Origin of the sequence: Ktedonobacter racemifer DSM 44963 (assembly GCF_000178855.1) — a bacterium.
Lineage (GTDB): Bacteria > Chloroflexota > Ktedonobacteria > Ktedonobacterales > Ktedonobacteraceae > Ktedonobacter > Ktedonobacter racemifer.
This window is the reverse complement of the sequence record NZ_ADVG01000004.1, coordinates 1,153,248-1,210,918: the sequence shown is the minus strand read 5'-3', so window position 1 is coordinate 1,210,918 and position 57,671 is coordinate 1,153,248. Positions and strand designations below refer to the sequence as shown.

Sequence of the window (57,671 nt, the reverse complement as noted above, 5' to 3'; positions counted from 1 at the left end):
GGGCGAGGGTTGCCACGGTATGCCGGGCGTTCAGGTTTTTACTGATGATGTCCAGGACCTGCTGTACACGTGGATCAAGGAGGTGCTGTCTCTCCTGTTCTGTCTCTAGCGTAGTGAGCAGGAGTAGCTCTTCCAGCCGATTGAGGGCTAATTCGCGCCGTAGGAGGGCGTGGGCGCTGGCTGTCTGATGAGCTTGCTCCAGGAGTGAGGCGTTACTATCAGTATGTAATTGGAGAAAGGCCTGGTAGGCTCTCTCCTGACTGTGTGATGTGCGGAGGGCTGCTTTGAAGAGGCCGGGTTGCAGCTCGGGTAGATTCCACCAGCTAAACCAGTCGATGCGCGGTTGGAAGTGTGCCCAGAAGAAGTCCCACAGGCCGTCCAGTGGCACGGAGTAGTCATGAGGCGTGCCAGGTTTGAGCAGAATAATATCACCTGGCCTGGCCGAGATCGTTTCGCCGTATAGACGGTAGCGTCCCTCTCCCTCCAGCGTATAGGTTATCAGCCAGTTGCCCGAGCCGTGGGAGCGTTGTACCGCGTACCCATACTGTTCCCTAAAATGTCCACTGACAAAAATGTCTGAGGGTGGGGAGGGTGTCTCATAATATGGCATAGCAGTATTGTACATATTTTTGACTGTCGCGTCTATTCTTCTTCTGCGCTTTATTGGGTAGTATTCTTCTTAGGACTCATGCCTATGTGCGAGTGATTCGCTTGACCTCTCGCGCCTGCGGCGCTCGCTATGTTCATGTGTGGTGTGGATTGGCAGCCTGCGGCTGCCAATCCACACCACACATGAACATAGAATTAGAAGGAAGGATGACTAGATTATGGCAACAGCGGCTACGCATTTGACACCCGACCAGCTTGCAAGCTTTCATGAGCAGGGCTACCTGGTCTTACCTGGAGTCTTTAACCAGGACGAGGTGCAGGCATTGATTGACAATTTTATGGACATTCACGCACAGGGTCCCGTACCCGGCTTTTTTGAGCCAGTGGCGCCTGAGCAGAGTGGTGGCGACATTCTCAAGCAGTATCCGCGTATCATGCATCCTCATCGCTTTAACGAAGTGGCGCGACGCTACCTGCTGGATCAACGCCTGGCTGTTATCTTACAGGACCTCTTTGACGAGGAGCCATTGGCGGCACAGAGTATGCTCTACTTCAAGCCAGCAGGCGGGCGTGGACAGGCTCTACACCAGGATAATTTCTACCTGCGCGTCGAGCCTGGGACCTGTATCGCGGCATGGGTCGCGCTTGATCCTGCGGATCGTGCCAATGGCGGCCTGGAAGTGGTACCCGGGACACATAAGATGGATATCTTCTGCCCGGAGGAGGCGGATGCCAGCGTCTCCTTTACACGCGATTTTGTGCCGATCCCCGAGGGGCTAGAGGCGGTTCCGGTCAATCTAGCTTCTGGCGATGTCCTCTTCTTCAATGGCAGCTTAGTGCATGGATCGCAGCCGAACTCGACTCGCGACCACTTCCGGCGTTCCTTCATCTGTCACTACATTGGCCGCTCATCCGAGCGCATGTCGCGCTGGTATCGCCCCATCCTGACCATGCAGGGCGCAGAGGTCACAATCGATGAGAACACTGGCGGCGGCCCATGTGGAGTTGAGATCGGCGGCCCGCATTAGAGAGAGGACACGACGCTACTAAAGTACGCGTCTACATATCATGGTACGACCTGCTCCATATCATGATATGTAGACGCGTACTTTAGTAGCGTCGTCCCGCGTTACTGTGTAAAGCGTTCGACACCGAAGGGTTGGAGGAGGGAGGGCATTTGACCTGTCAGGATCAGCTCGGAAATTAGCTTGCCCGTTATTGCGCTCAATTCGAAGCCCACGCCATTATGGCCGGTTGCCAGGGTGACATTGTGCCAGCCGGGGGCGGGTCCCAGGATAGGACGGTTATCGGGTGTGCCTGGGCGCAGGCCCGCCCACATTCTGGCAATGAAGGCCTGCTCTAGCGAAGGTGCGACGCGAATGGCGCTATTGAGTAGCGACGCGATGGCGCCAGCGGTCAGGCGCTTGTCGAATCCTGCCTTTTCGACTGTTGCGCCTACAAATATGGTATTGTCAGGCTTGGGAATCAGGTAGATGCCCTCGCCAGAGAGGATATGGGTCAGGGGAGGCTCGGGCTGATGCAGGGCCAGGATCTGCCCCCGTGTCGGCGTGACGGGGAGATCAAAGCCTAGCCAATCGCCACAGCGTCCCGACCAGGCTCCGGCTGCGACAACCAGGTGCTGGCAGGGCAGGATATCTCCGGTTGAGGTGCGGACAGCAGTAACCATATAGTCCTCGCGTTCGATGCCGATTACCTCGCAGCGTTCAATGAAGCGCACTCCTATGGCACGTGCTGCGCCTGCGTACGCCCGGGTAACGCCCGCGGGTTTCATCGAGCCCTCGTGGGGCGCGTAGACGGCTGCACATGTCTCCGCTCCGAGTAAGGGCTCAATTCCTCGCGCTTCGTCTCCATTGAGCCAGCGCACCTCCTGTTGCAGATTTTGCCAGTCGTTAAAGCGCTCGCGTAAGCGCTGTGCCTCCTCCTCGCTATTGGCGATGCGCAGTGAGCCCGGGCGATGATATTCCGTCTGAACGCCGCTGGTTGCCTGGATTTGTGGTAGCAGCTCAAGGTTGAGTTTGCGCCCGGCGATGAGCAGGTCGGTAAAGGCATCTCCCTGGCGCATCCCTCCAATGGGCGCTAGCATACCAGCGGCGGCACTTGAAGACTCGGAAGCGATCTCTTCGCGCTCTATGACTGTCACTCTGGCCCCCGCTTGTTGCAAATGATAAGCAATAGAGCAGCCTGTAACTCCCCCTCCCATAATGATGGTGTCTGCGTTGCTTGTAATGGTCATTTACAGAATCCTCCTTTGTATGTCATGACCTTCACCCAGTATTGTCGCAAGCCGATATTCCTGGCTTGCGCGAATCCCCATATTCTTTACTTCTGTTCTTTAAAGCATACATACAAGCATAACGCTTATACAAGCTCAAGTATTCTGGTTAATGGTATAAAGTAGTCGTGATCGAGAAGGCTGTAGGTATTTTTTTACTATGCCACTCCATCCGAATATAGTGCGTATACTTTTCCCTGGCGGGGTTGTTGCTCTTTTAATCAGGGGCGAGGTGTGTTATCATTCCTCCTTAAGGTGTGTGCTAATACATCGATTTTTGTAAATTTGTGTCTTGTTAACGTCTTCCTATAGTACATCAGGTTGTCTTATTTGAGAGAGCTATTTGTTCCTGAATCGGGTGGGCAGAAGAGTGCTGCGTGGAAACGTAACTGTTGACGCAAAGCACAAGAGAAAGGTGCATGTACATCATGAACTCGCAGAAGAACGCTTCTCTTCGGCGCCTTCGCCCCAAAAAGTTTATAATCGTGCTTATGTGTATGTTGCTGCTCACCCTCATTATCTCTGCCTGCGGTGGCAACAGTAGCACAACCTCAAATGAACAGCTGGCCAAGGTGACACCCAATGTACCCGCGCCCAAGGATCTCCAGACCGCAGGTACGCTCACTATTGGCACTGATCCAACCTATTTCCCTATGGAGTATGTCGATCAAACGAGCAATCAATATACTGGCTTCGATATCGACCTCTCCCAGGCCCTGGCCGCGCATATGGGGGTGAAGGTAAACGTTGTTAAGACGAGCTTCGATACCATCTTTGACGATCTGAATAATAAGCGCTTCGATATTATCGTGTCGAGCGTCTACATGAGCCCTAAACGTTTGCCTAAATTTGATTTCGTCGAGTATATGCAGGCTGGTTCGGCGCTTCTCGTCCAGAACGGCAATCCCAAGAATGTTAAAGGTGTTGATGACCTATGTGGCCTGAATGTCAGTGTACAGAACGGTACCAGCCAGCAGGAGAAGTTAACCACGACCTCAAAGGCCTGCGAGGCCAAAGGGAAGTCTGCGATTAAGGTAATGGTACTGGGTACGGAGACCGATGTTATTCAGGCGCTGGTTGACCGCCGTGTGGATGCGACCTTCCAGGGATCGCTCTCCGCTGGTTACTATAACAGGCTCCATCCTGAGCAGTTCGCGTACGGTGGTCCCGTGATCGAGGCCGCTCCCAGTGGGATAGTCATCCGCAAGGGAGACGCGGAGATGCAGAATGCGGTGCAGAAGGCGTTTCAGGCGCTGAAAGCTGATGGCACTTACGATAAGCTCTTTACAAAGTGGGGCTTTACCAATGATGAGAAAATATAATTGATGTGTTTTGTCTGGCACTCCTGGCGTACGCCAGGAGTGCCAGACAAAACACATCAGCCTACGTTATCAGGAGGGCGTTCATGTTTAACTGGGATCTTGTCTGGTTCTACCTTTTCCAGGACCCCAACCTCTATTTCCTAAAGGCGGCCTGGCTCGTGCTATGGGTCTCCGTCGTGGCTCAGACCCTGGGTGTCATCCTGGGCTTATTCCTGGCCCTGATGCAGATGTCGAAGTGGCCGGCGCTGCAATGGATCGCACGAGCATACCTCTGGTTCTTCCGTGGCAGCCCGCTGCTGGTGCAGGTGCTGCTCCTGTGGACCGGTCTACCGAAGATCGTTCCTGGCCTCTTGCTCCCCGATTTTGCCTGTATACTGGTGGCCTTCTCGCTGAATGAAGGCGCATATATGTCCGAAATTATTCGCGCGGCTATTGGCGCGGTTGATCCCGGCCAGATGGAGGCCTCTAAGGCGCTGGGTATGCGCTACTGGGTAGCGATGCGGCGTATTATTCTTCCTCAGGCCGCGCGCGTGGTTATTCCTCCCCTGGGCAACGAATTCAACAACATGCTCAAGACGACCTCTATCGCGACCGTTATCGGTATGCTTGAGCTGACTGGCACCGCGCGTACCTTTGGCGCGCCAACCTTCAATATCTTCGAGCTCCTCATCGTAGCGACCGTCTACTACCTGATCCTGACCACCATCTGGGATGTGATCCAGCGCTGGATTGAGCGCCGCCTGGATCCTGATCGCAAGCCAGCAATCAGTGTCAACAAGAGCTTCGGCCAGCGCCTCCTTGGTTTTGGTAGTGGCCGTGATCGTGAATTTGCTAGATAAGGAGGGATGCATTAATGGAAGATGTACAGCAGACAGCAGCCTCAGAGGCGCAGACAGCAACGCACATGGTGCGTACCGAACAACTGGTGAAGTGCTTTGGTAGCAACGTTGTGCTTGACGGCGTCGATTTTACCGTTGATCGCGGACAGGTGGTTGTCGTCATCGGCCCCAGCGGCTCAGGTAAGACGACCTTGCTGCGTTGTTTGAACCATCTTGAGAAGATTGATGGTGGGCGTATCTATATCGATGGGCAGCTTGTTGGCTATCGCGAGAAGAATGGGAAGCTGATTGAGGATAGTGAGGCCAATATCGCGCTTATGCGCTCGCAGGTTGGCTTTGTCTTTCAGCGTTTTAATCTCTTTGCGCATAAGACCGCCCTACAAAACATTATCGAGGCGCCTATCCAGGTTCAGCACCGCCCGAAGGACGAAGTAATCGAGCAGGCCCATGAACTATTGCGCAAAGTTGGTTTGTCAGAGAAGGCTGATGCCTATCCACACCGGCTCTCTGGTGGTCAGCAGCAACGCGTGGCGATCGCGCGTGCGCTGGCGATGAACCCTAAATTGATGCTCTTTGACGAAGCGACCTCGGCCCTGGATCCCGAGCTAGTGGGCGAGGTACTGGCCGTTATGCGCCAACTGGCCGAAGAGGGCATGACCATGGTCGTCGTGACTCACGAGATGGGCTTTGCCCGCGATGTCGCGGATCACGTGGTCTTTATGGACAAGGCCCAGATTGTGGAGCAAGGTCCCCCTCAACAAATCTTCAACGATACACAGAACGAGCGTACGCGCAAATTCCTCGGACGTGTGCTTGGTTAAATAAAGAGCAAGAAAAAAAGCGGCTCACACGAGCCGCTTTTTTTCTTGCTCTTTATCGGGTATGCTGAAGAAAGGTATAGTGACAACAGGGAGGAGAAGGCTAGGTATGACCATTAAGTTATATGGCACCAACTGGTGCAGTGATTGTAAGCGGAGCAAGAAGTTCCTGGGCGAACAGCGTGTGCGCTATGACTACATCGACATTGAAGAGGATGAGCAGGCGCAGGCGTATGTGCGTGAGCTGCAAAAGGGCGGGATGTCGATCCCAACCATCGTGTTTGATGACCAGGGTGTGCTCATAGAGCCATCAAACGCGGAGCTTGCCGAGAAGTTGGGCCTGGATATCAAGGCACAGTGTACCTTCTATGATCTCATCGTCGTCGGTGGTGGCCCCACGGCTCTTACCGCTGCGATTTATATTGCTCGTGATGGCTATGATGTGCTGGTGATTGAGCGTTCGAGCCTGGGTGGGCAGGCGGGCATTACTGAGCGCCTGGACAACTATCCCGGCTTTCCCCACGGTGTAACGGGTGGCGAGTTCGCCGAGCGCGTGATCGAGCAGGCAAAGCGCTTCGACGTCGAGATGATCTCGGCTCAGAACGTGGTGCGTGTGGGCAACGATCTCGACGCGCACTTCGTTGAGAGCGAGGATGGGACCCGCTATCGCTGTAATGCCATCTTGCTTGCTACAGGTTCAAGCTATAAGCGCCTGGATGTGCCCGGCGAAAGTGAGTATATTGGCGCGGGCATCCATTTCTGTGCCACCTGCGATGGGCCCTTCTATAAGGGGCAGGATGTTGTGGTGGTGGGCAGTGGCAATAGTGCCGTAGAGGAGGCCGTCTTCTTGACGCGCTTTAGCCCCCAGGTGACCATCCTCGCACGAGGAGAGCGCCTCTCTGCCAGCAAGCTCGCGATTGATAAAGCGCTCTCGACCCCCGAGATTAAGGTACGCTATAACACCGAGATTGTGGAGTTTAAGGGGGAGAATAATCGCATCACGACGCTTGTAGTCAAAGACACGCAGAGTGGGAAGCAAGAGGAATTGCATCCCGCCGCGGCCTTTATCTTTATTGGCCTCCAGCCCAATAGCGAGCCATTTCGCGCCACCGTCGCCTCCAATGCCCAGGGCTTTATACGGACAGGCGCGGATTTCCAGACGAACATCGAGGGCATTTTCGCCGCGGGCGACGTACGCGCCGGAAGCACCAAGCAACTGGTCAGCGCGGCCGGTGAGGGGGCCGCCGCCGCCATCGCGATCCGCGAGCACCTCAGCACACACCACGCCGGTGCCTGACCCTGTATTGGCGCATCTTATGTAGGGTCCATGCTTGCATGGACTAAAAACGCACGCAGGGCAGAGCTTGCTCGGTTGTGAAAGAAGGCCGAGCAAGCTCTGCCCCTACGAATCGGAGAGACACAGGTATGAGTGGTATCGATGCGTATAAATGCATTTTACCAGGTGGGCGAGAGGTGCTTATACGCTCAGGCATATGTGCGGATGCCGACCGGGTCTTCGCGCTTGTCAGGGCCTCGGTCCTTGAGGAGCAGGTGCACGACTTGAACACGCTGGAGGATCTGCCCACCAGGGAGCATGAGCGCAAGTGGGTGGAGATGCTGGAGCAGGCGCCAGAGAAGGTTTTGTTGCTGGCGGAGAGCCAGGGGGAGGTGGTCGGCTTTGTCAGTTTCAACAACGGGCATCTCAAGCGCCTGTCTCACCAGGGCGAGATAAGTATCTCGGTCAAGCAGGAGTGGCGCGACCAGGGCCTGGGGCGCCAGCTTTTTCTGGCGCTCTTCGCCTGGGCCGAGAAACACCCACGTATCGAGAAGCTGTCTTTGCAGGTCGTGGCCACTAATATGCGTGCTATCCACCTCTATCAGGCTCTGGGCTTTGTCGAGGAGGGGCGCCTGCGACGGCAGGTAAAGATCGCTGAAGGTCAGTATATCGATCTTGTATTTATGGGTAAGTGGTTGAACAGGGATGTGAACTACCACTGAGCTGAAGACGCAGTGGCTTCTTCGGAAGTCACTGAAGACGCAGACCAGGAGCTTCTTCGGAAGCTTGAGTTCACCAGACTCGTTTCCAGAAATGGGAACAGCGTTCGATTGGTCATGACACCTGCGGTTGACGCATCAGACCGCTGCTCTGTCGCTGAGGGTTAAGTAGGCTTGAGGAAAGGGCCGGTGCTCTCAGCGCAAAAAGCCTTTTGAACACTGTCGAGATGAAGCCGGATTCCCTTCGTGGTCACAGCGAAGGGATACGCACCACCCGGCGCTTGCCGGAGCATTTTCCGAAAGGAGTTTTCTATGAACGTCGTCTACGTCCTCTCGTCGGAGAGAACACCATTAATGCCCTGTCAACCTGCCATTGCGAGGTTGTTGCTGAAACAAGGAAAAGCAAAGGTGAGGCATCGAACGCCCTTTACGATTCAGCTTCTCGCACAGCCAGAGCACGTGTACACACAACTGCTGACCCATGGCGTTGATACGGGAAGTTCCATAATCGGATCAGCCGTGGCTAATGAGCATGGACACGTCGTGTATCTTTCGGAAGTCGAGATACGCAATGATATTGCAAACACTATGAAGGAACGAGCGAGAGCACGCCGCAATCGTCGTCAACGCAAGACACGCTATCGCCCTGCTCGCTGGCTCAATCGCAAGAAATCGATCAAAACTGGACGCTTCTCGCCCACCATGAGAAGCAAGATTGATACTCATCTGCGAGAAATTCGCTTTATACGGTCATTGCTGCCCATCACGTCTACGATACTAGAAACAGGCTCATTTGATCCTCATGCACTCAGAAATCCTGAAGTCCTGCAAAAGAAGTGGCTCTACCAGAGGGGCATCAACTACGGTTTTGCCAATACCAAAGCCTATGTGCTCACACGAGACGGCTACCTCTGTCAGCAGTGCAAAGGGAAGTCAAAGGACCGACGGCTTGAAGTTCACCACATCATCTTCAGAAGTCGAAATGGAAGCGATGAGGAAGCGAATTTACTCACTCTCTGCAAAACTTGTCATGATGGACTCCATGCAGGCACCATCACCCTGAAACTCACAGGCAAGAAAAAGGGAACCTTGCAACATGCGACCCAGATGAATAGCATCCGCACTCAGTTACTCAAGCGTGTTGAGGCAGAGGAAACCTGGGGCTTTGTCACCAAAGAGCATCGTCTTCTGGTAGGACTCCCCAAAGAGCATATCTTTGATGCAGCCGTGATTGCAACACGAGGAGTGAAGCCAACCTTCTATACCACGAGCGTGCTCTCAAAACGCTGTGTGTCAGATGGAGATTACAAACAAACGAAAGGAAAACACGGTCAACAACGAGTGAACACAGGCAAGATCATGGGATTTCGCAAGTTTGATAAGGTGTACTATTTGGGGAAGGAGTACTTTATCAAGGGGAGAATGTCTACCGGCTACGCGATCCTCATGGACATTGACGGCAACAAAATTGAGTTCAAACCACTTCCCAAGTTTGACAAAATGAAGAGAGTAAGTGCACGTTCATCATGGATGATGAAACAAAGAACCACGCCAAATTCCTCATTCTCTATCACCTCATCTTTGTCTGCAAGTGCAGGAAAAAACGTTTGATGCGCTCTGGAGATGAGACAAAAAGGATATTCGAGGTCATTGCAACACAATCAGACGTTTCCTTTGAGACGATGGAGGTGGACAAGGATCATATTCACTGCCTAGTAAAAAGCGAACCGAGGATAGCACCACTCGCGATAGTACGAAGGTTAAAGCAAGAATCGACTCTTCAGCTTTGGCAGATGTACGAAGATGAATTGAGAAGACACTTTTGGAAGGAAAGGACATTCTGGAGCGATGGATACTTCTGCCGTACCGTTGGCGATGCAAGTCAGGGAACAAGACGCCAGTACATTGAGGATCAAGGGTGAGGTGCGGCAATTCATCCACGAAGCTGAAGACTTCGCGGTTTTCTTGCCGCCTTTCCTATAAAATAGAAATAAAGCAGCAGGCGAGGGGGAGGGAGGGCAACATTGGCTTATGGTCTGAATACAGAAATCACATCCTGGTTCTCGGCATTGCGGGCTTCTGGGCGCACAGTCTTGCGCATTGATCGCTCACAGATAATGGCGATTCAGGCCTTGTATAGTACGCTGGGTTTCGTTATTCCACTGGCGCTGGGTGTGGCGACTGGACATGTCATAGAGGGCGTCTCTATTGCGGGCGGCGCGGCTAGCCTTGGCTCCGTAGCGCTGGATGCCTCTTCGTCGGCGCGCACGCGCACCATGTTTCTGGCATGTGTGGGGATCGCGGTCTCTGCCTTTGTGGGCAGCGTCACGAGCCAGATTGACTGGCTGGCGATCCTGGTGATTGGTATCTGGGGCTTTGGCGCAGGTATGCTTGTGGCGCTCAATCGCTTCGCCATGATTATTGGCCTGCAATCCACGGTGGCCTTGATCATTCTTGCCCATTTTAAACTTGATCCGCTTCAGGCTGCGCTCCAGGCTTTATTGATGTTTATCGGGGCTTTATTTCAAGCTGGTTTAGGCCTGTTAGCGGCTCGCTGGCAGCGTACTAAATTTGAGCGCCTTGCGCTGGCTGCGGCATACCGGCGGCTTGCTGCTTATGCGAGTGATCCCGGTGGCACATTTCCCCAGACCCGAGATGCCCTATCAAATGCTCAGACAATCCTGGCGGAGAGCAATATACCAGAGAGAGAAGGCAACGTTCTCTATGGGCTGCTGGAAGCGGCGGAGCGTATCCGCTTATATTGTTTTGCCTTGCAGCAGTTACGGAAGAGCATAGGCGAAGATGATGAGAGGCGCGCCCACTGTTTATCATACCTGGACCAGGTGCTGGAAGCAACAGCAGAAGAACTGGATAATATCGCCGATGAGCTCGATCCGCGAAAGGGCTTTGTACGTTTTCGCAAGCCACAGCAACAGTTGAAGGAGGCTCTGACGGCCTTACGGCAGGAACCAGGAGCCTTCCGCGACGAGGCAAGCATGCAACAGATACTTGAGTACAGTGGTGCTTTGCGTGATCAGTTGCATGCCACGAAGAAGCTGGCGAAGTCTTTGCGATATAAGCAACTTCATCCGCCCAAGGGATTACTGGGAAGCTTCCGCAATCGACGCTCTAACCGCCTCCAATGGCGTAATGCCCTGGTAATGCTGCGAGCTAATCTCTCCCTGGAGTCTGCAATCTTTCGGCATGCTATCCGCCTGGGCGTTACTCTGGCCCTGGCGACCGCGCTCTACCGTATTGGTCCCTGGCCCATTGAGCGTGGTTACTGGATACCATTGACGGCTCTCCTTGTGCTCAAGCCCGATTTTAGCACGACCTTTACGCGGGGACTGGCTCGTACCCTGGGGACTATGCTGGGGGCTGCGTTGACATCATTACTGATAGCATTGATGGCGCCAGCCAATGAAATTTTGGTGCTTGTCGATGCAGTAGTAGCCTACCTGGCCTTTACCTTTCTCTATGCCAATTATGCCATCTTCTCAGCCTTTGTCACCATGGAGATCGTCTTCCTCTTGTCCTTTGTGATTCCCCAGCCATTGATAACCGCTCTAGATCGCGCCATCGATACGCTTATGGGAGGGATACTGGCGTTAATTGCCTACGCTGTCTGGCCTACCTGGCAACTCAAACAGGTTCCACTGGATCTCGCGGCCCACCTGGATTCACTTTGTTCTTATGGCTCTGCTGTGCTTACGGCGTATGTAAACACAAGTACCTATGATCCAGCACAGTTCCATGAGTTGTTGCAGCAGGCTCGCCTGGCGCGTTCCAATGCTGACGCATCCATCAGACGCTCTCTCGAAGAGCCAGTCTCCCATCATTTTGATCCCGATCTGGCCCAAAGCTTGCTTGAAGCGGAGGACACAATAGTTCAAAGCCTGCTTGCCCTGGAGGCGCATCTCTTAGCGCATCCGGTGAATCACAAATTGCGAGAGATGGTCTCGTTCAAGCAGGAGTATGAGGAGGCGCTCCATCTGCTTGCGGAAGCGATACGAGAGCAGAGGCCAGTAAAGCAATTGCCGCCAATCAAGGAGACTCTGCATGATCTGGATGACGCAGTAAAGGCGCGTGCTTATGCGGAGTGCCCGGATATACGGGCTATTATTGCCGAACTCAGGCGTATTGTGGATACTATAACGCTTATGGCGCAACTTCTCGCGGAGAGAGAGAAGTTGCGCCATAAGCGTTATAGTGAGTGATGCTACTGGTTTGCGGCCTTGAGAGGCTCGACTACCTCGGAGACGAGGCGGCGAACGATGCCCTCGGGGAAGGGAGGACGCAAGTTCAGGATAAAGTGGTTCGCGCCTGCGTCGATGAACTGCTGCGTCAGCTCACGCGTCTGGGCCAGGTCGTTGGGCGTAATGGGAATCTGGATCGAGCGCGAGATCGTATTGGGATCGCGACCGATGGCGGCGCAGTGCTCATCCAGGACCGCGCTCTTATGCTTAAAGTCGTCGATAGAGCCACCCGCCATATTCCAGATGTCGGCGTACTGGGCCACGATGCGTAGCGTGAGCTTTTCGCCACTCCCGCCGATAACGAAGGGAGGATAGGGCTTCTGCACTGGCTTGGGTTCGCAGTAGGCCTCTTTGATCTGGTAATAGCGTCCCTCAAAGGTGGGAGCCTCCTCGGTCCACATCTGACGAATGACCTCGCAGGCCTCGCCAAAGCGGCGAATGCGCTCACCCGTCGTATAGAGAGGAATACCATAGGAGCTATGCTCGCGCTCATTCCAGCCCGCACCAATGCCAAAGTCCAGGCGGCCATTGGAGATCACATCCACGGTCGCTCCAATGTTGGCGAGCACGGCGGGATGGCGATAGGTATTGCCGGTGACCATCAGACCGATACGAATACGTTTGGTCAGCGCAGCAAAGGCGGAGAGGAGCGACCAGCCCTCCAGGCAGGGACCTTTATAGTCGCCCACGATAGGCATAAAGTGATCGAAGAGCCAGGCATGTTCGAGGGCTGGCTCGGCATCCGCCGCCAACCATATGGCCAGCATATCCTCATAGGTCGTGTGCTGCGGGGCAGTCTTGATGCCAAAGCTTAAGGGCTTTTTTGCTGTCATGTTGTTCCCTTTCACCAGTCAAATAGTTTGCACGTAACTCTTTAGTATATCTCAGGGGAGCTGTTTATGACTTCTCCCCACCTGTGGTGGCTCGTTGGTGGTAATGGGATGTATGCGACCGTTGCGAACGCAACGGTCGCATACATCCCATTACCCAGAGAAGGTTGTAAGCATGCACAAAAGTTTTATGTCAAGGAAACTTATTGTTGTCTACCTTGGTTGATGGCGTCAAACTCTTCCTGGGTGAGCTTGATGGTTGCGCCCAGGACGTTCTCCTCAAGGTGCTTGATGGAGGAGGTACCTGGGATGGGCAGCAGCGTGGGTGAACGATGTAGGAGCCAGGCCAGCGCGATCTGGCTGGGCTGCGCGTTATGCTTTTTGGCTACCTGCTCAAGCGTGCTTCCGGGACGCGCCAGCGCTCCTGTGGAGAGCGGATTCCAGGGGATGAAGCCAATACCCTGGCGCGCGCAGATATCAATCATCTCCTCGGATTGCTGAGCAGTCATGCGTTCAGACTCACGTTTGGAGAGGTTATAGTGGTTCTGAACTGTGACGATGGGGACAATCTTCTGCGCCCGTGCCAGCTCATCAATCGTCACATTGGAGAGGCCGACGTGGCGAATCTTGCCCTCTTTTTGCAGCTTCGCGATCTCGCCCACGGAGTCCTCGAAGGGTACCTTGGGGTCTGGGCGATGGAACTGATAGATATCGATGTGGTCTACACGCAGGCGACGCAGGCTTCCCTCAAGGGCCTCGCGCAGGTGTTCTGGTCGCCCATCCAGGGGCCACTGGCCCGGGCCAGTGCGCAGCAAGCCGCCTTTGGTGGCGATGACAAGCCCCTCGGGATAGGGATGGAGGGCCTCAGCGATCAGCTCTTCGCTCACATTGGGTCCATAAGAGTCGGCGGTATCGATCAGGTTGATACCAAGCTCCAGCGTGCGCCGCAGCAGCGCGATAGCCTCCTGCTTGTTTGCGGGCGGGCCCCAGATGCCCTCGCCGGTAATGCGCATCGCGCCAAAACCGAGACGATAGACCTTAAGGTCGCCACCCAGCGTTAGAGTCCCACTGGCCTGGGCTGGTTTCTGCTGAATATTCTGCATAATGATTTTCTCCTTCTCTTTTGGCTTTACACTGGTTATTAAACACCTCGAAGAGGAGAGATATTCCAAAACCTCAAGCTTTAATGCCTTTTCATAGTTGAGTTGCATCCGCTTGCAGCGCGGCATTACATAAGATTATTGATAGTGGCAAAAAAGGGTGTTCTTCGTCTTGCCTGTATGCTGGTACGGATCTCCTTTAGTCGTGAATTCTCCGTAATTTATCCCCGCCTAAAGTCCCGCTCACAACACGCCTACAGACGCATGGAAAATCGCGGTTTTCAATTTATGCTTAGAGCACGATAACTGTTCAAGCACTTCTAGCTGTTGATACAAACATTTCGAAAGGATCTCGCACATGACAACCAGCACGAATCTTACAGGTGACCAGGCGCAGAAGCCAGAATCCCGCGCAGTAATAGACGTTCAGGAGATAAGGAAGAGCCTCCCCCTTGGTCGCGAGCGAATTGAAATTTTAAAGGGGATTAGTTTCCAGGTGATGAGCGGCGAGTTTGTCTCGATTGTCGGTCCCTCAGGCTCGGGGAAGAGCACACTGCTGGGCATTATTGCCGGGCTGGATAATCCAAGTTCAGGCAAGGTCTTGATCGATGGCGTAGATATCACGCGTATGACGGAGGGTAAACTGGCGGTCGTACGTAATGGCAAAATTGGCATGGTCTTCCAGGCCTTTAACCTGATTCCAACGCTGACGGCGCAGGAGAACGTCGAAGTACCCCTCTACGTGGGCAAGCACAAAGGCTCTCCCTCCGTGCGCGCGAAAGAATTGTTGGACCTGGTTGGCCTCTCGCATCGCCTCGACCATCGTCCAAGCCAGCTCTCGGGTGGTGAGCAGCAGCGTGTGGCGATCGCGCGTGCCCTATCGACCGATCCCGCCTTTGTGATCGCGGATGAGCCGACAGGCAATCTGGATGCGCGTAATGGTGAAAACGTGCTTAAGTTGATTTCTGACCTGCGCGCTCAGACAGGGAAGACCTTTATCATCGCCACACATGATCCCGTGGTGGCATCGCGCGCCGACCGGGCCATTCGTATCGTAGACGGCAACACGGCTGAAATCGATCGCACTAACGATAAGATTACGCAATAACTACCTTTCGGAAACCTGAGCGCGAAGCGCTAGCCGCGAGAGCGGCGTTGGTTTCCGCATAAGATCTAAATATCACTTCCAGGGAAGGGAGATCTCTATCATGAAAGCCTCACTCTACCTTAACTATACAACCCGTTCGCTGGTCCGTGGAGGCCAGCGAACACTGCTGGCAGTGTTCTGCGTGGCGGTTGGTGTAATGTCGATTGTCGCGCTGCAACTCGTTGGCTTTATGCTTCAGGACTCGGTGATCTCTAATGTACGCGATATTAATGGAGGTGATGTCTCGGTATCCGCGCTGGGTGCGCCTCTCCACACCAGTGACCTTACTTTTTTTGACCAGCTCAAGAGTAACGGTACTATCACTGAATATACCCCTATAAGCGTGACTAATGGCGGCCTGAAGGCGGTAACACCCTCCTATGAGTACTTCCAGGTTGAGGCGGTTGATCCATCACACTATCCCCTGGTCACTCCTCCGACCTTTATGACGCCAGCCAATGGCACGATTGAGAATCTGTTGACTAATAACCAGGTCGTGGTCACGCAAAGTTTCCTGGATCGTTATGGCAAGAAGGTTGGCGATAGCTTTACGGTCTACACTAAGACGAGTAGCGGCACGGGGCGTACGCTTGCTGTTACCCTGGTAGGTGTGATCGCCAATTCTGGTAGCTTTGCCCAGGCCGGCAATCTTCTGCTCATCTCCTCGCAGGACTATGAGGCCGCGGCTTCAGGCAGCGAGATGACGTATAGTGTGATCGATATGACAACTGCGAGCACGGCTCAGGCGAAAACCGCAGCCAAGTCCATCAGTAAACAGTTTCCTCTCGCTGCGACGCAGACGGTTGTCGATGTCCTCAAAACGCAGCAGGCTAATGTCGATAACATTAGTAATTTTCTGGAGATCGCAGGCCTGTTGGCACTGCTCGTAGGCGGTGTCGGCATCGTCAACACCATGCAGGTTCTGCTCTCGCGCCGTAAGACAGAGATCGCCATGCTGAAAACGGCGGGCTATCATCGCAAGGATCTCTATATGCTCTTCGGTCTGGAGGCGGGTCTGCTTGGTCTGCTCGGCGGTATCGTTGGCGCCCTGGCGGCTATAGGTGTGAGTTATATCGTGCGCCTGTTCATGATCAATCTGGGAACTACCATGCTCTTTGAGCTGAACCCCTGGATTATCGCGGGCGGCATCCTTGTCGGCTTCTGTAGCGCCTTGATCTTTGGTCTCTTGCCTATCGTCCAGGCAGCGAATGTACGCCCGCTCAGTGTGATTCGTGAGATGCCCGAGCACCGGAGCGTAAGTAGCACCAGCCTGACCATCGTGCTTATGGCCTTGTTCTCGTTCCTGTTCTGTGCCATGGCTGTGGTGCTCCTCAAGAATAATATTCTCCTGGGAGTTGGCGTGGTCTACGGCACCTTTGCCTTCCTGCTTGTGTTGAGCGCACTCTTCAGCCTGGTTATGTTTGTCGTAAGCAAGCTACCGGTGCCTGAGCGCTTTAGTCTGAGTTATGCCACGCTGGTCCTGGCGGGACTGGTCGTCTCTGTTCTGCTCTACCTGTGGATCCCGGTGTTTGGTCTGCTACTCCTGCTCCTGGTCCTGATCGGAGTTGCTTTCTCCATCGCGCCGCGCTCGTGGAAGGTCAGCCTGAAGATGGCCTTGCGCAACATTGGGCGTAGGATCTCGCGTACCACCATGACGGCGATTGCGCTCTTTGTGGGCATCTTCTCCATCGGCTTAGTGTTGGCTTTGGGTCAGGATCTCCAGGCGCGTATCGGCCAGGCCTTCTCGCAGCAAGAGTTTAATATTATCGCCGTTACCTCGGGTGACGATTCGACCGCCTTGAGAAGCCAGATCACGACCATCCCAGGTCTTAAGCATTCTAGCCAGGACATCTTTACATCAACGATCCCGGTAGCTATCAATGACACGCCCCTGCAACAGGTGCTGGCTGGCAATTCTCATAGCCAGGAGGCGCTCAGTTTTATGGGCTCGCTTGAAGGGTATAACCTTATAGCTACTACGCCCTCGCTTACTATCACCCAGGGGCGTAATTTAAATGCCAGTGATATAGGTACAAATAACATCGTAGTGATTGACCAGCTCAGCAGCACTGGTTCGGATGGCACGAACCTGAAGCCTGGCGATACTGTGACCTTTATGAGCGTGGATGGAAAGACCTCTCAAAAGGCTACGGTTGTCGGCATCTATACGGGTGCGGTGAGTGTGAGCCATGTGGGGATGGTGATTGCGCCAGAGGGTTTTGTTAATACGCTGAGTCCCGCGAAAGTGGGGGCGGCAAGTGTGACCTATATGAAGATCGATCCCGCCCAGGTGAATCACGCGCTCGATGCCATTGGTAATATTGCTCCCAATGCGACGGTCCAGAACGTGGCTGATGTTATCACAGGCTTTACCCAGCAGCTAGCCAGTTTCCTGGATGTCCTGGTCGCTATCGCCTCGCTCTCCATGCTGGCGGGTGTGATTATCATCGCGAACTCTGTCACGCTGGCGATGCTTGAGCGCAGACGCGAGCTGGGCATCCTGAAATCGGTCGGCTATACCAGCGGTATCGTGATGCGCGAAGTTTTGATCGAGAATGGTATCGTCGCGGCGATAGGCGCGATCGTGGCCATGATTCTGGCGGCTGTGGGTGTCGCCTTGCTGGGTAGCTTGCTCTTCAACCTTACGTTGAGCATCACGCCCTGGGTAGTGGGGAGTCTGGTGGGTGGTACAGTCCTGCTGGCGATGCTGGTCGCGGCCCTGGTCGCCTGGGGCGCGGTACGAGTTCGACCCCTGGCAGTCTTGCGTTACGAGTAATGTTAAGAGCACTCCTGCCTATGGCACACATAAGTATTAGGAGTGGTACATGCATGGTTGGCAATTGCCAACCATGCATGTACCACTCCTAATGCCTTTTTAAGCGAGCTTGCGAGCCAAGACGAACACGCTCTTTATCCATAATTGTGCATTTTATCCATTAAAATATGGTATACTAATGATATATTGGGCCTCTGCATGGGAGAAAAGCCGTGAGAATGCCAAAACTAGTATCACCTTTTAAGCGTTTGCAGGGTAAAATGACCATCTTCTATATGATAAACGCGGTTCTAGCTTTTTTGGTGGTTGAGATCATCCTTGTTGGGGGCGCGCTCCTTATCTCCGTACCCAACCTTCCCCTCTTTGCTAGCGGTGTGCTCACACAAGAGGTGCCGCAGGCTACGACCTATTTTGTACATGGCAGCCCCGACGGGGAGGCATTGGCGCGCTGGCTAACTATTCTTGACAAGGAATTTCCAAGCAAACAGGGACCATTTAGCTTTGCCCGTCCTCTCTTACTTGCTGTGGTTGATATCCAGGGACACGTGCTGGCCTCATCTGGCCGATATCCTCTTGTCGTAGGAACACAATTTCCGGATCAGCTCTCCTCTCGGGATCGCGCCAACTGGCGTATCGCCCGGGCAGATGTGCGAGGGGCTGAGAACAAGTTTACTCCTGAGGGTGATGGGTCCTTGTTGGGAATGGCGGCTATTACTGATCAGCATCATGTTGATGGCGTGCTTGTTGTGAAGGTTGTCGCGCCAGATAATTGGCAGTTGGCGCTCAATTTTCTCCAGTTTCTTGCCCTTAGTGTGGTTATCATTACCCTCTATGCGGCTGTGGCTGGAGGTATTTCCGGGTATGTGACTGCGCGTGGTTTGACGCGGAGGCTGCAAGGTCTGGTGCGTGCGGCGGAGCGCTGGAGCCGGGGCGATTTTTCATCCTATGTTCATGATTCTTCGGAAGATGAATTGGGGCAGGCCACCCAGCAGTTCAACCACATGGCGGGCCAGCTCAGGCAATTGCTACAAGTTCGTCAGAAGGTCGCGACGCTGGAGGAGCGTAATCGCCTGGCCCGAGACTTACATGATAGCGTCAAGCAACAGGTCTTTGCGGCAGCTATGCAAATAGGTGCCGTCCGTTTTCTCCTCAGGCAGGATATAGATGCTGCCGAAAAGCGCTTGCTCGAAGCGGAGAAGCTTGTGCGCCAGGCTCAGCAGGAGTTAACGTCGTTGATTCGTGAGCTGCGCCCGGCCGCGCTAGAGGGGAAGGGCCTGGTTGCAGCCATACGTGAACTCACAACGCAATGGACGCAGCAGACCGGCATCGTGGCTAATGTACGCATTGGAGAGATGCAGATCCTCGCGCTTACTGTGGAAGAGGCGCTCTTCCGCGTCACACAGGAGGCTCTGGCGAATGTAGCGCGCCATAGTCATGCCACACTCGTTCAGGTCTCCCTGGAGGTCGAGGATGACCTGGTAACGCTTACCGTGAGAGATAACGGTCAGGGGTTTGCTGTTGGTGAGGAGCATCATCCGGGTATAGGTTTGTCTTCCATGCAAGAGCGCATGCGGCACCTGGGTGGCGATGTCCAGGTTGAGAGTGTTGCCGCGAAAGGAGTGTGCATTGTCGCGCGTTGTAAACGCTTACTACAAGATGCTCACATAGAGCCAGCTGAAGATTCTGCAGAACATGCCAGCGGCGGGATTGCAAAGGGCGGCTAGCCCTGAGCAGAGGACAGGGGTCTCCGAAGCGGGATTGCAAAGGGCGGCCAGTAAACCTTACAAGCGAGGTGCATACATGCCAAATGAGATCACGCTGATCATCGCCGATGATCATGCGCTAGTCCGCCAGGGAATACGTGTATTTTTAGAGTTGCAGCCTGATCTGGTGGTGCTCGAGGAGGCCTCCTCGGGCGAAGAAGCCGTACGCCTGGCGGGAGAGCTTGCCCCCGATGTTGTACTGATGGATCTGATCATGCCTGGGATAGGAGGCGTCGAAGCGACCAGGCAGGTCAAGCAGGTCAGTCCTCGCTCACAGGTTATCGTTCTGACCTCCTATCACGAGGACGAATATATTTTTCCCGCTCTGCGTGCCGGGGCGCTCTCTTACGTGCTAAAAGATGTTGGTCCAGAGGAACTGGCCGACACGGTGCGCAAGGCGGCGCGTGGAGAATCGGTCTTGCACCCGCGCGTGGCCGCGCGTGTCGTCGAGGAGCTACGTGGCAACCGACGCGATGCGCCCAACCCCTTTACACAGTTGAGTGATCGTGAGCTAGATGTCCTACGCCTCATCGCGGATGGATGCTCGAACAGCGAGATTGCGCAGAAGCTCATTATCAGCGAGAAGACGGTCAAGGGGCATGTCAGCAATATTCTTGGCAAGCTGCACATGGTAGACCGTACTCAGGCGGCAGTCTTTGCCTGGCAACAGGGGCTGGCCATGCGGCATGATCCATAAAGACAAACAATCATTCATGCATATTAAACGCTTATAGATATATAAAAGAATATGATTTATATGAGTAAGTATAATTAGATTTAGAGCAAGTAATGCTCGAGAGGTGCTGCAAGCACATACAAAATACAGCTTTTTATCCGGGCTACATTCAAAAATCCTGGATATGATAGGAAAGGAACACACACATGGAGTGGGTAAAAAATCTTTTCTCTCGTAACTATGCCAGCGAGGAGACCTTTACGCAGGATCCTCAGATGAGAGAACTAGATGAGGTGGAGTTGGAAGGTGTGGAAGGCGGCCTTGGAGGCGACCTGTTTGGATCACTCCCCATTTTTTCTCTCTTAGGATCTCTTCTCAGTGGCACCTTGGGCGGTGGTCAGCAGCAGTAAATGCCATTACAGTAGTAAGCACCAAAAAAACAAGTGGCCAACGAACGCATTGTTCGGAAGGCCACTTGTTTTTTGTCTACTTTATGCTTCCCAAAAGAGGCCATAGGCTGTTTAGTTAGGATTGGGCTTCTATGACCAGCGCTCCCAATGGACCACTTCATCAAAGGGCTTGCGACCGTTCTTTTTGGTAGCCTGGGGATGCTCCTGCGGCGCTGGATAGCCGATTGGTAGCCTGGGGATGCTCCTGCGGCGCTGGATAGCCGAAGGAGAGAACTATGTGAAATTCCAGGTCAGTGGGAACATGTAGCGCTTCTTTAGCTTTCTCTGGGTAATGCATCCAGGTAATGCATGAACCAATGCCGAGATCCCACGCGGCCAGTTGCAAATAGGCAGCGGCCTGTCCGAGATCAAAGTCGGCAGAGCCAGTCTTCGACGAGGCGACGAGTGCGATAGCAAAGGCGGCATGAGGCACATGTGCTGTATACTTGCCACCTTCGGCCAGTTGTTTGAGTATCTCGCGATCCCGAACCACGATAAACTGCCATGGTTGAGTGTTATTTGAGCTTTGCGCTCGCCGACCCGCGTTCAATATCGTCCGGATATCCTCTTCTGATACCGCTTGCTGGCTGTACTGACGTGTTGCGCGCTGTGTACGAATAAGTTCTGCTACCTGTGCTTTGCCTTTTATTTCTTGCATAATACCTTTTCCTTTTATCATTAATGAAAAACTGAGTGGTTACAATAGAATTATATTGATTGTAAAGGGAAAGGGCGCGCGTTTTATTGCGCTTCTACCACGGAAATTTGCTCTTTGGCGTCGTTAGTGATGTGAAGCTCTTGTGACTCTCTTAAGGGATGGGTGTTCTCTGGAGAGGGCAAAACATACATTGAAGGAGATGAATTGCTGGAAAGAAAGAAGAAACCACGCTCTTTACGCAATGTTGATGGGGATTGCCCGAAGGCGGCTTTACACGCTTCAGTCAACTGGCGAGCTGAACCAAAGCCACTCAGATAAGAGACTTCTTCCATGCTTAGTGTTGTGCTAAAGAGAAGCTGCAATGCATGATTCAAACGCTGCTGGCGCAAATAGTGACCGGGCGTTATGCCCACCTCCTGTTTAAAGCGACGTGAGAAGTGAAACAGGCTTAGACCAACATGTTGCGCCGTACATTCTAGTGAGAGCGAAGAACAGGTATGCGACTCCTTCAAAAGTTGGGTAGCATGGAGCATCTCACTACTTATACGTTCTTGAGGTAATGGCTGCGTAGCAATTGAAGGAACGGGCGGCGTTGGTTGAACCGCGAGGCGCAGAAATTCGGCTAATGCAAGATGGAGAAGCAGGGAGATGATATAGTCGGGGGTCTGATTGCAGCTACGAACCTCTTGTAGAAGATGATGGAGCGCATTCTGTAGTTGAGGGGGAGAAGGGAGAATGGCGGCATGTGGAATCTGCAATGGGCAGCCTCCATAGAGTTCTTCCCATACACGTTCGACCATAGACGATGGAAAGAGCGCGAAAATAGTTTCCAGCTCGCCTGAGGTGCGATGCGCATGCATAATTCTGGGGCTCGTCCAGACAACATGTAGAGGAGGCACAGGACGCCAGCTCCCATCAAGATAGATCTCCTGCATACCCTGGCAGACTATCTCCAGGGTATACATATCATCGAGGTGCATCCCCGTGAGTTTCTCTCTTGCAGTTAAAGGTTCATAGCCGATCAGACTCTGTGAATTGCGCCAGAGTATATCAGAACATGTACTAAGAGAATAAATCGGGATATTGATTGAGTCCAGCAGCATAATAGAGATCTTTCTATGCAAGAATCGCTGTGGTAAAGATGCGCTTATTTTATCACGAAATCCTGCCTGCGGCGCTCTGGAGTAAGGGTATGTGTGCGGAAAATTAGGTAAAGCCTAATTTTCCGCACACATACCCTTACTCAATGGCTCGCGTAGCGAGCCGAGGCCGGTTACAGAAAACCGAGCGAGAAAGCCCCGGTCATTGATGCCGGGGATGAATAGCTCTTCCTTTTTGGGGAGGCTGGGATGGGAGGTAGCCGCGTGTGATGTTTGTTCCTCCTTCTTTTTTCCTCCCCTCTTGACATACCGCTTTTTCGAAGTAGAATACCCTCATAGCACCCCAAGAAAGGTCAACCAGCCTAGATGAAGCGAGCCAAAACGTCGACATTTCTCCTCGAATTGCCCCTCCAGGTCGACTGGAGCAGTGAACGACAGCTGCGTGCACATCTGGAAGCCGCACGCTGTCTGTATAATGCGCTGCTCTCTGAAGGCAACACACGGCTCCAGCAGATGAGGAATGACCCCGCCTGGACCAGTGCACGCGCCATCCCTCGCTCCAGACGAGAGGAACGAGCACGGGCCTTTTCTCACCTGCGCAAAAAACATCACTTTTCCGAATACGAACTGCATGCCTATGCCAAGACGGCCCGCGTCTGCTGGCTTGCTGACCACATTGATGCTACGATGGCGCAAACCCTGGCCACACGCGCCTATCAAGCCGTCAACCGTGTCTGTCTCGGCAAAGCCAAACGCGTGCGCTTCCGCAGCAAAGGGCGTGGCATCGATAGCGTGGAGGGCAAGCGCAACGACGTGGGGTTGCGCTTTGTGCTTGACCCCAACGCAGGCGATGGTGGCTTTCTCATCTGGAACCAGCAGGTCATTCCTGCCATCATCGACTGGTGTGACCCGGTGGTGCAACATGGGTTGCGCCACACGATCAAGTATGTGCGCCTGCTCCGTCGCAAAGTGTCCTCGCCGCAGGCTCAGGGAGCAGACGTGTCAGGCAACCGATATTACGTGCAACTCATCTTGGAGGGGCATGCCTTCGTCAAAAAAAAGCATGAGCAGATGGAAACCCAGACTATTGGCCTTGATATCGGCCCCCAGACGCTCGCCATTGTCCCGCGTGAGGGGAGAGCCGCTCTGGTGACCTTCTGTGAGCAACTTGCCCCCAATGCCCGCAAGAAACGACGCCTCCAGCGTCAAATGGAGCGACAACGCCGTGCCGACAATCCCGAGCACTATGATGAGTTGGGACGCGTGAAGAAATCTGGCAAGAAGCGCTTGCGGTGGAACGAGAGTCAGCGGTACAAGACCACGCGTAGGCAGCATGCCACTGCGGAGAGAAAACTGGCCGCCCACCGCAAGAGCCTGCATGGCAAGCTTGCCCACGACATCGTCAAGGTGGGAAACACGATCACCTTAGAAAAAACGTCGTTTGTGGCATGGCAGAAGCAGTATGGGAGAAGCATCGGACTTCGCGCCCCAGGGATGTTTGTAGCACATCTGGCTCGCATAGTTGCAAAAACTGGCGGCACCCTGAGCGAAGTTTCTGCCTTCAAGACCCGACTCTCCCAATATTGTCATGCCTGCGGAGCCTACGTCAAGAAGCTCAGATCTCAGCGCTGGCACCACTGTTCCTGTGGCTGTGGACCGGTGCAACGCGATCTGTACTCGGCCTTCGCGGCTTTCTCACCTGGAACGCGAAGAGACCATCCCCTCTGTCACCCAGTCAGACTGGGAAGGTGCGGAGCCGCGCCTGCAAGCCGTGATGGAGGGTCTGCACCAACGTGCGAATGAAGGGCATATCTTGCCCCCAAGCATGGGCGTGGTGGCTTCTAGCAAAGCTGCCCGTGCGAGAGCGCGTCGGCTCGAAAGTCCTGCCTATCCCCACCAAGAGCCGCTCTCCCTTTCGGGGGAGAGCGGAAGCGTTGGGTGAGCAACAGGAACCCCCGCGCATTCATGCCGGGGAGGTCTCAGGAGAGAAGTATTGGATGTTCCCTAACTTATTGGTCTAGATGACTTGACAACGTAACCTTGTTTTGGCTATGCTTAGCATAGATCTTATGCATGAGATCTACGCGATGACTGGCAAGAAAGCCATAGTTGCAGGCGTGTTGCCTGTATCGCGTTCTCGGGATATGTAGACCGCCCAATGGTGGTACGGACCTGAAAGTATTGTTGCGCGCATTCATGCAAGGAGAGCTGTTATGTTGCGTTACCGTCGTCTTATCATGCTTATGTCCTTAGCCCTCTTTCTTGTTGGGAGTAGCATCGCCGCTATTTCGTTCTTTCATGGATCTTCCCAGGCTCATGCCGCTGGAAACAACCTCGTTAGTAATCCCGGTTTTGAAACAGGCAACCTTAATAGCTGGAGCTGTGATCCAGGGGATGTAGTGACCTCGAATCCTGTACATAGTGGATCTTACGCGGGCCAGCTTACCCCCAGCAGTTCTACCACCGGTCAGTGTACTCAGACGATTAGTGTGCAGCCCAATACCGCATACACGCTCAGCGCGTATGTAAATGGTCCTTATGCCTATATTGGGGCCAATGGCTACAGTAATAACTGGACCAGCAGCAGCAGCTATACCCTGCTGTCGTATTCATTTACCACAGGTGCTTCAGCTACCAGCGTAACAATCTACCTGCATGGCTGGTATGCACAGGGAAATGTCTATGTAGACGATGTGACGCTCAGCGGCCCAGGGGGATCTAGCACGCCTACTCCAACACCAACGACGCCTACTCCGACTAAGACCCCAACCTCTACCCCAACGCCCAGCCCAACCACGACGCCCACGCCCACACCGACCCCATGTCCCACCTGTGGAGGTAACCTCCCTAAACATATCCTGACTGGCTACTGGCAGGACTTCGTTAATGGAGCTACGCCTCTACGCTTAAGCAATGTCAATGCAAACTATGACTTGATCGCCGTGGCCTTCGCCAATGCGGATACGTCGAAGACGGGTGGAGTAACGTTTAGCATCGATTCAGGCCTCTCCAGCGCGCTTGGTGGCTATAGCGATGCGCAGTTTACCAGCGATATCGCGACGCTCCACTCCAGGGGGAAAAAGGTCATTATCTCTGTGGGTGGGCAGAACGGAACGGTCACGGTCAACGATGCGACGAGCGCGACCAATTTCACCAACAGCGTCTATAGCCTGATCCAGCAGTATGGTTTCGATGGCGTAGATATCGATTTTGAAAATGGGCTTAATGCGACCTATATGGCGAGCGCGTTGCGTCAACTCTCCACCAAGGTTGGCTCAAGCCTCATTATCACCCTGGCCCCTCAGACGATTGATATGCAATCCACGAGCGGGACCTACTTCCAGCTGGCCCTCAACATCAAAGATATCCTTACCGTCGTCAATACACAGTACTATAACTCCGGTTCTATGCTGGGTTGCGATGGCAATGTGTACTCCCAGGGAAACGTGAACTTCCTGACCGCCCTGGCCTGCATCCAGCTCCAGGGAGGATTGCGCGCTGACCAGGTCGGCTTTGGTCTGCCCGCCTCAAGCTCGGCGGCGGGTAGCGGCTATATCTCACCCTCGGTGGTCAATGCCGCGCTCGATTGCCTGGCTTACGGCACAAATTGCGGCTCCTTTAAGCCCGCTACGACCTACCCAAGCATTCGCGGCGCAATGACATGGTCGATAAGCTGGGATGCCTCCAATAGCTACAATTTCGCCAATACCGTCAAACCGCACCTCAATTCTCTGCCATAGCACAAGAACCTATGGGTTTCACCAATAGATGTGAAGCCCATAGGTTCCCTGTTTTGTTTCTTGTCAGCTTGAGCAATTGCTTTGTTGCCTGTATACTGCTGGGAGAGTTTTGCTGAGAAAAACCAGTAGAAAAGAGAAGCCAGATGCAGGCAGAAGATTTTGTTCGCGAGGTTCGAAACACACAGTTCGAGTTTCTTTCCCCACAACTACTCCAATTGGTTGTCTACAAAGAAGAAATTTTTCCCAATACCGAAGAGAGAGGGGATCAAAATGCGGATTTCCGTTTGTCGGTCCTGAAAGCATTGCATAAAATCCTCTCTCAAGAAGATCGGCCCCTCGTCCGCTTTCTCCTGAAACAAGAAATTGCTTTTCATGAAAACGCCTGGAGTATTTACGAGAGCATCCGTTTGTGTGGTTTTCTCCTCTCTCTTCTTGCCCAGGTAGAGGATGTCGGTCTGTTGTGGGAGGCCAAAACCACGAGCTTTGATACCATGTGCGGTTTTGATGTCGAGTTTCTGGTCGGTGCTGGTGTGGCTCCCACAGTAAGCTATCTTCAATCCATCCAGGAGGAATGGTCGCCGGACGCGCTGGAATATATCGAAAAATGCCAGAGAACAGGGAGCGGCTTCCAGAACCTGGAGCGTTACCGTGAGGAGACACACAGGTTTTTTAATAGGATCGGCTCCTAAAAAAGAAAGGGCATGTATGTCCGTGCTGGCATGGATTTCGAGTGCTGCGACTTCCCCACGCATGGGTGTCGACCTCTGAGCCGAAGAGTCCATGCCAGCTTATGGTTCATAGGCAACTTTGATATTGGTGGCGAATTGGTTTCTTTAGCCCAAACTGTTAGATGTTGTCACTCGTCGCAAGCTCAATTTTTGAGTTCGCCACCAATATCAACTTTGCTAAGTGATATGACAAAGGTTTCTTTACAATGCATTTTTCTCTTGAGTATAGGTGTCTGGAATAAAAATTTCCATAAAGCGCTCAGGACGTTGAGGAGCAGTAAACCCAACTTTCTGATATAAGCCCTGGGCATCCGCTGTCAGCAGCAGCCATCTACGTAAACCTTGCACGTCAGGGTGAGCGCGAATGACGTTGAGAAGCCAGATACTCAATCCTTGTCCACGAAACGCTTCTAAGATAAACACATCATCGAGATAGGCAAACGTTGCGTAATCCGTCACGAGTCGTGCAAAGCCTACTTGCCGATTGTCTCGATAGATACCGAAAACAAGGGAATGCTCCAAAGCCCGCTTGACCCTCTCCAGGGAGATATCTTTTGCCCAGTAAGAGGTGGTGAGAAAATGAGAGATCATCTCAAGATCGAGCTTTGTCTGATCCGTACTGATAACATAGTCTCCACGTCGCCATTCATGCTCCATATTAGTGTCTACCGTTCTTAAAAAGAATGTTCATCAGAATATACAAATAGCTTTTCAGTCTATCACAAGAGCAGCAAGATTACAGAGAACGGCCCAGAAAGCCCCACTTTTTCTAAGGCTGAAAATTACCCACAAATTACAAACGGAGGTGAAAAGCGAGATGGACGCCCTCAAGCAAGGTTTGCACATGGAGCCAGCCTTTCCAAAGGGTTTTCCAGCCAGGAGAGCCATCGCTGCGACGAGCCAGGAAGCCACCCAGGCGTGCAACCTCCGTCCAAAACGTGCTCAGCGTCATGAGGGAAGCATCCTGCTTCGCGCATGCCGCCACCACCGCCAGAAGTTCAGGCTCAATGACTTGGGCGGCAGGACGCTCCGGTTCTTGACGAGAAAGCGAACGCAGTTGCAACAAGCGCACCGCCATGGGCGACAAGAGTCCCAGCAGGCGCATCAAGCGCTCAGCACTTTGGACCTGACGCTCCTCAATGCGACACCCTGTTTTGAGGCATTGATGATAGTCTTCCACGATCCATCGATGTGCATACCAAGAGACGCGTTCCCATGCTTCTTGCAAGGTGGATGTTGGAACCGAGGTCAACAGAATCCATTCGACAGGCTCTTCTCCTTGTGGTCTCAAGCCATCTTCTTCCCAGACGCGAATCACCCACAGGCTTCTCTGCTCGTGCAGCGCCTTGGGCTCATTACGAGGGGACAAGAGGGTCATGAGTCCAAAGGAGAGCGAGCGTTGGGTCTGACGTGCTTTGCGTCCATGGCTTGCGGGGCGTTGAAAGGGGCGCGTGGCTTGACATGGCCGCGCTCTGCTCTGCGAGAGCAAGTAACCAATCTGCTCATCGGTTGGCTGGACTCTTCGCTCTTGGGTCGCACGAATCAAAAACTCCACTTGACTCTGGTGACAGGCCCGCGCAGAAGTCAAAGAAATCGGCCCCTCGATCTCCCACATGGACCCAATCAGAACCCTTCTCAGCGCTTCCGATCTGAGTGACCATGCGCGTCCAGACATCCGTTTCTTTGGGACGTTTTCTTCTTTGGGCTCTGGTTTCTCCTCTGGGAGCCGGGATGCGCACAAAAGGCTCTTGCTTTGCGCACCCCAGGACCTCTCGGCTCTCAGGCACCACGGCCAACACCGTTTGCAGCAGCAATCCTCGTCCCTTTTCATCGCCGATTTGCCCGATGCCAGACATCTTGTGTCGATGCGTCAAATCCAGTTCCGTCGTATCCTGGATCAGCAGGATGACGGAACGCTCTTGCATCTCTCTGCGCGTCTGCAACCAGTGGGGCTGCATCAGAGCAGCAAACGTGACATCCGGCTCGTCAAGGAAACGGTACAACGCTTTTCCCTCTTTCCAGATGTGCTGTTGTTTGGGCAAAGAGGCCGAGACATCCCTTACCATGGCGCTGGCAGCTTTCACTGCTCGCCTTGTTCGACGGACATCGTGCAAGAGCACTTGTCCAAACGTTTCTTCCGCCCAGTGCTTTGGGCTCAGCAGGAGGTCTGTTTCCATTCCATATTGTATCATTTTGTTAAATGCGGGTAATTTTCAGCTTTTTCTAAGGCGGGGATGAATGGGCGTTCCTTTCGGGCTGGTTGGGTGAAGGGGAAGCATCACTCTTCTTTCGTACTGTGTTCTCCACAGGATGAAGAAAGATCATGTCTTCTCTTGTCTCACGCTTGCGCGCGAAACTCCTTTCAGTCAGAGCGCCGGATCCGGTATCCTCCTCTTCGACCTAACGTAATCGCACGGAGTTGCTTCTCACGAATCCATTTCCGAACGGTACGTCGTCGAGTGACCGGAAGAAGCCTGCCCAACTGGAATAGCGGTGTAGGCATGTGAATGTGTAGAAAGACACGAGGGACGGGCAGCCGTCCCGTCTCTTTCTGAAGAGATATTCTGCATCGGAAGGCAAAGCACGTCATGAAGCGAGCAAAGACACCGACCTTTCTTCTCGAACTCCCTCTCCAGGTCGATTGGAGCCAGGAACGCCATGTACGTGCGCACCTGGAAGCGGCTCGGTGCCTCTACAACGCTCTGCTTGCTGAAGTCATGAAGCGGCTCCGGTGCATGCGCAATGATCCTGCTTGGAACAAGGCGCGGGCTCTCCCACGCTCGCACAAACAGAAACGCGCTCAGGCTTTTTCTGCCTTACGCACAAAATACCACTTCTCAGAATATGAGATGCACGAGTATGCCACGTCTGCCCGTGTCTGCTGGATCGCTGATCACATCGATAGCACAATGGCTCAGACTCTCGCTACACGCGCCTATCAAGCTGCGAATCGGGTCTGCGTAGGCAAGGCCAAACGGGTGCGGTTTCGGAGTAAAGGCAGAGGCATCGATAGCGTGGAGGGCAAGCGCAACGACGCCGGCATGCGCTTCGTGCTGGACCCCAATGCGGGAGACGGTGGCTTCCTGATCTGGAACCAAGAGGTCATTCCGGCGATCATCGACTGGCACGATCCCGTGATCCAGCATGGTATGCGCCACAAGATCAAATATGTCCGCCTGGTCCGCCGCAAGGCTTCCTCGCCCTCCGCTCAAGGGGCCGATCACGATGGCAATCACTATGCGCGTCCAGCTCATCTTAGAGGGTCACGCACTCATCAAGAAAAAGCACGAGCAGACCGGAACCGACACGATTGGTCTGGATATCGGCCCCTCCAGCCTTGCCATTGTGCCGCGCGAGGGCAAAGCCGATCTGGTCACGTTCTGCGAGGAATTAACCCAGAACGCCCGAAAAAAGCGGCGCATCCAACGGAAAATGGACCGGCAACGCCGTGCCAACAATCCAGAAAACTACGATGAGCAAGGCCGGGTGAAGTCGGGCAAACGCCTGCGTTGGAAGGAGAGCAAGCGGTACCAGGCGACCAGGCGACAACACGCCAATGCTGAGCGCAGACTCGCCGCACACCGCAAGAGTCTGCATGGCAATCTGGCTCATCGCATCGCTTCGGTGGGGAACACGATCACCATAGAGAAAACCTCGTTCAAAGGATGGCAGAAGCAGTATGGTCGGAGCATCGGACTTCGCGCCCCAGGGATCTTTCTAGCGCATTTGACTCGCATAGTTGCAAAAACTGGCGGCACCCTGCACGAAGCCTCAGCCTACCAGACCAGACTCTCTCAGTACTGCCATCAGTGTGGGCAGTATCACAAGAAGCCAAGATCAGAGCGCTGGCACCAATGTCCTTGCAGATTCGGGCCGGTGCAGCGTGATCTCTACTCGGCATTCTTGCTTTCCTACCTGGAACCGCAGCAAACGATCCCCTCTCTCACCCAGCCTGTCTGGGAAGGTGCGGAGCCGCGCCTGCAAGCCGTGATGGAGGAGCTTCAACAACGTGCGAATGAGGGGCAGCCCTTGCCCCGAAGCATGGGCTTAGTGGCTCGACGCAAAAGCGGAGCTGCCCGTGCCGGAGCGCGTCGGCTGAAAAGTCCTGCCTATCTCCACCAAGAGCCGGTTTCTCCTTCGGGAGAGGCCGGAAACGGTGGGTGAGGAACAGGAACCTCCGTGCATGTATGCCGGAGAGGCCTCAGATACGAGAGGATATCGGTTCAAATCTCACTGGATCCTACATGCTTTTTGGTGAACAGGCCATTTACATTTCTTGTCCCGTTGGTGCGACCTGGCTGGTGCGTGTCAGGGGCTTACGCGAAAGGTTTGCCCCGCCCAGGGCGATAACGCAGCCACCTGCAAGCACAATGATGCCTCCAACCAGTTGCAGCGGCGAGAGGCTGTCTCCCAGGAGAAGCATGGCGAAGAGTGTGGAAAAGATAGGTGTGCTCTGCATCGTCGTTGCCGACTCCCAGGCTTGCAGGTACTTGAGTCCCTCTTGCTGGGTCACATAGCCAATGCAGAAATTGGAAATAATGTAAATAGGCAGCAGCCAGAGAAGGAATGGTGGCAGATATGTTGGCCACGCTGTGGGTTGGAATGAGAGGAATGGGAGAATCATCAGGGCGCTGAGCAGTAACTTCCAGACCGTCAGCGGCAGTGAATCTATTTTACCTGTCAGCGCCTTTGCCGGGAGAATCGCGTAGCCAAAGCCAATAGCCCCTAAAATAACCAGTACATCCCCCAGGTTAAAGGCGCTCAAGATCGACGTTTGCGTAGTCTTCATAACGACAAAGAGGCTGCCAAGCAGGAGCAACAGCATTCCCCCCACCTGCTTCCAGTTCAGGCGCTCGCGCAGGAAGAGTACCGCGAATAAGACAGACGAGATGCCCTGCATCTGCATGAGAAAGCCAGCCTTGATGGCGCTAGTCAAGGCGAGTCCATAGAGCACACAGCAGGCAGGCAGGGTTGTGCCAAAGACCACCAGCAACAGTAAATTCAGCCAGTCACGTCGCTCCAAGTGTTTAAAGAGAGCGATCCTGCGTACCAGGAGAAAAATAAGCAGCAAGCCGCCCCCCACCGCGAAATTTAAGAACGTTACCAGCAACGGATTAAGTACGGAAGAGGCCATTTTGCCCAGAACCGCGCCCAGACCAAACATACACGCCGTAGCGAGCGTCAACAGAAATCCCTTTATTTTCACCATCGTATCCTTTCTCTTCTCTCCTTGTAGAGTAAGTCATACGTATGACTTTGTCAATAGAGAAAAAATCGGTATAAAGAGTGTGGTATCAGGCTGGCTGCGCCAGCCTGATACCACACTCTTTATACCGAGGCGAGCTTGCGAGCTGAGGGAGGCGCGAGAGGTAGTTGGTTCTGAGGGAACTTTGCGCTACAATGAGCACATCTTAAAGTAAGAGAAGGGGTATTATGGTACGAGGAAAAGAGAGCAGGAGTATTACCAGCGTCGATGTCGCGCGTAAAGCGGGTGTCTCGCAATCGACCGTCTCGCTTGTCTTCGCGGGCAAAGCATCGGGGCGCGTCTCTCCTCAGACGCAGCAGGAAGTCTTGCGTATAGCCGAGGAGATGGGATATCGCCCCAACACGGTGGCGCGCACTCTGCGCCTTGGACATACCAACATTATCGCGTTTGTTATTCCAGATGTGAGCAATCCCTTCTTTGCCGCCGTGTTGAAAGGGGCCGAGCAGACCGCAAGGTTGCATGACTATACTGTAATCCTGGTCAGTACAGGTGAGGACCAGGAGTGGCAGCGTGTCGTGATGGACGCTCTGACCACGCATTCTATTGAAGGCTTTGTCTTATGCGCGGTTCGCCCGCCTGGCGATATGGATATCGCCATCTTGCGTTCACGTGCCGTTATTGTGGATGAAACCTGGACTGGCCTCTCTTCGCTGAGCCTGGACATCGTTGGCGGGACGCAGGCGGCTATGCGCCATCTGTTTGGGCTTGGTCATCGCCAGGTTGCGCACCTGGCGGCAGATGTCGATGTGGAGACCTTTCGCCAGCGCCAGCGCACCTATGAGCAGGAATTGGCGCTCCGTGGTCTTGTCCTGGAGGCACGCTATACCGCACGTGCGGCTCTCAATCCTGCGTCGGCCCTTCAGGCGGCTCGCAAGCTGCTGCATCTCTCCGAGCCACCCACGGCGATTTTTTGTGACGATGACCTGCTGGCGATTGGAGCCTATAAAGCGGCGGCTGAGCTAGGGTGGGAGGTGCCACGCCAGCTCTCAATTGTCGGCTTTGGCGATGGTCTCATCGCGCAAACCCTCGCGCCAGAGCTTACAACGGTCGCCATCCCCACAGCTGCGCTGGGAAAGCGCGCGATAGAAGTCTTACTCGCCGATTTCGAAGTTTTAGAACAGCCGCATAGCGAGGTTATTTCCCTGGAACTGCGCGTTCGTGGCTCGACCACAGCGGTTGCAGGTAATGCATAGAGGGTATCCAACTGACGCTGCCCAAGCACGCGTCTACATATGACGTCGCATATGTAAACGCGTACTTAAGCAGCGTCATGCCATCTACAAGTTACAAAATGTTCATAGAGAAAGTAATACCACGGCCAGAGGTCAGCAGAAGGGATTGTAGGATAGATGTTTGGCAGTTACATCAAGAGAAGTACGGTTTCTACATGAAATATAGTTTGAAGAAAGTACCTGTTCTCATGACTTTCTTACTATTTGCAAAGGGAAAATTGCGCTTCTTCTGCACCGTAAAATGAAAAAAAATACATCTAGCTAATGGCTGACATTCTCAAGATGAGAATGTCGCGACTGCTCTGATATGGCTTTGCAGGCTGATCAAAAAGCGTAAATTCTCTAAAAATATGAAATAGCTTGTTACTGTTTAAACCTTTTATGATCTTTGAATGAATATAAAAGAGGAATATTCATTTTTCTTTAATGGACTAATATATACAAATATGTTACATTCATTTTAGCAGGTGAGACGGCGTTGTTTGCGCCTGGCGGCGCTTTTTGTTGTGTCTGGCTGTTTAACGGGGTAGAGATAGCCTGCTACATGTCATACTTGGCTTGAAGCAAGGGTATTTGATGTATCGAAGTAGTGTCGAACAGTTTTGGTTAGAGGGTTTGGCATGGGTAAGGAACACATTGATGCAAGTGTCGGGTTGCGTTTTAGTCTGACCTTATTTGAGCGCTATCGAAAGAATGGTGTGCTCCGGGCGGAATTACAGCATGTTCCTGGTGTACGTGGTCGGTGTAAGGGGTATATTCAACTGGTTGAGGGGAAGGTCACCTCTTCTTATGTTGAGGACAGGGAGGGTCGGCGTCACTCGATCTCGGCTACTATCCTGGCTGCCGTGGATGACGAGCGCGGACCCTTTGATTGGCAACTTGCACCCCTGCCAGCGCCGCCTTCGACGGCGAAAGCCGTGCATACCTTTGAGCATGCCACATATAACACGCCTGTGCCGAAAGTGATTGCGCCATTGGATCTTGAACTCTTGCGAGGGTGGTCCGCGAAGCAGAAGTTAATGCTTTCGACCGTCTATGAGGCGATTGACAGCCGCAAGGATATTGAGTCCTTGAAGAAGGAGGTTCCTTTACAGGCCAATGTCACCGAAGAGGCGCTACGTGTGCTTCTCTCCCTGGGGGTTATTGCGATTAACTAATCCTGTATTAAGTAAGGCTTACACCACACAATAGCACACTATTTCAAGCCAGTTATAAAGCCAATTGACAGCAAAGCTCGACTGAGACATTAATACTATCAATGCCTCAGTCGAGCTCAATTTATATGATTGTGCTAGCTTAATTCGTTCTACCTACCTTTTCGGGACTTACGCCACTCCCGCAATTGCCCACGCTTATCCTTGCTTGTGTGATGTATCTTCAAGGCATCTACAGGTGAGAAACGTACATACAAATCTCTGTTATCTTGTTCCGCCAAACGCACATACGTATTAATCATTTCGAGCGTTTCGTGTCCAAGCCAGCCTTGCAAAACTGTACTAGGCACTCCATTTTTAATAGCGTTAACCGCAAACCAATGTCTGCATGTATGTGGACTTACTCTCTTATCATCAATACCGGCTATCTTTTTTAGTCTGGTAAAAATGCACTCAGCAGCAGACCTTCTGAGAGGAGCACCCCAGGCGTTGAGAAACACATACTCATCATGGTTAGTCGTGCCGCCACGCCAGTAACGAATATACGTATCTAGATGCTGGCGTGCTATCTTCCCAAAAGGTATCTTGCGTTCCTTAGCACCTTTCCCTCTCACATAAATCATCCCCATATCCCACTCAATATCACCAAACAATAAACCACATGCCTCAGAAACTCTAATACCTGTAGAAAGAAGCAGCCAGAGAAATGCCCTATCACGAGAAGACAACGCTTTACGCTCATCAGGAGTCAATGACTTGCCTTTAGGTGCACGATCACAAGCAGCATCTAATCTCACTAGCTCATCTTCTGTAAAGACACGAATAAGCGCTTTTTCTGTCTTGACTGGTTTTAGATTTTCAGCAGGATTTTCCTTAAGATGCTTGTGAGCTACCAACCACTTAAAGAATACAACTACATCACGGTAGTACGTTTGTATTGAGCGACTACTATAAGGACGACCAAACTTACTTGTAGCCTCCCGCAGATGTGAGAGCCAGAGAATAATGTCTACCTCCTCTATCTCCTCAAGATAAACACGGTTTAAAGTTTCCTTCATATAGCGGATGAATACATTCCCTACCGCAATTTGATAATCTTTATGTGTCGCCCCAGAATTTCCCGAAGCATGTTGAGCACTTAGAAAAATCCTGAGCGCATCATCTAATGTAAGCGTTGCCCTTGACACCTCTTTTGCTTCTTGAATATCTTGTTGAAGACTAGCAGCATTATCCTCTTGCTTGCGACGCTTAGAATATTTCATAACACACCTCCTTTATGCGACCTGAGAAGATTCTTTAACAACACTAAGAAGCACACGCCGCTTCTTGACTTCTTTCTCAAAATCTCGCTCTTTTTCGTCGTAGTACTCCTCCACATGGTTGAAGGCAAAAGACACCGTATCCGAGAGATCAGAGAAGACATCCCGTTCCTCATGCGAGGGTTGCCGCCAGGCTTCCAACGTGATGAGCAAGCCCGCTATTTGTGCGATTAGGCGCAGCATGTTCTTCTCCCGCTTGCGTTGGCGAATGTATGGTTTGAGTGTGAAGGACTCAGGCACCACCGGGTGAGCAGCCGCCACGATGCGACGACCAGGCCGACGCCCTTTCTTCTTCTCTGTAGAGAAGGGCCGGGCCTCCAGCTCCTCATCAACCAACTGGAGCGGCTCTTCCCGTTCCCATTCCTCACGTTCATAGTCCGACTCCTCCAGCTCCTCACTCTGTTGAAATGCGCCCTGGATGACTTCCCAATCAGGATGCACCGGCCAGCGCGAGCGGTTGGTATCCTCCGTTGCAATGACATAGCGCAGCCAGCCATCAGGAAGGCCATCTTCACCACCGTCAACGTGCCCAACGGCATACGCCCACAGGCCCGGCAGATGCTCTTCCAGGTCAAAGGCATCATCGATCCCGTGAAAGTCCTCGCCTTTCATTTCATTGAGCGCAGGCCGCTTAAACCGCATTTCGACGCGCCATACCTCCTCTTCCCCGTCCCACAATGGCTCGCCCGTTTCTGCATCTTTCGCCACGCGCCACAGGTCGTAGAACCACTCCTTCTCCTTGGACTTGTATTTAATCTCATGCTGTTTGTTGTAGAGCAGCGCCGAAACATGCCCATTGCGAGCACCAAACGGGAGGCCCGTGATGCGCCCCCACCGTTGCTTAATGCCATCAGGCCCATCAATCATGCCATCCTCGGAGAGTGGCCGCTCTTCAGTGAGTTGCGCACGGGTCACAAAATTGCGTTTCACGTCTGTAAGCGTCCCCAGGTGCAACCCGACCACATCAGCCGCCAGGTCGCAGGCCGAGACTTGCAGCTTGATACGTTGCCCAAAGATGGTGACCAGGAAGCCAAACACCTCATGCACGACCTTGCCCAGGTCGCGCACACTCCACAGGTACTCAGAGGAGCACCGCACCTGCGCGATCAGTTGCATCTTGGAGCTCCGATTGACCGCCAGGGTGAGCAGCTTGTTTTTCAAGATCCACTGAAAGCCCTCACCGCCCTTGGCCGTCATCAGCAACGGAGCTCCACAGAAGACGAAGCGAGACTCCGCAGGCTCTTCATCATCTTGTGCTTTTTCCTTCAGAGCCTTTAGCTCCTCAAGAAGCTCACCATCGAGACTTCCTTTGATCACTTGGAAATCTGCCCTGGTTTGGTATATATTAAGCACAAGCGTATCCACAAAGGCCCCAAGCACTTTTACAGTTTTGTTCATAGTCGCCTCCTTTCCGATCTAAAGGAAGAAAAAAGAAATGCGCACCTTGCCAACCGCTAAAAGCGTAATATTCATTGCTCTTATAGAAATCACCTTTCTACTTGGCATTTTCATCAGTTTTTTCCCCCACTTACATAGGTCATCTCCACAGGAGATAATATTCCTGGCGCTCATAATGGAGTGTTTGTGTCATTTATGTCTTTTTGCTGGCATAGGAATACAAAAACTAACTATAAATGCACTGACCAAAGCCAACAAAAACAATCAGTAAAAGGAGAACAAGAACATGCGAGTCAATTTCAAGATCACACGGATGGGTGTTATCAGAGAAATTTTCGCCCTCGCCCTTTTCACCACTGTAGCCGTAATAGGATTTGGCTCGTCTCCACTGAAAGCAGTTATTCTCATCATATGTATGGAAGTTATCGTTCATCTCGTTAGCTTCCTCCAAGCACGAGCAATGAACTATCAATATCAACTAGCTAGAAAGAGAAAGAAAAATAACCAACCAACCATGTAGATTGCGCGGTACGGTTTACTTACGGTACCGCGCCCGCCGCATGTCCTCACTCATGAACCGGAAAGCCAACCATTCCGTCCTCCATAAGCTGCACCGCACGATAGCGCCAGATATCCGTCGTCCCAAGCAAATGAGCCGCAGCACGAGCAACCTTTACCAACCCATGCGCCACCATCACCACCTCAATCGCCTCATATGGTTGTTCAGCTTCAACAATGTCCGTGACGGTTGGGAAGTAGTCCGGCCAGCGCGACCAGAGCGCCACATCATAGCGAGCCATAGACAAACCTCCTTGCTTGCAATGGCAGAAGAGCACCACGTGCCACTGTATTCGTGATGCGCGAAGCTAGCTTGTAGGCTGAGAAGAAGTGTGAGAAAATGAGCGCCAAAAGTTCATCAATGAATTGAGAAAGATTTTTAGGCCGATGTTCATGAAGAAAGCAACGGACATCCTTTTTTGGATTGGAATGTTTTTTAGTACGGCATCTGTGATCTTTTGGCTTTGTTATTTTATTTTCCGAAATCAGGCCCTTTATGAAATTGTTGTAGGATGTATGTGTATTTTTTTCCCTGTATACGTTATTCATCTGTTTATGAGTAAGAGATCGAAAAAATGAGCAAGGGCAATCGCACGCATTGCTCAGAAAGAGGCGCCCAATATGTTGGAAATGTGCCACTAAAGAGTATTGGTGCCAGAGAGTGAGCCGGCCAAGCGTGTGCTCTTCTGTCATAGAGTCCCTCCTTCCTGAATGCGTCGCCATAACTCACGCGCCTCCAGGCCGTGATACAGGCGCAGAAAATCAAAGACCGAGCCGCCACGCTGCCAGGCATGGCAGTACCAGCAACAGAGATCGGAGCCTTTGGGCTGATAGACCCATAAGGAGCGCCGTGTGTCCTTGCCATCCGAGTGATGCCAGCCAAACGGGCAGAACCCCAACCCTTTGGCGTTCAGGTCCACATAGCGCCCTATAATGCTCACTGAGTCCTGTTGCGCACACCACTGTTGAATCGTCATGCGTGAACTCGGGCGGGTCAGTACCGCAGCGTTTTTTTGAAGGGTATTTTTCTTGGTCGCGTCTCCAGCGTGTTCGCGTTCAGGAGAGGTGATCGCCGCGGGCGGCGTCACCCGTTGAACCGTCGAGAGCCAGGCGAGAGAGGCCCCAACGTCCGAGGCCACCGGGACCAGGCGACGGAACCCCTCAGAGCGATCCAGGAGCACAAAGGGATAGCGTTCGCCTGTCAGGCGATGCACTCCCAGAGGCAGGCGCACCAGAGAGCCAGGCCCGGCCAGCGCGTCATCCTGTTTGGGAAAGAACTCCATCCCCTCGGGACAGTACGGCAAGAGCCAGCGCCGGAGCTGGAGGGGAGACACCCGCGAGGCCAGGAACACCCACAGGTGCCCCCCACGCCTGGAGGCCTCCAGGGAGGAAGCTATCCCATCAATGGCAAGCCGTTCTTGCACCCCGACCAGGTCGACCAGGCCACCCCGTTTATCCGAGTCAAGGACCGCGAACCGGCAGCTGCCTTGCTCATCAATGACATAGGTTCCAAGCGTGACCTGCCCGGCCAGGTGCGCCGCCACCAGGTCATAGGTCATAGCGCGACCTGCCCGCAGATACCCGCCATCTTCCCGCTGGACAGCATAGTCATTGCGCCGCCCGATGCACGTCTTGACCAGGACCGCCAGGTCATCACGCGAGAAAGCCACCGCATCACCTCCTTTCTCAGGCAAAACAACCCATAAGCAAAAGTAATAAGTGCCAAGCGATGAAATAAGCAGAAATGCCTTGAAAGTGCCTTTTTGAGCTCCAAATATACCGTTTAATCGCACTGAGCCGTTCATACGGACGCCCGGCCATCCAGACGTAAAATCACCTTGCTCATTTCGTTTGTGAACTCTCTTACCCGTTTTAGCGATATGCCTTCCCACCGCACCGCAAGCCACGTTATTTACTATTGATCTTTGAGAGAATATCATTATTGATAACCTTTTTGTTATGCCTCAACAATCACCAGAAAGGCGCTCCCAGAGGGAGAATGAGCGCCCCGCAACCAGACACACCAGGCCGAACCGTTGGCGCGTGGCGCTCAAAGAGAAACTGTTACTTATCCAGGCGATGGAAGCGCACCCGTTGACGCTCAGGCGCTTGCTCCTCAGCGCTCAAGGTCTGAAACTCACCTGTAATCGGCAGGTCAGCACCAGGCGCAGGCAACGCACCACCAGGCGCACCACCCGACATTTCCAACAGGCGCGTGAAAGCCTGTTTCTTGATCTGGGCGAGGAAATCCGCATCAGCGCGTTCTTGCTCGACTTTGATCTCCATCATCTTGATTTTGCTATCAGCCTCAGCCTCCAGCAGCTTGCGCTTGCCCTCGGCCTCGGCCAGCTCTGTATAGAGCTTGCCCTTCTCATGTTCCGCCCGAGCCATGAGCCGTACATCATGCTCATCGACCTGGCCGAGAAAGAAGGCCGTTCCGGCATCACCCAGGATGAAACCAATCACACGCGAGGCCACGAAGAGGTACATAATCCCCATGTTGGGGTCATGGGTCGACTGGACGATACTCAAGAGGAACGAGGTTTGCCCAATGATGTTAATGAGCGCGAAGGTGAGCCAGAGGCCCGTACCAATCTTGACCGCTCGTTCTTGCGAAGGGTCCGCATGGCCGTAAATCTCTCGCTGTTCGGCCACCTTTTGCCGTATGATCCCCAGGCCGAAGGTGGTAAACATCATGGCCAGTTCAATGAAGAGCGCACCGCCCCAGATGATGGTCTGCCCATTCTGATCACCAGGTGCAACCAGATGCGTGAGAATGTAGGCCACTTCCGCAGCCGTCAGCAGGACAAAGGCAATCGGCCCGAGCAGGAGCCAGGCACGCAGACCCAGGAGCATCACCCGCTCATGGAAGGGCTTGCCCACGCGAGCCTTCTCAATACGTTCCATCCGACGCCGTTTCATCATGTCTTCATAGGTGAGCTTGTCGCCCTGGGTCTCGTTAGGGTAGGAAGTCATTTCTTCTTGTTGCATTGCGTTCACTCCTTGCACGCATGTGTAAAACCAACAAAGAAAGGTGAGCCAGCCGGAGGCAGGCCCACCAGAAACGCGCTACTCGTCCTCGTCCGCAGGGACACCCAGGTCCTTGAGGTTCGTGACCTGGGTACGAATCTGCATGATCTTGCGCCCATCCTTGAGCGTGCGCTCACCCGCCGTCTGCGCGGAAACGGTCACCTTGACCTTATGCCCGATCAGGTCCGCACCTTCGAGGTCATCATACTGGGGATCATCACCACGAAGCTGACAGGACCAGACACGTCCAAAGCGCATGTCATTAATTTCCATCGAGAGGAAACGCCATCCTTCACCTTTACGAGCACCTTCTTCAATCACACCAGAAAGAGGGCGTTTGTTCAGAACGATACCGGTTAAAATCGCAGCCATAGTGTTTTCTCCTTTTCGCAACTAACGAAACTGTTTTCGATGACGAGAACACCAGGTGACAGGAGCGTGGCCCGCAGGCATCCCACCCAGGCACCCAGGACAGACCGCACTACAGAGACAAGAGCTACAGTGAAACAATCCGACAGAGCCAACAACCTTGATCCACTGGTGACGATGAGCACTAGCTCCCACACCTGCACGCCGAGAGCGAACCAGCATCACGCCACCTCCATACGACCAGACCGCAGCGCGGCCACCATCGCCTTAACCGCAGAGACATACGCCGGGACATTGTTTTCCGAGCCAGGAGCATAGACCGGGATAATCGCGTCAACGGTGGTCAGACCACGAGGTAAGTACTCCGACTTGAGCAAGCGGAACCAATCCAGGTAACCCGCCTCCCAGGAGGAGTAGGCACGGAATCGACCAAGACAAGAGGGATAGCCAGGCGTGCAGATAATATTGCCAAGCGACTTGGTCGCGTGAGCAGCACCATAGAGGCCGAACGTACTTTCATGCCAGAAGAAGGCGAGAGCAAAGGCCGGATCAATGCCGTACATGCCACCATCTTCATAGAGCGCCTTACCAGTACCAGCCGCAGGAGAACCATAATGCGTAAGCACCTGGTCAATGAAAGCCGCCGAGATGCTAGGAGTACCAAGAATGTTCGCAGCATCGGACGACGTACGAACCACGCCAGCATTGCCACTCGCCTCAACACGCTTGACCAGAGGAGCAGAGGAGTACCAGGCCAGGCCAACCGTAAAAGCGCCAATGATAAGCAACAACCCGAACAGGCTTATGAATCGAGACATATCGCACCTTCCTTGATGCACAAGTTGACAGGCCAGGCCCGATATGTCTAAATGAAATCGAGCCTAGCAACAATCGACTGCAAACGCTCAAACCGTTGGGCTAAGGTGCCAGCCTTAGCTCAACACCACACTAGCGTACAGAGACATGCCCGCGAGAACAGCGATACATTGTCCGACCTAAAGGCGACTTCCCAACCTCAAGCGCAGTCTGCCCACACTTGCTACAAGTCACCCGTTTGATAAATTGCACATCCGTGTTCATTTTCTTGCCCATGACACCTCCAGGCTAGAAAGGTAGTAGAGGGAGATGAACGCTCAGAGCCACATGAAAGACCCAATGCCCAGCCAGGACCAACGGCCCCCAAGACGCGAGCACCAGGCCCATCAATGCAGCCCCGGCCACTATCAGCAAAACATTTTCCCGATCAAGCTTCACTAGGCGCCTCCTACTTTTAGTAACTTTGCTAACTTCAATAACTTCAATAAGATTATACATAGGCAAAATTCTTTTTGTCAAGGAAAAATTAGGTAAATTTGAAAAGTTATCAAAGTTGGCTTATAATTTGACAAAGGTATCCAATCAAAAGGAAGGAAGAACAGTCATGGTAAAAAAGGGAGAAGCGACTCACTACACCGCAGCACAAACTAAGGAAAAACTAGGAATAACAGACGGGCAACTTTATAACTACGTCAACAACGGAACTTTGGCGCGCGTTATCCCTCCAGGGAAAAAACAGGGTGTATATCGTCGTGAGGATGTGGACCAGCTCGCCAGAGAACTAAATGCTTTTCTCTTGCACAGAAAGAGGAATACTACCCAATTCCTACAGGTGACAAATGAAGAGGAAATGAGGGAGTGTATGGAGATCAGTCAGGCCCTTTTTAGTGTCGGTAGAGAAACCGTAAAGGACCGCATGAAGCTTCTCCAAAAAAATCCTTACACCTATCATATGCTGAGAGACGACACCCAGATCATCGGCTACACTGCTACAATGCCGTTGAAGAATGGAAGGTTGGAAAAGGTTCTAAGCCAAACAATCCCAGTGAAAATAGGAGAGGATGATATAGCAGAGGATGTCGATGGTAACACAATTGACCTATACCTCCATGCCATAGGCGTAAAACCTGGCTACAGTATGGTGGAAAAACATTCCTATGGAGCTAGGTTAGTCAGTGGTATCATCGAATTGATTTTAGACTTTGGTAAGAGAGGCATCACCATTAACACCATTGCAGCTAGAAGTAACATGCCGGATGGAATCAGACTCATGAGACACGCAGGATTTACTGAGATAGAACCTCTTACACCCGAACGCCGCACGTTTGTTATTGATGTGAAAGAGTCTGGTATACCATTTATCATCCAGTACAAAGAGGCTTTAGCTAAGTGGCAAGAAGAACACAAATAGATAGTTTATGGTATCATAGGATAGAAAAGAAACAGGCACCTAGCGAAAGGTAGACTTCCTATGCCTACACCTGAAGAGCGAATAGGGACGGTTGAATTCGACCTTAGACAATTTAAAACGGAGACTATCAAAGCCTACAGTGATATGGCTTATGAAATGGTAATCATTAAGGGACTGGGAGAAGATTCAATCAAGCGCCTGGCGACGTTAACGGGGCGTGTCGAAAACATAGAAAATCAACTTGAAGCTATGAGAACAGAGAACAATCAACGTTTTGATACCATTGAAAGTATGCTTGCTCAGATCCTTAATCGACTCCCAGAAAAGTAGCAAAGTTTTCGAAGTTATCAAATATATCGAACTTATTGCACTAACTTCTCAAGGGCAATGTCGCAACCAAGCCACCCTTGAGAAGTTACTTTTATAGCGACATCACAGTACAAAACCACTCATATTGTCCAAACTTAATCATTAAAAGCCTCTACAAAAAAAGCAGAAAGCAACCCGCTTTAGAAGCCAAACTAAACAAGCACTCAAATAAAAATTCTCAACAATAATCCTGTATTATCTCCACTTTTTTTCTCCAACAGTCAATTGTTTGAGTTGACGAAGCAGTGCATCAAAGCCGATGCATTGCTTTTTGTGTGCTCAAAGCCAGGTGGATGCATCATAACGGGAAACATGTAGGCGCGTACGTAAGTAGCTTACGTACGCGCCTACACGTTCACTTGGAGTGGGGAAATGACGTTGTTCGCTGTGACCATCCCTGGCTGGGCATAGGCATGGGGGGAGGTGTAGGCGAAGGCAGATGGGCACGGTTGATGGTTTGGCCTTGCAAGGCTGCGATCAAGGGATCGATCTTGGTATGGCTCAGAGGAAGGGTTGGAGTCTTCCGCTGTGCCTCAGCCTGTTGGATCGCGCTTACGTAGTGCGTTATCGCCTGCTCAACATGCTGAAGCTCTCTCTCCGCCTGCACAGCTCTTTGCAGGCGCACCAGCAGCACGTTAAGCGCACGGGCGATCTGCCAGAGAACGTTATCCTTGTTGAGAGGGGCGCGCGCGCTTAAATTTCCATTGGCGACGGAGACGTGAGTATCCAGAATCTGCTGTATGCCTTCCTCTAGATCGTCCTTCTGGTCCGCTAACTCGTGCTCCAATTTCGCGATCAGTTCGGCTCGCCCTGCGCGCTTAATCGCGGTTGTCATGGTGGTAGAGAGAATATACGCCGCACCCGCGACCAGTAGGAGCGTTCCTACCGGGCGTGCCGCAATGATGAGGAGACGATCATGGATATCCTGTTGTAGCACTGCTGTATGTGGCATGTAGAGTAGTGTTGCCAGCGTACAGCCCACACCTGCGACAAAGACGACGAAGATACTGCGACTGGGCAATAGCGAGACCGCGAGCAGTTCGACGATCACATACATATCGTAGCCCTGAAGGGTCGTCTCATCAAAGGGGACGCTGGAGAAGAGCGCGGCGGTAAGTACCGTAAAACTACCAATTGTCACAAGGAGACCCGCCGTCAGCGACATCCCCCTACGGTTCAGTACCAAAGCGATGATGCAGGTGATGCTAAGCACTATATCCAGCCAGAAGTAGGATGGATAGGGAGCTATGTAGCAAGCTGGCAAGAGAAAGATGACCATGATCGTGAAAAAGAAGAGGATATTGCTGGTCATCTGCGATTTGCGCACGTTTTCGCGCCTGGCAAAGTCGGCGTCAGGGGGAGCATCAGGAATAGAGGTCAGCTCGTTCCAGCGTTGGGTCAGGCTGCTTTTCTTTTTCACATCTGGTTCAATTAGATCGGAAGGAGACCAGCGACCCTGAGGGGACTGACTATTAGTGGACATCGACACAAAGAACCTCCTCATCATCATCAACAAGCAATAGAGCAGAAAAAACAAGCTTCAAAATGCTCGCGCCACTTCCACGAAGCAGCATTTTGTGTGCGATAAAGCCCTGAAAAGCTCTATATCTAAAAATTTGCACTATGTATGTGCGATACCAACTTTACGCGTTGGACTTTTCAACCTGCCAGACTTTCTTACATCTCTGCCTTTCCTCCATAACAACCACACTATTTAAATGCATAAATTTGGTGCTCGTATGTTGTGCAAAAGCAGCCAGATGTGTTTTGGAGATGTGTGCGCAAAGTCATTTCAGGCGAAACAGTAGCTTTTCCTTTCGTTTTCCTCTGGATGCGCTGGATAAGCTGTCTTATACCATCAACAAAGAAGGTATCGTATGGTCTCTTTGTGACAAGAAATGGCAAAAACTAGCCTGCTCCTGATCGCTTCTCTTTCGTCTTCATATCAGCAGTAAAGGTAATTGTATGGAAAAGCTTATGTTAGTGATCTTACCTCCTTAGGAATATGTTATTATGATATTGCCATATTTGTAGTATAAGATAGCATATGTAAGTATATTTTGCTATAAAAATTTAGTTAAAATATGTTTGCATCTTTGCAGATTCTTATATGCAAAGATGTATGTTAACTGTTTGCTTTGTTACAGCGGCAGTACACAAGAAAAGTAGTAGTCGTCAAGTAGTAGTCGTTATGACTTGTAACCAGGAAGGATATCTAAAGCTTGAGTACCACTTTGTCCAACGCACCCGGAAATGCGATTGCTATTGTTGGTATGGGTTGTCGCTTTCCTGGAGCGCCCAACCTCGATGCATTCTGGAATTTAATGGCTGAGGGTGGAGATGCGATTACAGAGGTACCACGTGATCGGTATGACGTGGATGCTGTGTACGATTCGCGTCCCGCGACGCCGGGGAAAGTGATGAGCCGCTTTGGTGGTTTTTTAGCCCAGGTAGATCAGTTTGACGCCTCGTTTTTTGGTCTCTCTCCACGTGAAGTTTCGCGTATGGACCCCCAGCATCGTTTATTGCTCGAGGTGGCATGGGAGGCGATAGAGAATGCTGGCCTGGTGCCGGGAAAGCTGCGTGACGAGATTGCTGGAGTCTTTATTGGTGTGATTACTAGCGATTATTGGGATAGGCAGTTCCGCAATCCAACCGATCTCGATGTCTATAGCACGGCGGGGAATGCACGCAGCGGTGCCGCTGGCCGTATTTCATATGCTCTCGGTCTGCAAGGCGTGAGTGTGGCCCTCGATGCCGCCTGCTCCTCCTCGCTGGTCGCGGTCCACCTGGCATGTCAGAGCTTACGTACAGGTGCCTGCACTATGGCCCTGGCCGGAGGCGTCAACATTATCCTGAATCCCGATCATACCATTGGTTTCTCGCAAGGGCGCATGATGGCTCCCGATGGACATTGTAAGGCGTTCGATGCCAGGGCCGATGGCTATGTGCGTAGCGAGGGGGCCGGTGTGGTAGCCTTGAAGACGCTTGAGAAGGCCCTGGCGGATGGTGATCAGATTCACGCCGTCATCCGTGGTAGTTCTTCTAATAATGATGGACATTGTGACCTGTTTATGGCGCCAAGCGTACAGGGACAGCAGGCCGGTCTGCGCCTGGCGTACAAGGACGCGGGTCTCGATCCGCTACAGGTGCAGTATGTCGAGGCACATGGCACGGGCACCCAGGCTGGCGACCCGGTTGAGATCAATGCATTGGGCAGCGTCCTTTGCGCTGGTCGCTCACCTGCCAGGCCGCTGCTGGTAGGTTCAGTGAAAACCAATATCGGTCACACTGAGGGGGCCGCTGGTCTCGCGGGCCTGATCAAGGTCGTACTTTGCCTTAAGCACAAGATGATCCCGCCCAACCTGCATTTTCAAGAACCCAGCCCAAAAATTCCCTGGGATGATTACGCGTTGAAGGTGCCGACGGAGCTGACGCCCTGGCCCGAGAGCGAGGGTCCACGCCTGGCGGGTGTGAGCAGTTTCGGTATCGCCGGAACAAATGTGCATGTGATTTTGGAGGAGGCTCCTGTCCGCGAGCCTGTCATACTAGCGGCGGATGCTGAGCCGACCAGCTATCTTCTGCCCCTTTCAGCGCAGAATACGCAGGCGCTACAAGATCTGGCGGCGAAGTATCTTCAGCATCTCGAGGATGAGGTATACGCGGACCAGGCCTTGCGTGACATCTGCTATACAGCCAGCGAGCATCGTTCACACTTTGAGCAACGATTGGCAATCGTTGACCACTCGCGCCAGGATATGTGCCAGAAGCTTGAGGCGTTTGCGCGCGGCGAGACGGGTCTGGAGATTATGAGTGGGCGTAAGCGCAACGATCAGCGGCCCAGAGTAGCCTGGATCTTTCCCGGCCAGGGTTCGCAGTGGTTGGGAATGGGGCGCGATCTGCTGGAGCGCGAAGCGGTCTTTCGAGCCATGATTGAGGAGTGCGACCGGGTTATGCGTACCTATGTCGATTGGTCTTTGCTGGAACAATTGCAGGCAGACGAGGCGCATTCCCGACTCGATGAGATCAACGTGGTGCAGCCGACACTCTTCGCCATCGAAGTGGCCCTGGCAGCCCTCTGGCGCTCATGGGGAATCGAACCGGATGTTGTTGTTGGTCACTCAATGGGCGAGGTGGGGGCCGCGTATGTAGCGGGCGCGCTGAGTCTGGAGGATGCGGCCTGGATTATCTGTGCGCGTAGTCAACTATTATTACGCGTCAGTGGCAAGGGGGCGATGGCCGCCGTAGAACTCTCAATGGGCCAGGCGCAGGCCTTCGTGCGCGATTACCAGGGACGCGTCTCCGTCGCGGTAAGCAATAGTCCTCACTCAACGGTTCTCTCGGGAGACCCCCAGGCGCTGACCGAGATTCTGGCTCTGCTGGAGCGCAATGGTATCTTTGGGCGCCTCGTGCGCGTGGACGTGGCTTCGCATAGCCCTCAGATGGACCCCTTACACGATGACCTGCTGGCCTTGATGCAGCGTGTGCAGCCTCGCCCGGCCCAGATACCTATGTTCTCGACCGTTAGCGGTGCCTATCTTCAGGGCGCTGAATTGGTGGCCCCCTACTGGGTGGATAACCTGCGCCAGCCCGTGCTGTTCTTGCAAGCCACCAGGGCATTGTTGGCGGAGGGTATTGATGTCTTTATGGAGATGAGTCCGCACCCGATCCTGGTTGGAGCCATCAGGCAGACACTGGAGGAGTACGAAATGCCCGGTCTAGCCCTGGCTTCGCTGCGACGTGAGGAAGATGGTCGCGCGGCCCTGTTAGGAACCCTGGGAATATTGTATACCTATGGGTATGATCCTGATTGGGCCAGATTGTTTCCCATAAGCGTTCAGCATGTTGCTCTTCCAACCTACCCCTGGCAGCGCCAGCGCTACTGGAACTCCAATGCCGAACACTACTTCTATGGCTCGCCAGTTCAGCATCAGGGCATCGGGAACGCAACGGCTCATGCGATACTGGGACTGAGCACACAGTCGGCGCTTCACCCTGACACCTATTTCTGGACCACCCAGATTGGCCCGGACATCCTCCCCTACCTGGGAGAGCATCGGGTCTATGATGTACCAGTGCTACCGGGGGCGGCCTATATTGAACTGTCCCTGGCGGCGGCCACAGAGATCTTTGGTCCCCAGCAGTTCCTGGTGGAGGCGTTGGAACTAAAGCAGGCGCTCTTCTTCCCCAAAGGCGTGCCCCCCTTCACGCTCCAGCTTATTATGGCCCCCGAACAACAGTCGGGATACATGGAGCTACGTTTCTTCAGTGCTCAGGCGGGACAGAGCAGTGAGGCGCGCACCTGGAGTGAGCACGCCAGGGTTACCGTGCATCGCATAGAGGAGGCACTAGCCCCTGAAAGTGTGATGCATCCAATTCCCGAAGAGGCGCAGCGTGATTGGACCTTAGCCATGGAGGCGCCGATCTACTATCAGGGATTGCGTAACCGTGGCATTCAACACGGTGAGCCTTTCCAGAGCGTGACGCATGTCTGGCGACGCCCTGGCGAGGTTATGGCGCACCTCTCGCTGCCAGAAGATGTGGTCTACGATATGGCTGGTTACCAGCTTCACCCGGCGCTGATGGACTCAATTCTCCAGGCGATCACGCCCTTCCTACCAGAGGAGAATGATGATAGCTATGTCCCGGTCGAAGCCAGGCGTATCAAGTATTACCAGCGGCCCGTTTCTGGGACCAGCTTGTGGTCGCATGCGCTTGTAGATATGGAGAAGAATCGCGATCCCCGTATGCTGGAGGGAGATATCTTCCTGCTGGATGAGCAGGGCCAGGTCTTACTGGAGGTGCTGGGTTTCCGCTTGCAGTCGCTGGACAGCGGTTCGCAGGATCTCATGCGCCAGCGCCTCAACCAGTTGCTCTACACTATTGAATGGGAAGAGCAGGCTCTGAACGCCGTGCAACAGCCAGCACAGCCGCGCACCTGGCTACTTTTTGGCCAGCCAGAAGGACCAGGACAATCGCTGGCTGAGCGCCTGCGAGCCTCTGGAGCGCGTTGCCTCACTGTTACTCCTGGTGATTCCTATAGCCAGATAGATATGGGGCATTACGAGCTGGCAGCGACCTCGGCGGCTGACTTCCACCAGCTCTTTCACGAGGTTTATGATGCATATGGTACTCATGTGCTTGGCATCGTCTATCTCTGGGGTTTGGGAACGAAATCAGCCAGTGAAGAGCTGGCGGCTCAGGCCTTCTATACCGACATGGAGCGATCCAGTCTCGGCCTGCTGCACCTGGTTCAGGCAGTTAACGCCACGAAAGGCGAGCACTCTACGCGCCTCTGGATCGTCACGAGCGGCGTTCAGGGAATAGAGGCACGCGACACCTCAAGCGCGCTGGTGCAGAGCCAGCTCTGGGGCCTGGGGCGCGTCATCGTCTACGAGCACGAGGACCTGCGAAGTACGCTCATAGACCTTGCCGCCACAGCCGACGAGCACACCATTGAGGCGCTCTTCCACGAAATCTGGTCAGATGCCGACGCAGACGAGGTGGCCTTGCGCGGCGAGAGGCGCTACCTGGCGCGCCTAGCGCATGCCACCCTGGCGGAGCCGGAAACGGCGAATCAATCACACTTCCACGCTGATGGGACTTACCTGGTGACGGGAGGCCTGGGTGGCGTCGGCCTGCGGAGCGCGCAGTGGATGGTCGAGCAGGGAGCGCGCCATCTCGTCCTTATGGGAAGGCGTGCTCCTGGCGAAGAGGCCAGTGCGGCCATTCAAGCTATGGAGAGTCAGGGTGCCAGTGTGCGGGTTATGCAGGTGAACGTAGCCCTGGAAGAGCAAGTGGCGAGCGCCCTCAGCGAGGTACGCCAGACTATGCCACCCCTGCGTGGCGTCTTCCACTCCGCCGTTGTGCTGGATGACAGCATTCTTCTGCAACTGGATCAGGAGCGCTTCCTGGGCGTGATGCCTCCCAAGGTTGATGGCGCCTGGAACCTGCATCGCCTGACGTTGGAAGACCCGCTGGACTACTTTGTCCTCTTCTCCTCGGCAGCCTCGCTTATCGGTTCGCCGGGACAGGGCAACTATGCCGCGGCGAACGCCTTCCTTGATACGCTGGCCTTTTACCGCAGGCGGCAGGGGTATCCCGCGCTCTGTATCAACTGGGGGCGTTGGGGCGAGATCGGCCAGGCGACAAAGGGTGATCGAGGAGAGCGCCTGGACTTTCGTGGCTTTGCCAGCATGAAGCCAAAGGAGGGGCTAGCAGTCCTGGGGAGCCTGCTGCGCCAGAGTCCACCGCAGGTCGGCGTCATGTCCTTTGACTTGCCCAGGTGGAGTCAGTTTTATCCTGATCTCCGCAATTCCTCACTCTTCACGCGCCTGGTCGCAGAAGCCCAGGCCCAGGAAGCCAGCGGAATCCAGAACGCAGGCGTGACGCGCGCGGTACTGACCGATCTCAATGACGAGGAGCGTCGGGAGACGCTCAGCCAGTACCTCAGCGCGCAGATCGCCCGTGTGCTGGGCCACACCTCGCTCAAGCTTGACGCGCAGCAGCAACTCAACCGCCTGGGCATCGACTCGCTCATGTCCGTCGAACTCAAGAATCGCATCAATTCCGACCTGAAGATAACCGTGCCAGTCACCACCTTCCTGCAAGGTGTGACCTTCGAACAACTTATCACCCAGGTCAGCGAACAGCTGTAGGGGTCATGCTTTTCACCCGGATGTGGCGAAGAGGCCTCGCAAGCTCTGCCCCTACTTAGGGGTAATAGTGTGTGGTGGTGGCGTGGCAGAGCCACGCCACCACCACACACTATTACCCAGCGAGCCACGTAGTGGCGAGAAGTCACTGGAGTGTGATCGATAGTGTTTCAAAGCCCAGGAAGGTTGGATTCTTGCGCCAGTGGGCCTTCTGGCTGGCGAGACGCAGATTGGGGTAGCGCTCAATCACGATAGGCAGCGTGATCTGGGTCTCCAGGCGCGCCAGGGGCGCGCCGAGGCAGTAGTGGCCTCCCAGGCCAAAGGCGATATGTTTGTTCTCCTGGCGCTGGATATCGAAGTGATCGGGATTGGCAAACTGTGATGGATCACGGTTGGCCATGCCAAGGACCAGCATAACGCTCTGATCGGGTCCGATGTGCTGGCCCACGATCTCGATGGCCTCTTTGGTATGGCGTCCCGTAATCTGCGAGGGGCTTTCAAAGCGCAGGATCTCCTCAACTGCCGCGTTAATCAGTCCTGGCTGCTGGCGGAGCAGGGCTATTTGCTCAGGATGGGTAAGGAGTGCCCAGAGGCCATTCCCCATCAGATTGGTCGTGGTTTCATTGCCAGCCGCCAGCAGAAGATAGACGTTCGCGATCAATTCATCCTCTGAGAGCTTATCGCCCTGGGACTCGGCATTGATGAGCGCGCTTAAGAGATCGTCTTTCGGCTGGCGGCGGCGCTCCTCCAGGTGTGGGCGAATAAAGGCGTTAAACTCAATGGCCGCGCTCGCCATGCGGAAAAACACCTCCAGCGTATCCGTGGACTTGCCCAGGAAATCCGCTCCGGCGTCGCTCCACTGTTTGATCTGTCCCAATGCCTCATAGGGAATGCCGATCAGGGCCGCGATTACCATAATGGGTAGGGGGATGGCGAAGTTACGAATGAAATCTGGTTGCTCCTGTTGCTCCATCTGGCCCAGCAGGTCATGCGATAGGCGCTCAATTAAGGGGCGCTGATGCTCAATCATACGCGGAGTAAAGGCATGATTGACCAACATGCGCAGGCGTGCGTGATCGGGATCGTCGCGCGACATCATAATCTTGTTTGCCTGCCTGAGCAGGGGATTATCATCGTTGAGCGAGGCGCGTATCTCCTCGGGAAGTTGTTTCAGGACGGAGGGGAGCTGTTCATTGGAGAGGCGTGGATCGCGGAGCGCGGCCCTGGTCTCACTATAGCGGGTAACGATCCAGCGCTGTAATCGCTCACTCCAGAGAATGGGTTGCCTATCCTGTAAGTGGCGATAAATTGAGTAGCGCCTATCCAATGCCTCGTCATCGAGGAGAAATAAGCGTTCATAATCGCTTAAAACGTCTATCGTCATTGAGTCTACCTCATTTCTAAAAGAAGGGGCGAAGGGGTTTATAAATATACGTTTACAAACTCCTCCTCCTCTCTTTTATAGGCGTACGACGGCGCTGGTATCTACCTCGGCAAAGGAGGCGTAGCCGCTGAGGGCCAGGGTGAGGTCCAGGTCGGCAAGCAGGTTGGCCAGTAGTTCGCGAACACCTTGCTCGCCATTCAGGGCCAATGCCCACATGTAGGGACGCCCGAGGAGGACGGCCTGTGCTCCCAGAGCGACAGCTTTAAGCACATCTGATGCCTGCCGGATGCCGCTATCGAGGAGGATGGGAACTTCTCCCCGTACCGCCTCGGAGATGGCGGGGAGCGCGTCGAGCGAGGCAATGGCACCCTCTACCTGGCGGCCACCGTGATTGGAAACGATCACACCATCCATGCCGGAATCGATGGCCTTGCGCGCGTCATCGGGATGGAGAATGCCCTTGAGCAGGATGGGAAGCTTCGTCTGCTGGCGCAGGGTAGCCAGGTCCTGCCAGGTCAGCGAGGGATTGGTGAAAATAGCGAGGAAGCGCTGAATGGCCTCCTGGGGATTGACCTCGGGCGGCTGTGAGAGGCCCTTGCGGAAGGCAGGATCGCTCAGATAGTTGCCAATGCCCTGGCCCAGGATAAAGGGGAGATAGGCGTTTTGAATATCAGAGGGGCGCCAGGCCAGGAGATATGTGTCAAGCGTAACTACAATAGCCTCGCACCCGGCTCGTTCCGCTCGTTGAACAATGCTCTGGTTGAATTCCGGGTCCTTGCTCCAGTAGAGCTGAAACCAGCGTGGCGCATCGCCCATCGCCTGTGCCACTTGTTCGAGCGGCGTCGAGGAGGCTGTACTGAAGATAAAGGGCAGGCCAACCGAGGCTGCCGCGCGTGCGGTCCCTGTTTCGGCTTCCGTATGGACAATCGACTGGACACCGATAGGCGCGAGCAAGACTGGAACTGGATAGCGCTTATTGAAAAGTTGGATGCTTAGATCGCGCTCCGCCACATTGCGCAACATGCGAGGAACGATGCGCCAGCGCTGAAAGGCTGCCAGATTGGCACGCATGCTATCCGCCATACCATTGAGATAGCCACTGGCCTCGGGCGTCATTGCCCTATTCGCGGCCTGCTCCAGGGCTTCGGGATTGACTGGTAGACTGGGGCGTTGACCTTGCAGGCCAGCCATATAGACCTGAAACTGGCGCTGTAGCCCATATGAAGAGGGAGGGGGTAGAGAACTCATGTCGTTATCCTTTCTCTGTGCGGTTAGCGGTGTCGCCACTACTCTAAGTATGCCTTATAGAAGTATGCCTTATAGCTACCTCATCACACAAGAAAAAAGGGCGAAAATAATAGTAGGAGAGGGTCGAGCACTGCCCGACCCTCTCCTACTATTACAAGTATGAGTGTAAGATTAGCCGTTCCAGCGGCCCTGGAAGACGAAGTCTTTCTGCTCTTTACGGACGCGAGGAGCCAGTTCGCGCTCGCGGAAGTCGTCAGATAGGTCGTCGGCGTGACCGGGGTAGCCGATTGTGATCATGGTCAGGGGGACATAGCCCTCGGGAATGTTGAGTTCTTCGCGAGCCTTGCTGGCGTCGAAGCCGCCCATCTGGTGCGTGGCTAGTCCAAGATCAACGGCCTGCGTCACCAGGGCTCCGGCGGCCATGCCAACATCATAGAAGCTGACCATCTCTCTGCCAGGAGCCTCATAGAGTTTGGCCACGACGAGGACCAGGACGGGGGCCTTTTGCGCCCACATCGCATTACGCTCAAAGAGAATCGAGGTCAGGCGGGCGTGCTCCTCTGGCTGTTCATTAGTTGCGTAGATGAAATGCCAGGGCTGCATGTTGTTGGCGGAAGCGGCCCAGCGCGCGGCCTCAAAGAGGCTATCGAGCTTTTCCTGTTCGACTGGGCGACTGGAGAAGGCACGAGGACTCCAGCGATGACGAATCAAATCATGGATGGGATGCAGATTGTCAGCGGGTTTATAGTGGGTTGTTGTTGTCAATATTCTATTCCCCATTGCCTATATTTGAGTATATAGGTTACTTATTATTAGTTGCTTGTGTTATTTCACCATAAACCCGCCAGGTTGTCAAGCCCTTTAGTTGGATTGCGGCCCTCAAGAGTAAGGGGCATGAAAGTAAAAAACGGGATTTGTCTGTTTTTTTACTTTCATGCCCCTTACTCTTTAATTACACAGTTTCGGGTTGGGTGACGATGCTTTCCTTGCGCTCAAGAGGGAGGGAGAAGCAGAAGGTTGCGCCCTGGCCCTCTTCGCTCTCGACCCAGATGCGACCCTCATGTTGCCTGATAATTTCTGAGGCGATATGCAAGCCGAGTCCCAGGCCGGGGATTGAACGTTGCTCGGGATGTTCCTGGCGAAAGAAAGGCGTGAAAATTTTCTCCTGGACATCTTTAGCAATGCCTGGGCCAAAGTCCTGTACGCAGAGCGTTACATCCTGATCTGAGAGGAAGATCTTGACAACGATACGTGTACTGTTACTGGCATATTTCATGGCGTTGGTTAGGAAGTTGGTGATGACCTGGCCCAGGCGCATGCGATCACCCCAGATCGTAGCGTTGCTCTCGCCCTCCACCTCAAGCGTAAATTGCTCATTGACTGCCTGTAGATCTTCCACGATCTCTTTTACCAGTTCATCGAAGGGGAAAAACTCCTCGGAGATCGAGAGCATTCCGCCTGAGATGCGTGTGACATCGAGGAGGTCATCGAGCAGGCTGGTGAGCTTGGAGACCTGGGCGTTCATGCGGTTCACTAGTTGCAGGGCTTGATCGTCTTCTGAACGCTTGTAGCGCTTGCTGAGCAGTTGCGCATAGCCCTTGATGCTGGTGAGCGGTGTTTTTACTTCATGAACCACCATGCTCATGAACTCATTTTTGCGTTTCTCCAGTTCCTGGGCCGCCATCTGCTCACTGATCAGCTTCTCGCGCTCAATCTCAGCCTTTTTACGCTCGATGGCATAGCGAATGATGCGATTCAGTAGCTCACCTTGCAAATGGCCCTTGTCGATGTAGTCATCCGCCCCAGCCTGTAGGGCCTGAATATCGATCTCGCCTTCAGTCGCGCCTGTGAGGAGAACGATGGGACGTACATATCCGTGTTCGCGGGCCTCTGTCAGCAGTTCAATACCATTGTGAGCACCCAGGCGATAGTCAAGCATACAGAGATCATGTTGGTCATCTTCAAGCATGCGCGTTAAGCCATGGGTATACGAGGTCTCCCATTCAAGCTCATAGCGCACTCCCGAGATGCGCGAGAGGTGCTTGCGGAGGAGGATAAAATCCTCCTCGTCATCCTCAATGAGCAGAATTCTGATTATTGGTATTGTCATGCGCTTTGTTCTTTTCTTCAGGGGGTAGAGTGACAATCTCAAACCAATATTTTCCCAGCATCTGCATTACTTCAATCAGGTTTTCAAAGGTAACTGGCTTGGTAATGAAGGAGTTTACTCCGAGTTTGTAAGAGCGATAGATATCCTCTTCCGCCTTTGAGGTAGTAAAGACCACAACGGGGATATCACACAGTTCCTCGTGGGATTTCAGCTCTTTAAGTGCCTCGCGCCCGTCCATGCGGGGCATATTGAGGTCAAGCAGGATGACTCCCGGGCGTGGCGCTTTGGCTGGATCTGTAAATTCGCCTCTGCGTAAGAGGTAATCGAGCAGCTCTTCGCCATTATGGACTGTATAGAGAGGATTGAGTAGTTTGCCTTTTTCCAGGGCTTTCTGGGCCAATAAAATATCATCATCATCATCATCAGCCATCAAAATGACAAGGGTCTCTTTATTCGTCATGCGTGTACTCCTGTTGTGTTGCGTGAGAAATAGGGAGGGTTACAACGAAGGTTGAACCTTCGCCAAGGGTGCTGGAGGCATTGATAGTGCCCTCGTGGCGCTCGACAATTTTGCGCACCATGGCCAGGCCAATACCTGTTCCTTCATACTGCCCTTTGCCATGCAGGCGCTGAAAGACAATAAAGATGCGGTCCAGGTACTTCTCGTCGAAGCCAATGCCGTTATCCTTGATAGTAAGCTGGCAATACGCGGGAGTGGGATTCTCCGCCTGCTCTTCTTCTGTCGCGGGAAGAAGTTCAGCCGACACGGTAATTACAGGTGGAATGTCGCGTCGGTGGAATTTAAGCCCATTTCCGATTAAATTCTGTAGCATCTGACGCATTTGTACAGGATCGGCCTGGATGGTGGGTAACTGGCCGATCTCGACTGTTCCCTGTGTGGTCTGGATTTGTACCTCTAAATCATCTACAACTTCCTGGGCAATCTGGTTTAAGTCAATAGTAGAGAATGGAAGTGCCTTCGTTGTCACGCGTGAGAAGGTAAGCAGATCATTGATCAAGACCTGCATACGCGCGGCGGCCTGGCGCATGCGATCCAGGTACATTTTGCCTGAACCCAATTCCTTACCATGGTCCTCTTCCAGGAGATTACCAAAGGATTGGATTTTGCGCAATGGCTCTTGTAGGTCATGGGAGGCGACGTAGGCGAACTCCTGTAACTCCTGGTTACTGCGCTGCAACTCTTTATTGGTCTGGTTCAGAGCTTCTGTTCGCTGATCGACGCGGTCCTCCAG

General features: G+C 53.3%; 46 protein-coding genes and 2 pseudogenes (2 of these 48 cut by a window edge). 23 read left to right on the top strand and 25 right to left on the bottom strand.

All coding sequences use genetic code 11. The annotated features are described in order from the left end of the window. Window positions 1-610: the 5' portion of a helix-turn-helix domain-containing protein gene (locus KRAC_RS46970; RefSeq protein ID WP_169461034.1), read on the bottom strand. The gene continues 251 nt to the left of window position 1, outside the view; 610 of the gene's 861 nt are visible here — the first part of the coding sequence; its start codon is at window positions 608-610; the stop codon falls past the left edge of the window. A 217-nt stretch (window positions 611-827) separates the two neighbouring features. Here KRAC_RS46970 and KRAC_RS46965 point away from each other — a divergent pair, with 217 nt between their 5' ends. Then, a complete protein-coding gene (locus KRAC_RS46965; protein ID WP_007919388.1) occupies window positions 828-1,637 on the top strand; it encodes a phytanoyl-CoA dioxygenase family protein in 810 nt (269 codons plus the stop codon). Window positions 1,638-1,738: 101 nt separating this feature from the next. On the opposite strand, the gene thiO is transcribed toward KRAC_RS46965, so the two are convergent. Further along, the gene (gene thiO / locus KRAC_RS46960) at window positions 1,739-2,863 is read right to left on the bottom strand and encodes a glycine oxidase ThiO (protein WP_007919387.1); all 1,125 of its coding nucleotides are present in this window, start codon (window positions 2,861-2,863) and stop codon (window positions 1,739-1,741) included. Between the two features lie 458 nt (window positions 2,864-3,321). On the opposite strand from thiO, the gene KRAC_RS46955 reads away from it, so the two are divergent. From KRAC_RS46955 to KRAC_RS46920, 8 genes are all read left to right on the top strand, one after another. Continuing rightward, complete coding sequence (locus KRAC_RS46955; RefSeq protein ID WP_007919386.1) at window positions 3,322-4,224, top strand: ABC transporter substrate-binding protein; 903 nt, start codon at window positions 3,322-3,324, stop codon at window positions 4,222-4,224. An 83-nt stretch (window positions 4,225-4,307) separates the two neighbouring features. Continuing rightward, the gene (locus tag KRAC_RS46950; RefSeq protein WP_007919385.1) at window positions 4,308-5,063 is read left to right on the top strand and encodes an amino acid ABC transporter permease; all 756 of its coding nucleotides are present in this window, start codon (window positions 4,308-4,310) and stop codon (window positions 5,061-5,063) included. A gap of 14 nt (window positions 5,064-5,077) precedes the next feature. After that, window positions 5,078-5,884, top strand: coding sequence for an amino acid ABC transporter ATP-binding protein (locus tag KRAC_RS46945; protein ID WP_007919383.1), 807 nt, complete (start codon window positions 5,078-5,080; stop codon window positions 5,882-5,884). Between the two features lie 106 nt (window positions 5,885-5,990). Next, entirely contained in the window at window positions 5,991-7,178 is a 1,188-nt protein-coding gene (locus KRAC_RS63960) for an FAD-dependent oxidoreductase (RefSeq protein ID WP_007919378.1), read from the top strand. Between the two features lie 128 nt (window positions 7,179-7,306). Further along, window positions 7,307-7,879, top strand: coding sequence for a GNAT family N-acetyltransferase (locus KRAC_RS46935; protein WP_007919376.1), 573 nt, complete (start codon window positions 7,307-7,309; stop codon window positions 7,877-7,879). 309 nt (window positions 7,880-8,188) lie between these two features. Then, entirely contained in the window at window positions 8,189-9,487 is a 1,299-nt protein-coding gene (gene iscB, locus KRAC_RS46930; protein WP_007919374.1) for an RNA-guided endonuclease IscB, read from the top strand. Further along, window positions 9,403-9,798 (top strand): IS200/IS605 family transposase, encoded by a 396-nt coding sequence (gene tnpA, locus KRAC_RS46925; RefSeq protein ID WP_040447284.1) that lies wholly within the window; start codon window positions 9,403-9,405, stop codon window positions 9,796-9,798. The genes iscB and tnpA overlap by 85 nt, the downstream gene beginning before the upstream one ends. 102 nt (window positions 9,799-9,900) lie before the next feature. Further along, window positions 9,901-12,093, top strand: coding sequence for an FUSC family protein (locus KRAC_RS46920; RefSeq protein ID WP_007919372.1), 2,193 nt, complete (start codon window positions 9,901-9,903; stop codon window positions 12,091-12,093). Window positions 12,094-12,095: 2 nt separating this feature from the next. Here the strand turns inward: KRAC_RS46920 and KRAC_RS46915 are convergent, their stop codons facing one another. Together KRAC_RS46915 and KRAC_RS46910 are read right to left on the bottom strand one after the other, a co-directional pair. Beyond that, on the bottom strand, window positions 12,096-12,965 hold the full coding sequence (locus KRAC_RS46915) for an LLM class F420-dependent oxidoreductase (RefSeq protein WP_007919371.1): 870 nt from the start codon (window positions 12,963-12,965) through the stop codon (window positions 12,096-12,098). Window positions 12,966-13,165: 200 nt separating this feature from the next. Continuing rightward, window positions 13,166-14,065, bottom strand: coding sequence for an aldo/keto reductase (locus tag KRAC_RS46910; protein WP_007919370.1), 900 nt, complete (start codon window positions 14,063-14,065; stop codon window positions 13,166-13,168). Between the two features lie 355 nt (window positions 14,066-14,420). Between KRAC_RS46910 and KRAC_RS46905 the strand changes: the two genes are divergently transcribed. From KRAC_RS46905 to KRAC_RS46885, 5 genes are all read left to right on the top strand, one after another. Continuing rightward, a complete protein-coding gene (locus KRAC_RS46905) occupies window positions 14,421-15,170 on the top strand; it encodes an ABC transporter ATP-binding protein (RefSeq protein ID WP_007919369.1) in 750 nt (249 codons plus the stop codon). Window positions 15,171-15,270: 100 nt separating this feature from the next. Next, entirely contained in the window at window positions 15,271-17,985 is a 2,715-nt protein-coding gene (locus KRAC_RS46900; RefSeq protein ID WP_007919368.1) for an ABC transporter permease, read from the top strand. A 218-nt stretch (window positions 17,986-18,203) separates the two neighbouring features. Then, on the top strand, window positions 18,204-19,709 hold the full coding sequence (locus KRAC_RS46895) for a sensor histidine kinase (RefSeq protein ID WP_052569208.1): 1,506 nt from the start codon (window positions 18,204-18,206) through the stop codon (window positions 19,707-19,709). Between the two features lie 76 nt (window positions 19,710-19,785). Then, window positions 19,786-20,445 carry a response regulator gene (locus tag KRAC_RS46890; RefSeq protein ID WP_007919366.1) on the top strand — a complete coding sequence of 220 codons (660 nt, stop codon included), beginning with the start codon at window positions 19,786-19,788 and terminating at the stop codon, window positions 20,443-20,445. 185 nt (window positions 20,446-20,630) lie between these two features. Continuing rightward, entirely contained in the window at window positions 20,631-20,834 is a 204-nt protein-coding gene (locus KRAC_RS46885) for a hypothetical protein (protein ID WP_007919365.1), read from the top strand. A gap of 160 nt (window positions 20,835-20,994) precedes the next feature. On the opposite strand, the gene KRAC_RS46880 is transcribed toward KRAC_RS46885, so the two are convergent. Further along, window positions 20,995-21,531 (bottom strand): nitroreductase family protein, encoded by a 537-nt coding sequence (locus KRAC_RS46880; RefSeq protein ID WP_007919364.1) that lies wholly within the window; start codon window positions 21,529-21,531, stop codon window positions 20,995-20,997. An 83-nt stretch (window positions 21,532-21,614) separates the two neighbouring features. Beyond that, window positions 21,615-22,511 (bottom strand): AraC family transcriptional regulator, encoded by an 897-nt coding sequence (locus KRAC_RS63955; RefSeq protein ID WP_169461033.1) that lies wholly within the window; start codon window positions 22,509-22,511, stop codon window positions 21,615-21,617. Window positions 22,512-22,997: 486 nt separating this feature from the next. Here KRAC_RS63955 and KRAC_RS46870 point away from each other — a divergent pair. From KRAC_RS46870 to KRAC_RS46855, 3 genes and pseudogenes are all read left to right on the top strand, one after another. Continuing rightward, a pseudogene (locus KRAC_RS46870) lies at window positions 22,998-24,573 on the top strand (nuclease/transposase family protein). 271 nt (window positions 24,574-24,844) lie between these two features. Continuing rightward, entirely contained in the window at window positions 24,845-26,371 is a 1,527-nt protein-coding gene (locus KRAC_RS46860) for a chitinase (protein WP_007919357.1), read from the top strand. 143 nt (window positions 26,372-26,514) lie between these two features. Then, on the top strand, window positions 26,515-27,060 hold the full coding sequence (locus KRAC_RS46855; protein ID WP_007919356.1) for a hypothetical protein: 546 nt from the start codon (window positions 26,515-26,517) through the stop codon (window positions 27,058-27,060). A gap of 240 nt (window positions 27,061-27,300) precedes the next feature. On the opposite strand, the gene KRAC_RS46850 is transcribed toward KRAC_RS46855, so the two are convergent. The 3 genes from KRAC_RS46850 to KRAC_RS77315 all read right to left on the bottom strand — a co-directional run bounded on the left by KRAC_RS46850 (window position 27,301) and on the right by KRAC_RS77315 (window position 29,276). Then, window positions 27,301-27,756, bottom strand: a complete 456-nt coding sequence (locus KRAC_RS46850; protein WP_007919355.1) for a GNAT family N-acetyltransferase — start codon at window positions 27,754-27,756, stop codon at window positions 27,301-27,303. Window positions 27,757-27,892: 136 nt separating this feature from the next. Next, window positions 27,893-28,645 carry an IS4 family transposase gene (locus tag KRAC_RS77320; protein WP_244422528.1) on the bottom strand — a complete coding sequence of 251 codons (753 nt, stop codon included), beginning with the start codon at window positions 28,643-28,645 and terminating at the stop codon, window positions 27,893-27,895. Further along, window positions 28,602-29,276, bottom strand: a complete 675-nt coding sequence (locus tag KRAC_RS77315) for an IS4/Tn5 family transposase DNA-binding protein (RefSeq protein WP_040447282.1) — start codon at window positions 29,274-29,276, stop codon at window positions 28,602-28,604. The genes KRAC_RS77320 and KRAC_RS77315 overlap by 44 nt, the downstream gene beginning before the upstream one ends. A 411-nt stretch (window positions 29,277-29,687) precedes the next feature. Here KRAC_RS77315 and KRAC_RS67845 point away from each other — a divergent pair. Further along, window positions 29,688-31,263: pseudogene (locus tag KRAC_RS67845) on the top strand (nuclease/transposase family protein). Window positions 31,264-31,366: 103 nt separating this feature from the next. On the opposite strand, the gene KRAC_RS46825 reads toward KRAC_RS67845, so the two are convergent. Then, complete coding sequence (locus KRAC_RS46825) at window positions 31,367-32,308, bottom strand: DMT family transporter (RefSeq protein ID WP_007919354.1); 942 nt, start codon at window positions 32,306-32,308, stop codon at window positions 31,367-31,369. 224 nt (window positions 32,309-32,532) lie between these two features. On the opposite strand from KRAC_RS46825, the gene KRAC_RS46820 reads away from it, so the two are divergent. Both KRAC_RS46820 and KRAC_RS46810 read left to right on the top strand, forming a co-directional pair. After that, window positions 32,533-33,558 carry a LacI family DNA-binding transcriptional regulator gene (locus KRAC_RS46820; RefSeq protein WP_007919352.1) on the top strand — a complete coding sequence of 342 codons (1,026 nt, stop codon included), beginning with the start codon at window positions 32,533-32,535 and terminating at the stop codon, window positions 33,556-33,558. 659 nt (window positions 33,559-34,217) lie between these two features. Next, window positions 34,218-34,754, top strand: a complete 537-nt coding sequence (locus KRAC_RS46810) for a hypothetical protein (RefSeq protein ID WP_007919350.1) — start codon at window positions 34,218-34,220, stop codon at window positions 34,752-34,754. 149 nt (window positions 34,755-34,903) lie between these two features. Here KRAC_RS46810 and KRAC_RS63945 read toward each other — a convergent pair whose 3' ends face one another. From KRAC_RS63945 to KRAC_RS46760, 8 genes are all read right to left on the bottom strand, one after another. After that, window positions 34,904-36,013 (bottom strand): tyrosine-type recombinase/integrase, encoded by a 1,110-nt coding sequence (locus tag KRAC_RS63945; RefSeq protein WP_007919348.1) that lies wholly within the window; start codon window positions 36,011-36,013, stop codon window positions 34,904-34,906. A 12-nt stretch (window positions 36,014-36,025) separates the two neighbouring features. Beyond that, on the bottom strand, window positions 36,026-37,468 hold the full coding sequence (locus KRAC_RS46800) for a hypothetical protein (protein WP_007919346.1): 1,443 nt from the start codon (window positions 37,466-37,468) through the stop codon (window positions 36,026-36,028). A 566-nt stretch (window positions 37,469-38,034) separates the two neighbouring features. Next, window positions 38,035-38,268: a hypothetical protein gene (locus KRAC_RS46785; RefSeq protein ID WP_007919342.1), complete on the bottom strand. Its 234-nt coding sequence runs from the start codon at window positions 38,266-38,268 to the stop codon at window positions 38,035-38,037. Continuing rightward, window positions 38,255-38,719: a hypothetical protein gene (locus KRAC_RS46780; protein WP_007919341.1), complete on the bottom strand. Its 465-nt coding sequence runs from the start codon at window positions 38,717-38,719 to the stop codon at window positions 38,255-38,257. Before KRAC_RS46780 ends, KRAC_RS46785 begins: the two co-directional genes overlap by 14 nt. After that, window positions 38,716-39,696, bottom strand: coding sequence for a TOTE conflict system archaeo-eukaryotic primase domain-containing protein (locus KRAC_RS46775; RefSeq protein ID WP_040447271.1), 981 nt, complete (start codon window positions 39,694-39,696; stop codon window positions 38,716-38,718). Before KRAC_RS46775 ends, KRAC_RS46780 begins: the two co-directional genes overlap by 4 nt. A gap of 394 nt (window positions 39,697-40,090) precedes the next feature. Then, window positions 40,091-41,017 (bottom strand): hypothetical protein, encoded by a 927-nt coding sequence (locus tag KRAC_RS46770; RefSeq protein WP_007919339.1) that lies wholly within the window; start codon window positions 41,015-41,017, stop codon window positions 40,091-40,093. Window positions 41,018-41,095: 78 nt separating this feature from the next. Further along, window positions 41,096-41,428, bottom strand: coding sequence for a hypothetical protein (locus KRAC_RS46765; protein WP_007919338.1), 333 nt, complete (start codon window positions 41,426-41,428; stop codon window positions 41,096-41,098). A gap of 218 nt (window positions 41,429-41,646) precedes the next feature. Then, window positions 41,647-42,243: a glucosaminidase domain-containing protein gene (locus tag KRAC_RS46760; RefSeq protein WP_007919327.1), complete on the bottom strand. Its 597-nt coding sequence runs from the start codon at window positions 42,241-42,243 to the stop codon at window positions 41,647-41,649. Window positions 42,244-42,845: 602 nt separating this feature from the next. Between KRAC_RS46760 and KRAC_RS46750 the strand changes: the two genes are divergently transcribed. After that, complete coding sequence (locus KRAC_RS46750; protein ID WP_007919324.1) at window positions 42,846-43,652, top strand: MerR family transcriptional regulator; 807 nt, start codon at window positions 42,846-42,848, stop codon at window positions 43,650-43,652. A gap of 60 nt (window positions 43,653-43,712) precedes the next feature. After that, entirely contained in the window at window positions 43,713-43,982 is a 270-nt protein-coding gene (locus tag KRAC_RS46745; protein WP_007919323.1) for a hypothetical protein, read from the top strand. A 394-nt stretch (window positions 43,983-44,376) separates the two neighbouring features. Here the strand turns inward: KRAC_RS46745 and KRAC_RS46740 are convergent, their stop codons facing one another. Then, window positions 44,377-45,504 (bottom strand): hypothetical protein, encoded by a 1,128-nt coding sequence (locus KRAC_RS46740; protein WP_007919321.1) that lies wholly within the window; start codon window positions 45,502-45,504, stop codon window positions 44,377-44,379. 739 nt (window positions 45,505-46,243) lie between these two features. Here KRAC_RS46740 and KRAC_RS46735 point away from each other — a divergent pair. Beyond that, the gene (locus tag KRAC_RS46735; RefSeq protein ID WP_007919320.1) at window positions 46,244-51,679 is read left to right on the top strand and encodes a type I polyketide synthase; all 5,436 of its coding nucleotides are present in this window, start codon (window positions 46,244-46,246) and stop codon (window positions 51,677-51,679) included. 142 nt (window positions 51,680-51,821) lie between these two features. On the opposite strand, the gene KRAC_RS46730 is transcribed toward KRAC_RS46735, so the two are convergent. From KRAC_RS46730 to KRAC_RS63940, 6 genes are all read right to left on the bottom strand, one after another. Then, entirely contained in the window at window positions 51,822-53,060 is a 1,239-nt protein-coding gene (locus KRAC_RS46730) for a cytochrome P450 (RefSeq protein ID WP_007919319.1), read from the bottom strand. A 75-nt stretch (window positions 53,061-53,135) separates the two neighbouring features. Then, the gene (locus tag KRAC_RS46725; RefSeq protein WP_007919316.1) at window positions 53,136-54,308 is read right to left on the bottom strand and encodes an alpha-hydroxy-acid oxidizing protein; all 1,173 of its coding nucleotides are present in this window, start codon (window positions 54,306-54,308) and stop codon (window positions 53,136-53,138) included. Between the two features lie 171 nt (window positions 54,309-54,479). Further along, window positions 54,480-55,073 carry a nitroreductase family protein gene (locus KRAC_RS46720; RefSeq protein ID WP_040447267.1) on the bottom strand — a complete coding sequence of 198 codons (594 nt, stop codon included), beginning with the start codon at window positions 55,071-55,073 and terminating at the stop codon, window positions 54,480-54,482. Window positions 55,074-55,260: 187 nt separating this feature from the next. Beyond that, window positions 55,261-56,418: a hybrid sensor histidine kinase/response regulator gene (locus KRAC_RS46715; RefSeq protein ID WP_007919313.1), complete on the bottom strand. Its 1,158-nt coding sequence runs from the start codon at window positions 56,416-56,418 to the stop codon at window positions 55,261-55,263. Next, on the bottom strand, window positions 56,384-56,848 hold the full coding sequence (locus tag KRAC_RS46710) for a response regulator (protein ID WP_052569350.1): 465 nt from the start codon (window positions 56,846-56,848) through the stop codon (window positions 56,384-56,386). The genes KRAC_RS46715 and KRAC_RS46710 overlap by 35 nt, the downstream gene beginning before the upstream one ends. 19 nt (window positions 56,849-56,867) lie before the next feature. Beyond that, window positions 56,868-57,671: the end of a PAS domain S-box protein gene (locus KRAC_RS63940; RefSeq protein WP_007919311.1), read on the bottom strand. Its footprint extends 1,290 nt past the window's final position; only the last 804 of its 2,094 coding nucleotides appear in the window; its start codon lies beyond the right edge, outside the window — the gene reads right to left on this strand; it ends in the stop codon at window positions 56,868-56,870.

Coding starts and splice junctions, on each gene's coding strand:
- KRAC_RS46965 (WP_007919388.1), top strand. CDS start 828: ATGGCAACAGCGGCTACGCATTTGACACCCGACCAGCTTGCAAGCTTT.
- thiO (WP_007919387.1), bottom strand. CDS start 2,863: ATGACCATTACAAGCAACGCAGACACCATCATTATGGGAGGGGGAGTT.
- KRAC_RS46955 (WP_007919386.1), top strand. CDS start 3,322: ATGTACATCATGAACTCGCAGAAGAACGCTTCTCTTCGGCGCCTTCGC.
- KRAC_RS46950 (WP_007919385.1), top strand. CDS start 4,308: ATGTTTAACTGGGATCTTGTCTGGTTCTACCTTTTCCAGGACCCCAAC.
- KRAC_RS46945 (WP_007919383.1), top strand. CDS start 5,078: ATGGAAGATGTACAGCAGACAGCAGCCTCAGAGGCGCAGACAGCAACG.
- KRAC_RS63960 (WP_007919378.1), top strand. CDS start 5,991: ATGACCATTAAGTTATATGGCACCAACTGGTGCAGTGATTGTAAGCGG.
- KRAC_RS46935 (WP_007919376.1), top strand. CDS start 7,307: ATGAGTGGTATCGATGCGTATAAATGCATTTTACCAGGTGGGCGAGAG.
- iscB (WP_007919374.1), top strand. CDS start 8,189: ATGAACGTCGTCTACGTCCTCTCGTCGGAGAGAACACCATTAATGCCC.
- tnpA (WP_040447284.1), top strand. CDS start 9,403: ATGGATGATGAAACAAAGAACCACGCCAAATTCCTCATTCTCTATCAC.
- KRAC_RS46915 (WP_007919371.1), bottom strand. CDS start 12,965: ATGACAGCAAAAAAGCCCTTAAGCTTTGGCATCAAGACTGCCCCGCAG.
- KRAC_RS46910 (WP_007919370.1), bottom strand. CDS start 14,065: ATGCAGAATATTCAGCAGAAACCAGCCCAGGCCAGTGGGACTCTAACG.
- KRAC_RS46905 (WP_007919369.1), top strand. CDS start 14,421: ATGACAACCAGCACGAATCTTACAGGTGACCAGGCGCAGAAGCCAGAA.
- KRAC_RS46900 (WP_007919368.1), top strand. CDS start 15,271: ATGAAAGCCTCACTCTACCTTAACTATACAACCCGTTCGCTGGTCCGT.
- KRAC_RS46895 (WP_052569208.1), top strand. CDS start 18,204: ATGCCAAAACTAGTATCACCTTTTAAGCGTTTGCAGGGTAAAATGACC.
- KRAC_RS46890 (WP_007919366.1), top strand. CDS start 19,786: ATGCCAAATGAGATCACGCTGATCATCGCCGATGATCATGCGCTAGTC.
- KRAC_RS46885 (WP_007919365.1), top strand. CDS start 20,631: ATGGAGTGGGTAAAAAATCTTTTCTCTCGTAACTATGCCAGCGAGGAG.
- KRAC_RS46880 (WP_007919364.1), bottom strand. CDS start 21,531: ATGCAAGAAATAAAAGGCAAAGCACAGGTAGCAGAACTTATTCGTACA.
- KRAC_RS63955 (WP_169461033.1), bottom strand. CDS start 22,511: ATGCACCTCGATGATATGTATACCCTGGAGATAGTCTGCCAGGGTATG.
- KRAC_RS46860 (WP_007919357.1), top strand. CDS start 24,845: ATGTTGCGTTACCGTCGTCTTATCATGCTTATGTCCTTAGCCCTCTTT.
- KRAC_RS46855 (WP_007919356.1), top strand. CDS start 26,515: ATGCAGGCAGAAGATTTTGTTCGCGAGGTTCGAAACACACAGTTCGAG.
- KRAC_RS46850 (WP_007919355.1), bottom strand. CDS start 27,756: ATGGAGCATGAATGGCGACGTGGAGACTATGTTATCAGTACGGATCAG.
- KRAC_RS77315 (WP_040447282.1), bottom strand. CDS start 29,276: ATGGAAACAGACCTCCTGCTGAGCCCAAAGCACTGGGCGGAAGAAACG.
- KRAC_RS46825 (WP_007919354.1), bottom strand. CDS start 32,308: ATGGTGAAAATAAAGGGATTTCTGTTGACGCTCGCTACGGCGTGTATG.
- KRAC_RS46820 (WP_007919352.1), top strand. CDS start 32,533: ATGGTACGAGGAAAAGAGAGCAGGAGTATTACCAGCGTCGATGTCGCG.
- KRAC_RS46810 (WP_007919350.1), top strand. CDS start 34,218: ATGGGTAAGGAACACATTGATGCAAGTGTCGGGTTGCGTTTTAGTCTG.
- KRAC_RS63945 (WP_007919348.1), bottom strand. CDS start 36,013: ATGAAATATTCTAAGCGTCGCAAGCAAGAGGATAATGCTGCTAGTCTT.
- KRAC_RS46800 (WP_007919346.1), bottom strand. CDS start 37,468: ATGAACAAAACTGTAAAAGTGCTTGGGGCCTTTGTGGATACGCTTGTG.
- KRAC_RS46785 (WP_007919342.1), bottom strand. CDS start 38,268: ATGGCTCGCTATGATGTGGCGCTCTGGTCGCGCTGGCCGGACTACTTC.
- KRAC_RS46780 (WP_007919341.1), bottom strand. CDS start 38,719: ATGACAGAAGAGCACACGCTTGGCCGGCTCACTCTCTGGCACCAATAC.
- KRAC_RS46770 (WP_007919339.1), bottom strand. CDS start 41,017: ATGCAACAAGAAGAAATGACTTCCTACCCTAACGAGACCCAGGGCGAC.
- KRAC_RS46765 (WP_007919338.1), bottom strand. CDS start 41,428: ATGGCTGCGATTTTAACCGGTATCGTTCTGAACAAACGCCCTCTTTCT.
- KRAC_RS46760 (WP_007919327.1), bottom strand. CDS start 42,243: ATGTCTCGATTCATAAGCCTGTTCGGGTTGTTGCTTATCATTGGCGCT.
- KRAC_RS46750 (WP_007919324.1), top strand. CDS start 42,846: ATGGTAAAAAAGGGAGAAGCGACTCACTACACCGCAGCACAAACTAAG.
- KRAC_RS46745 (WP_007919323.1), top strand. CDS start 43,713: ATGCCTACACCTGAAGAGCGAATAGGGACGGTTGAATTCGACCTTAGA.
- KRAC_RS46740 (WP_007919321.1), bottom strand. CDS start 45,504: ATGTCCACTAATAGTCAGTCCCCTCAGGGTCGCTGGTCTCCTTCCGAT.
- KRAC_RS46730 (WP_007919319.1), bottom strand. CDS start 53,060: ATGACGATAGACGTTTTAAGCGATTATGAACGCTTATTTCTCCTCGAT.
- KRAC_RS46725 (WP_007919316.1), bottom strand. CDS start 54,308: ATGAGTTCTCTACCCCCTCCCTCTTCATATGGGCTACAGCGCCAGTTT.
- KRAC_RS46715 (WP_007919313.1), bottom strand. CDS start 56,418: ATGACAATACCAATAATCAGAATTCTGCTCATTGAGGATGACGAGGAG.
- KRAC_RS46710 (WP_052569350.1), bottom strand. CDS start 56,848: ATGGCTGATGATGATGATGATGATATTTTATTGGCCCAGAAAGCCCTG.